At 73.3% G+C, this 50,360-nt stretch carries 53 protein-coding genes and 4 pseudogenes; 28 read left to right on the forward strand and 29 right to left on the reverse strand.

Annotated elements, in window-relative coordinates:
- The 5 genes and pseudogenes from ABZ321_RS53870 to ABZ321_RS53890 all read left to right on the forward strand — a co-directional run.
- Positions 1-429, forward strand: a pseudogene (locus ABZ321_RS53870) (transcriptional regulator); the annotation flags it as partial.
- Positions 426-1,514: a hypothetical protein gene (locus ABZ321_RS53875; protein WP_354904170.1), complete on the forward strand. Its 1,089-nt coding sequence runs from the start codon at positions 426-428 to the stop codon at positions 1,512-1,514. The pseudogene ABZ321_RS53870 and the gene ABZ321_RS53875, both read left to right, overlap by 4 nt.
- Positions 1,511-2,731 (forward strand): hypothetical protein, encoded by a 1,221-nt coding sequence (locus tag ABZ321_RS53880; protein WP_354904172.1) that lies wholly within the window; start codon positions 1,511-1,513, stop codon positions 2,729-2,731. Before ABZ321_RS53875 ends, ABZ321_RS53880 begins: the two co-directional genes overlap by 4 nt.
- A 2-nt stretch (positions 2,732-2,733) precedes the next feature.
- Positions 2,734-3,996, forward strand: a complete 1,263-nt coding sequence (locus ABZ321_RS53885; protein WP_354904173.1) for a multicopper oxidase domain-containing protein — start codon at positions 2,734-2,736, stop codon at positions 3,994-3,996.
- Positions 3,993-4,718, forward strand: coding sequence for a YwiC-like family protein (locus tag ABZ321_RS53890; protein ID WP_354904174.1), 726 nt, complete (start codon positions 3,993-3,995; stop codon positions 4,716-4,718). The genes ABZ321_RS53885 and ABZ321_RS53890 overlap by 4 nt, the downstream gene beginning before the upstream one ends.
- A 12-nt stretch (positions 4,719-4,730) precedes the next feature.
- On the opposite strand, the gene ABZ321_RS53895 is transcribed toward ABZ321_RS53890, so the two are convergent.
- Complete coding sequence (locus ABZ321_RS53895) at positions 4,731-5,156, reverse strand: pyridoxamine 5'-phosphate oxidase family protein (protein WP_354904175.1); 426 nt, start codon at positions 5,154-5,156, stop codon at positions 4,731-4,733.
- Positions 5,157-5,311: 155 nt separating this feature from the next.
- Here ABZ321_RS53895 and ABZ321_RS53900 point away from each other — a divergent pair, with 155 nt between their 5' ends.
- The 3 genes from ABZ321_RS53900 (at position 5,312) to ABZ321_RS53910 (ending at position 7,809) form a co-directional block, all read left to right on the forward strand.
- Positions 5,312-6,544, forward strand: coding sequence for an acetyl-CoA hydrolase/transferase C-terminal domain-containing protein (locus ABZ321_RS53900; RefSeq protein WP_354904176.1), 1,233 nt, complete (start codon positions 5,312-5,314; stop codon positions 6,542-6,544).
- Between the two features lie 77 nt (positions 6,545-6,621).
- Positions 6,622-7,488: a universal stress protein gene (locus tag ABZ321_RS53905; protein WP_354904177.1), complete on the forward strand. Its 867-nt coding sequence runs from the start codon at positions 6,622-6,624 to the stop codon at positions 7,486-7,488.
- A gap of 33 nt (positions 7,489-7,521) precedes the next feature.
- Positions 7,522-7,809 carry a hypothetical protein gene (locus ABZ321_RS53910; RefSeq protein WP_354904178.1) on the forward strand — a complete coding sequence of 96 codons (288 nt, stop codon included), beginning with the start codon at positions 7,522-7,524 and terminating at the stop codon, positions 7,807-7,809.
- A gap of 451 nt (positions 7,810-8,260) precedes the next feature.
- Here ABZ321_RS53910 and ABZ321_RS53915 read toward each other — a convergent pair whose 3' ends face one another.
- Positions 8,261-8,584: an STAS domain-containing protein gene (locus ABZ321_RS53915; protein ID WP_354904179.1), complete on the reverse strand. Its 324-nt coding sequence runs from the start codon at positions 8,582-8,584 to the stop codon at positions 8,261-8,263.
- A gap of 739 nt (positions 8,585-9,323) precedes the next feature.
- On the opposite strand from ABZ321_RS53915, the gene ABZ321_RS53920 reads away from it, so the two are divergent.
- Positions 9,324-9,626, forward strand: a complete 303-nt coding sequence (locus ABZ321_RS53920; RefSeq protein ID WP_354904180.1) for a MerR family transcriptional regulator — start codon at positions 9,324-9,326, stop codon at positions 9,624-9,626.
- Between the two features lie 163 nt (positions 9,627-9,789).
- Here ABZ321_RS53920 and ABZ321_RS53925 read toward each other — a convergent pair whose 3' ends face one another.
- Complete coding sequence (locus tag ABZ321_RS53925; protein ID WP_354904181.1) at positions 9,790-9,930, reverse strand: hypothetical protein; 141 nt, start codon at positions 9,928-9,930, stop codon at positions 9,790-9,792.
- Positions 9,931-10,136: 206 nt separating this feature from the next.
- On the reverse strand, positions 10,137-10,499 hold the full coding sequence (locus ABZ321_RS53930) for a VOC family protein (RefSeq protein ID WP_354904182.1): 363 nt from the start codon (positions 10,497-10,499) through the stop codon (positions 10,137-10,139).
- A 218-nt stretch (positions 10,500-10,717) separates the two neighbouring features.
- Here ABZ321_RS53930 and ABZ321_RS53935 point away from each other — a divergent pair, with 218 nt between their 5' ends.
- Positions 10,718-11,326, forward strand: a complete 609-nt coding sequence (locus ABZ321_RS53935; RefSeq protein ID WP_354904183.1) for a helix-turn-helix domain-containing protein — start codon at positions 10,718-10,720, stop codon at positions 11,324-11,326.
- Positions 11,327-11,574: 248 nt separating this feature from the next.
- Here ABZ321_RS53935 and ABZ321_RS53940 read toward each other — a convergent pair whose 3' ends face one another.
- Together ABZ321_RS53940 and ABZ321_RS53945 are read right to left on the reverse strand one after the other, a co-directional pair.
- Entirely contained in the window at positions 11,575-11,931 is a 357-nt protein-coding gene (locus ABZ321_RS53940) for a VOC family protein (RefSeq protein WP_354904184.1), read from the reverse strand.
- Positions 11,932-12,176: 245 nt separating this feature from the next.
- Positions 12,177-13,034 (reverse strand): helix-turn-helix transcriptional regulator, encoded by an 858-nt coding sequence (locus tag ABZ321_RS53945; RefSeq protein WP_354904185.1) that lies wholly within the window; start codon positions 13,032-13,034, stop codon positions 12,177-12,179.
- Positions 13,035-13,120: 86 nt separating this feature from the next.
- Here ABZ321_RS53945 and ABZ321_RS53950 point away from each other — a divergent pair, with 86 nt between their 5' ends.
- From ABZ321_RS53950 to ABZ321_RS53960, 3 genes and pseudogenes are all read left to right on the forward strand, one after another.
- Entirely contained in the window at positions 13,121-13,903 is a 783-nt protein-coding gene (locus tag ABZ321_RS53950) for an SDR family oxidoreductase (protein ID WP_354904186.1), read from the forward strand.
- Positions 13,904-14,326: 423 nt separating this feature from the next.
- Positions 14,327-14,401: pseudogene (locus tag ABZ321_RS53955) on the forward strand (hypothetical protein); the annotation flags it as partial.
- Positions 14,402-14,404: 3 nt separating this feature from the next.
- On the forward strand, positions 14,405-15,112 hold the full coding sequence (locus ABZ321_RS53960) for an NADP-dependent oxidoreductase (RefSeq protein WP_354904246.1): 708 nt from the start codon (positions 14,405-14,407) through the stop codon (positions 15,110-15,112).
- A 328-nt stretch (positions 15,113-15,440) separates the two neighbouring features.
- Here the strand turns inward: ABZ321_RS53960 and ABZ321_RS53965 are convergent, their stop codons facing one another.
- Positions 15,441-16,262: an SDR family oxidoreductase gene (locus ABZ321_RS53965; RefSeq protein WP_354904187.1), complete on the reverse strand. Its 822-nt coding sequence runs from the start codon at positions 16,260-16,262 to the stop codon at positions 15,441-15,443.
- Between the two features lie 953 nt (positions 16,263-17,215).
- On the opposite strand from ABZ321_RS53965, the gene ABZ321_RS53970 reads away from it, so the two are divergent.
- Together ABZ321_RS53970 and ABZ321_RS53975 are read left to right on the forward strand one after the other, a co-directional pair.
- Positions 17,216-17,959: an SMI1/KNR4 family protein gene (locus ABZ321_RS53970; RefSeq protein ID WP_354904188.1), complete on the forward strand. Its 744-nt coding sequence runs from the start codon at positions 17,216-17,218 to the stop codon at positions 17,957-17,959.
- 359 nt (positions 17,960-18,318) lie between these two features.
- Positions 18,319-19,596, forward strand: coding sequence for an IS110 family transposase (locus ABZ321_RS53975; protein WP_354904191.1), 1,278 nt, complete (start codon positions 18,319-18,321; stop codon positions 19,594-19,596).
- Between the two features lie 1,128 nt (positions 19,597-20,724).
- Here the strand turns inward: ABZ321_RS53975 and cydC are convergent.
- The 15 genes from cydC to ABZ321_RS54050 form a co-directional block, all read right to left on the reverse strand.
- Entirely contained in the window at positions 20,725-22,683 is a 1,959-nt protein-coding gene (gene cydC / locus ABZ321_RS53980; RefSeq protein WP_354904194.1) for a thiol reductant ABC exporter subunit CydC, read from the reverse strand.
- Positions 22,680-22,817, reverse strand: coding sequence for a hypothetical protein (locus ABZ321_RS53985; protein ID WP_344505832.1), 138 nt, complete (start codon positions 22,815-22,817; stop codon positions 22,680-22,682). The genes cydC and ABZ321_RS53985 overlap by 4 nt, the downstream gene beginning before the upstream one ends.
- A complete protein-coding gene (locus ABZ321_RS53990) occupies positions 22,814-22,951 on the reverse strand; it encodes a hypothetical protein (RefSeq protein ID WP_354904197.1) in 138 nt (45 codons plus the stop codon). Before ABZ321_RS53990 ends, ABZ321_RS53985 begins: the two co-directional genes overlap by 4 nt.
- On the reverse strand, positions 22,948-24,585 hold the full coding sequence (gene cydD, locus ABZ321_RS53995) for a thiol reductant ABC exporter subunit CydD (RefSeq protein WP_354904200.1): 1,638 nt from the start codon (positions 24,583-24,585) through the stop codon (positions 22,948-22,950). The genes ABZ321_RS53990 and cydD overlap by 4 nt, the downstream gene beginning before the upstream one ends.
- Positions 24,582-25,586, reverse strand: a complete 1,005-nt coding sequence (gene cydB / locus ABZ321_RS54000; protein ID WP_354904202.1) for a cytochrome d ubiquinol oxidase subunit II — start codon at positions 25,584-25,586, stop codon at positions 24,582-24,584. Before cydB ends, cydD begins: the two co-directional genes overlap by 4 nt.
- Positions 25,587-25,597: 11 nt before the next feature.
- Entirely contained in the window at positions 25,598-27,001 is a 1,404-nt protein-coding gene (locus ABZ321_RS54005; RefSeq protein WP_354904205.1) for a cytochrome ubiquinol oxidase subunit I, read from the reverse strand.
- Between the two features lie 88 nt (positions 27,002-27,089).
- Entirely contained in the window at positions 27,090-28,352 is a 1,263-nt protein-coding gene (locus ABZ321_RS54010) for a helix-turn-helix domain-containing protein (RefSeq protein ID WP_354904207.1), read from the reverse strand.
- A gap of 8 nt (positions 28,353-28,360) precedes the next feature.
- Positions 28,361-28,768 carry a hypothetical protein gene (locus ABZ321_RS54015; protein ID WP_354904210.1) on the reverse strand — a complete coding sequence of 136 codons (408 nt, stop codon included), beginning with the start codon at positions 28,766-28,768 and terminating at the stop codon, positions 28,361-28,363.
- Positions 28,769-28,841: 73 nt separating this feature from the next.
- Complete coding sequence (locus ABZ321_RS54020; protein ID WP_354904213.1) at positions 28,842-29,147, reverse strand: TraR/DksA C4-type zinc finger protein; 306 nt, start codon at positions 29,145-29,147, stop codon at positions 28,842-28,844.
- Positions 29,148-29,200: 53 nt separating this feature from the next.
- Positions 29,201-30,037, reverse strand: coding sequence for a rod shape-determining protein (locus ABZ321_RS54025; protein WP_354904215.1), 837 nt, complete (start codon positions 30,035-30,037; stop codon positions 29,201-29,203).
- Positions 30,038-30,195: 158 nt separating this feature from the next.
- Positions 30,196-30,450 carry a hypothetical protein gene (locus ABZ321_RS54030; protein ID WP_354904217.1) on the reverse strand — a complete coding sequence of 85 codons (255 nt, stop codon included), beginning with the start codon at positions 30,448-30,450 and terminating at the stop codon, positions 30,196-30,198.
- A gap of 125 nt (positions 30,451-30,575) precedes the next feature.
- Complete coding sequence (locus ABZ321_RS54035; protein ID WP_344505842.1) at positions 30,576-31,481, reverse strand: methyl-accepting chemotaxis protein; 906 nt, start codon at positions 31,479-31,481, stop codon at positions 30,576-30,578.
- Positions 31,478-32,020, reverse strand: coding sequence for a PAS domain-containing protein (locus ABZ321_RS54040; RefSeq protein ID WP_354904220.1), 543 nt, complete (start codon positions 32,018-32,020; stop codon positions 31,478-31,480). Before ABZ321_RS54040 ends, ABZ321_RS54035 begins: the two co-directional genes overlap by 4 nt.
- 45 nt (positions 32,021-32,065) lie before the next feature.
- Positions 32,066-32,857 (reverse strand): sigma 54 modulation/S30EA ribosomal C-terminal domain-containing protein, encoded by a 792-nt coding sequence (locus tag ABZ321_RS54045; RefSeq protein ID WP_354904223.1) that lies wholly within the window; start codon positions 32,855-32,857, stop codon positions 32,066-32,068.
- 100 nt (positions 32,858-32,957) lie between these two features.
- Positions 32,958-33,275 carry an HPF/RaiA family ribosome-associated protein gene (locus ABZ321_RS54050; RefSeq protein WP_344505845.1) on the reverse strand — a complete coding sequence of 106 codons (318 nt, stop codon included), beginning with the start codon at positions 33,273-33,275 and terminating at the stop codon, positions 32,958-32,960.
- 295 nt (positions 33,276-33,570) lie between these two features.
- Between ABZ321_RS54050 and ABZ321_RS54055 the strand changes: the two genes are divergently transcribed.
- Together ABZ321_RS54055 and ABZ321_RS54060 are read left to right on the forward strand one after the other, a co-directional pair.
- Entirely contained in the window at positions 33,571-34,572 is a 1,002-nt protein-coding gene (locus ABZ321_RS54055) for a nitroreductase (RefSeq protein WP_344505846.1), read from the forward strand.
- A 65-nt stretch (positions 34,573-34,637) separates the two neighbouring features.
- On the forward strand, positions 34,638-35,222 hold the full coding sequence (locus ABZ321_RS54060; RefSeq protein WP_344505847.1) for a CBS domain-containing protein: 585 nt from the start codon (positions 34,638-34,640) through the stop codon (positions 35,220-35,222).
- A gap of 43 nt (positions 35,223-35,265) precedes the next feature.
- Here the strand turns inward: ABZ321_RS54060 and ABZ321_RS54065 are convergent, their stop codons facing one another.
- The 3 genes and pseudogenes from ABZ321_RS54065 to ABZ321_RS54075 form a co-directional block, all read right to left on the reverse strand.
- Positions 35,266-36,303, reverse strand: coding sequence for a nitroreductase (locus ABZ321_RS54065; protein WP_344505848.1), 1,038 nt, complete (start codon positions 36,301-36,303; stop codon positions 35,266-35,268).
- A 177-nt stretch (positions 36,304-36,480) separates the two neighbouring features.
- Positions 36,481-36,846, reverse strand: a pseudogene (locus ABZ321_RS54070) (CoA-binding protein); the annotation flags it as partial.
- Positions 36,847-36,974: 128 nt separating this feature from the next.
- On the reverse strand, positions 36,975-37,904 hold the full coding sequence (locus ABZ321_RS54075; protein WP_344505849.1) for a universal stress protein: 930 nt from the start codon (positions 37,902-37,904) through the stop codon (positions 36,975-36,977).
- Between the two features lie 489 nt (positions 37,905-38,393).
- On the opposite strand from ABZ321_RS54075, the gene ABZ321_RS54080 reads away from it, so the two are divergent.
- Positions 38,394-39,374: a nitroreductase family protein gene (locus ABZ321_RS54080; RefSeq protein WP_344505850.1), complete on the forward strand. Its 981-nt coding sequence runs from the start codon at positions 38,394-38,396 to the stop codon at positions 39,372-39,374.
- Between the two features lie 64 nt (positions 39,375-39,438).
- Positions 39,439-39,735, forward strand: coding sequence for a PLDc N-terminal domain-containing protein (locus ABZ321_RS54085; protein ID WP_344505851.1), 297 nt, complete (start codon positions 39,439-39,441; stop codon positions 39,733-39,735).
- A gap of 45 nt (positions 39,736-39,780) precedes the next feature.
- On the opposite strand, the gene ABZ321_RS54090 is transcribed toward ABZ321_RS54085, so the two are convergent.
- The gene (locus ABZ321_RS54090) at positions 39,781-40,002 is read right to left on the reverse strand and encodes a DUF1918 domain-containing protein (RefSeq protein ID WP_344505852.1); all 222 of its coding nucleotides are present in this window, start codon (positions 40,000-40,002) and stop codon (positions 39,781-39,783) included.
- Between the two features lie 503 nt (positions 40,003-40,505).
- Here ABZ321_RS54090 and ABZ321_RS54095 point away from each other — a divergent pair.
- A complete protein-coding gene (locus ABZ321_RS54095; RefSeq protein ID WP_354904229.1) occupies positions 40,506-41,384 on the forward strand; it encodes a universal stress protein in 879 nt (292 codons plus the stop codon).
- Between the two features lie 31 nt (positions 41,385-41,415).
- On the opposite strand, the gene ABZ321_RS54100 is transcribed toward ABZ321_RS54095, so the two are convergent.
- A complete protein-coding gene (locus ABZ321_RS54100) occupies positions 41,416-42,420 on the reverse strand; it encodes a zinc-dependent alcohol dehydrogenase family protein (protein ID WP_354904231.1) in 1,005 nt (334 codons plus the stop codon).
- 219 nt (positions 42,421-42,639) lie between these two features.
- On the opposite strand from ABZ321_RS54100, the gene ABZ321_RS54105 reads away from it, so the two are divergent.
- The 4 genes from ABZ321_RS54105 (at position 42,640) to ABZ321_RS54120 (ending at position 46,437) form a co-directional block, all read left to right on the forward strand.
- Positions 42,640-43,542 carry a universal stress protein gene (locus tag ABZ321_RS54105; protein WP_344505855.1) on the forward strand — a complete coding sequence of 301 codons (903 nt, stop codon included), beginning with the start codon at positions 42,640-42,642 and terminating at the stop codon, positions 43,540-43,542.
- A 34-nt stretch (positions 43,543-43,576) separates the two neighbouring features.
- A complete protein-coding gene (locus ABZ321_RS54110) occupies positions 43,577-44,473 on the forward strand; it encodes a universal stress protein (RefSeq protein WP_354904234.1) in 897 nt (298 codons plus the stop codon).
- 183 nt (positions 44,474-44,656) lie between these two features.
- Complete coding sequence (locus ABZ321_RS54115; RefSeq protein ID WP_344505857.1) at positions 44,657-45,490, forward strand: universal stress protein; 834 nt, start codon at positions 44,657-44,659, stop codon at positions 45,488-45,490.
- A 92-nt stretch (positions 45,491-45,582) separates the two neighbouring features.
- Entirely contained in the window at positions 45,583-46,437 is an 855-nt protein-coding gene (locus ABZ321_RS54120) for a universal stress protein (protein WP_344505858.1), read from the forward strand.
- 31 nt (positions 46,438-46,468) lie between these two features.
- Here ABZ321_RS54120 and ABZ321_RS54125 read toward each other — a convergent pair whose 3' ends face one another.
- Positions 46,469-47,284 (reverse strand): EAL domain-containing protein, encoded by an 816-nt coding sequence (locus ABZ321_RS54125; protein ID WP_354904237.1) that lies wholly within the window; start codon positions 47,282-47,284, stop codon positions 46,469-46,471.
- On the opposite strand from ABZ321_RS54125, the gene ABZ321_RS54130 reads away from it, so the two are divergent.
- From ABZ321_RS54130 to ABZ321_RS54140, 3 genes are all read left to right on the forward strand, one after another.
- Positions 47,265-48,107 carry a hypothetical protein gene (locus ABZ321_RS54130; protein WP_354904240.1) on the forward strand — a complete coding sequence of 281 codons (843 nt, stop codon included), beginning with the start codon at positions 47,265-47,267 and terminating at the stop codon, positions 48,105-48,107. The genes ABZ321_RS54125 and ABZ321_RS54130 overlap by 20 nt on opposite strands.
- 10 nt (positions 48,108-48,117) lie before the next feature.
- The gene (locus ABZ321_RS54135) at positions 48,118-48,588 is read left to right on the forward strand and encodes a cyclic nucleotide-binding domain-containing protein (protein ID WP_344505860.1); all 471 of its coding nucleotides are present in this window, start codon (positions 48,118-48,120) and stop codon (positions 48,586-48,588) included.
- Positions 48,589-48,905: 317 nt separating this feature from the next.
- Positions 48,906-49,175 carry a DUF1876 domain-containing protein gene (locus ABZ321_RS54140; RefSeq protein WP_344505861.1) on the forward strand — a complete coding sequence of 90 codons (270 nt, stop codon included), beginning with the start codon at positions 48,906-48,908 and terminating at the stop codon, positions 49,173-49,175.
- Positions 49,176-49,297: 122 nt separating this feature from the next.
- Here ABZ321_RS54140 and ABZ321_RS54145 read toward each other — a convergent pair whose 3' ends face one another.
- Positions 49,298-49,927: a hypothetical protein gene (locus ABZ321_RS54145; protein WP_354904243.1), complete on the reverse strand. Its 630-nt coding sequence runs from the start codon at positions 49,925-49,927 to the stop codon at positions 49,298-49,300.
- Between the two features lie 269 nt (positions 49,928-50,196).
- Between ABZ321_RS54145 and ABZ321_RS54150 the strand changes: the two are divergent.
- Positions 50,197-50,360 (forward strand): annotated as a pseudogene (locus tag ABZ321_RS54150) (DNA-binding response regulator); the annotation flags it as partial.

The raw sequence follows: 50,360 nt of genomic DNA on the forward strand, positions 1-50,360 counted from the left end.
CGACGCCGGGGCGCCGATGGTCGACCTGCACGGGCAGGTCCACTGGTACAACGAGTCCTCGCCGCCGCGTTGCTGGACCACCTGTCCAAGGCCGGCGGCGACACGCGGGAAGCCGCGGCCCAGGCGGGCGAGGGCTGGGGGCGGCAGCTGGCCGCGGCCGCCCGCGAGCACGCCGACCCGGTCGACACGGTCGTGGAGGTGTTCGACGGCCTCGGGTTCGGGCCGCGGCGGGTGCCCGCCGAGCCGGGCACGATCCACCTGCACACCTGCCCGTTCCTGGAGCTCGTCGGGCAGAACCCCGACGCGATGTGCGGCCTGCACCTCGGGGTCGTCCGCGGCATCCTGGAGCAGCGGGGCGGGGCCGGCGGCGGCACGGTGCTGGAGCCGTTCGGCGCGCCCGCCGCCTGCGTCGTGCGCGTGCCGTCGTGAACCCGCGGGTGCCGCTGCTCGCCGCCGGCGGCGGTGCGCTGCTGGCCGGCCTGTACGGCGGGCTGCTCCCGCTCGGCACCCCCGTCCCGGCGCCGGCGCTGCCCCTCGAGGCGGTGCACGGGCCGCTGATGGTCCTCGGCTTCGCCGGCACGCTCATCGCCCTGGAACGGGCGGTCGCGCTGGGCGCGCGATGGGCGCTGCTGGCGCCGGCCTGCTCCGGGCTCGGCGGCCTGACGCTGCTCGTGACCGGTCCGGGCCTGGCCGGCAAGGTCCTGCTGATGGCCGCCTCGGTGGTCCTGCTCGGCGTGTACCGCGCGCTGTGGCGCCGCCAGCCGGAGGCCGCGCTGCTCGCCCAGGCGGCGGGGGCGTTCGCCTGGTACGCCGCGACCCTGCTGTGGCTGGCCGGCTTCACCGTCGCCGAGATCGTGCCGTGGCTGACCGTGTTCGTCGTCGCGACCATCGCCGGCGAGCGCCTGGAGCTGGCCCGCGTCGCCCTCTTCGAGCGGCACGCCGAGCGCTGGTTCCTCGCCGCCCTGGCCGCTCTGTTCGCCGGTGCTGCCGCCGTCACGGTCCGGCCCGCCGGCGGCACGCAGCTGTTCGGCGCGGCGCTGCTGGGCGTCGTGGCGTGGCTGCTCGTGTACGACGTAGCCCGCCGCACCGTCCGCGCCACCGGTCTGCCCCGGTTCATCGCCGTGGGGCTGCTCGCCGGCTACGCCTGGCTGGGCGTCGCCGGGGTGCTGTGGGCCGGCGCGGGCGCCACCGGCGGCGGAGCCCGCTACGACGCCACCGTGCACGCCGTGTTCCTCGGCTTCGTCATGTCGATGATCTTCGTGCACGCCCCGGTGATCCTGCCGGCCGTCCTGCGCGTGCCGTTGCCGTTCCACCCGCTGCTGTACGCGCCCCTGGCCCTGCTGCACGCCTCCCTGCTGGTCCGCGTCATCCTCGGCGACGCCTTCGGCGCGGCGGCGGTGTGGCGCTGGTCCGGCGTCGCCAACGTCGCGGCGGTGCTCGGCTTCGCCGTCTGCGCGGCCCTCTCCCGCCGCGCCCACCGCCGGCCGCCGGTCGCACGAGCGGCGCTGTCGTGACCGCCGTCGCGGTGGGCGCGGACGCCGCACCGACCGGGCGGGCGGCGTGGCACCGGCGGGTCGCGGCGCTGCCCCTCGCCTACCTTGCCGGGATCGCCGCGGTCGGGGTCGGGCACCCGTTCCTGCCCGGCTGGCGCTGGCTGGTCATCCACCTGCTGCTGCTCGGCGCGGTCACCAACGCCGTCGTGGTGTGGAGCGCCCACTTCACCGCCGCGGTCCTGCGCATCCCCGCCCCGCCGCGCCGCCGTGCCGAGGCGGTCCGGCTGGCCGTGCTCAACGCGGGCGTCGTCGCGGTGCTCGCCGCTGGCGTCGCGGACCTGCCGTGGGTCGGCGTCGCCGGGGCCGGGGCTGTCTTCGCCGCGGTCGCCACGCACCTCGCCTGGCTCGCGCGGCAGGTGCGGACCGCGCTGCCGGCCCGGTTCGCCGTCACCGCCCACTACTACCTCGCCGCGTCCGTCGCCCTGCTCACCGGCGTCCCCGCCGGCGCCTGGATGCTGGTGGTCGACGACGGCGCGAGGCCGCGGCTGCTGCTGTTCCACGCGCACGTGAACCTGCTCGGCTGGGTCACGCTGACCGTCCTGGGCACGCTGCTCACGCTGTGGCCGACGGTGCTGCGCACCCGCATGGCCGACGGCGCCGCCCGGGCCGCCCGCACCGCGCTGCCCACGGCGGTGACCGGCCTGGCGCTGCTCGCGGTGGGGGTGCTCGCCTGGTGGCCGGTCCTCGCCGCGGGCGGGCTCGCCGTCTTCGCCGCCGCCGTCCTGATCACCGCCGCGCCCGCGGTACACACCGCCGGGCAGCGCCCACCCGCGTCGTTCGCCACCTGGTCGATCGCCGCCGCGGGCGGGTGGCTGCTCGTCGCGCTCGGCGTCGACGCGTGGACCCTGCTGTCGTCCGCCACCCCGGCCGCCGCGGCGGACCGCTTCGGCGCCGTCCTCGTCCCGCTGCTCGCCGGCTTCGCCGCGCAGGTCCTCATCGGCGCGCTGACCTACCTGCTGCCGGTCGTCCTCGGTGGCGGCCCGGCGCTCGTACGGCAGCGGTCGGCGCGACTCGAACGGCACTGGCCGCAGCGGGTCGCCATGGGCAACGCGGCGCTCGCCGTGTTCCTGCTGCCGGTCGGCGCGTACGTCCACATCACCACGTCACTGCTGGTCCTCGCTGCACTGCTGCAGTTCCTCGGACCGGCGGCGCGCGTCCTGCTCACCGCCCGGAGGTAACGATGCCCGCAGAGCACGCCCGCCCGCTCGGTGGCGTCGCCGCCGGCCTGGCGCTGGTCGTCCTCGCCACCCTCGTCGGCGTCGCGGCGCAGCGGGTCGCGGGCGGCGGCACCGGCGCCGACACCAGGTCCGCGGCGACGACCGGCGAGGTGACGCCGACCGGGCACACCACCACCGTCACCGTGACCGCCGAGGACATGCGCTTCCACCCCGACCACATCGCGGTCCCCGCCGGCGACCGGCTCGTCGTCGAGCTCGCCAACCGCGACCGCCGCCGCCACGACCTCGTCCTGGACACCGGCGCGAAGACCGGCACCGTCGCCGCCGGCGGCACCGCCCGCCTCGACGCCGGCGTCATCGGGGGCACCGTCGAGGGCTGGTGCTCGCTCCCGGGCCACCGGCAGGCGGGCATGACCCTCACGATCACCGTCGACGGCACCCACGACCACCCGGCCGCCACCGCGGAGTTCACGGCACGGGATGCCACGGCGCCGCCCGTACCCCCGGAACGCGTCCACAAAGTCGAGCTGCGGGTGCGGGAGGACGCACGGCAGCACCTGTGGACGTTCAACGGCACCGCCCCGGGACCGACGCTGCGCGGCCGGGTCGGCGACACGTTCGAGATCACGCTCATCAACGACGGCACCATCGACCACGGCGTCGACTTCCACGCCGGCGCGCTCGCCCCGGACGAGCCGATGCGCCCGATCGAGCCCGGCGAACGGCTCACCTACACGTTCACCGCGACCCGTGCCGGCATCTGGATGTACCACTGCTCGACGATGCCGATGCTGCTGCACATCGGCAACGGCATGTACGGCGCCGTCATCATCGACCCGCCCGACCTGGCACCGGTCGACCACGAGTTCGTCCTCGTGCAGTCCGAGCTGTACCTCGGCGGCGACCTGGCGAAGATGCAGGCGGACCAGCCGGACGCGGTCGTGTTCAACGGCCACGCCGACCAGTACACCCACCGGCCGCTGCAAACCCGTGCGGGCCAACGGATCCGTGTCTGGGTCCTCGACGCCGGCCCGAGCCGCGGCAGCGCGTTCCACATCGTCGGCGCCCAGTTCGACACCGTCTACCGCGAAGGGCAGTGGCTGCTGCGGCCCGGCGACCCCGGCGGCGCGCAGGTCCTGGACCTGTCCCCAGCGGCCGGCGGCTTCGTCGAGACCACCCTCGCCGCGGCTGGCCACTACCCGTTCGTCACGCACGCCATGGTCGACGCCGAACGCGGCGCCCGCGGCATCATCGAGGCCTCATGAGCAGGAACCGGTTCGTGCCGCCGCAGCACGGCGCGTGGGCGATGCTTCTGCTGCCGTGGCTCGCCGGGGTCCTCACGGCGGGCTTCCGTTGGCCGCACCTGCCGCTGCTGGTGGCGTGGCTGGCCGCCTACCTGTTCAGCTACTACTTCCTGCAGGCGGTCAAGACCCGCCGCCTCGCCCGGGTCCGCGCGCAGCTGCTCCTCTACGGCCCGGTCGCGGCCGTGCCGGGTGCGCTCGTGCTGCTCGTGCGGCCGCAGCTGCTCTGGTACGGGCCGGCCTTCGCCGCACTGTTCGCGGTCAACGTCGCCTACGCCCGGCGCCGCGACGAACGCGCGCTCGTCAACGATCTCGCGTCGGTCGTACAGAGCTGCCTGATGGTCTTCGTCTGCGCCACCGTCGCCGGCCGTCCGCTGGCGGAGGCCGTGCCGGTGTTCGCGGCCGTGACCGCCTACTTCACCGGCACGGTGCTCTACGTCAAAACCATGATCCGTGAACGCGGCAGCGTCGGCTACTACCGCGCGTCGGTGCTGTTCCACCTCGCCGCGCTCGGGGCGGCCTGGTGGGTCGGCGTGCCGGTGCTGGTCGTGTTCGCCTTCCTGCTGGCCCGCGCGGCCCTGCTGCCGGGGCGCCGCCTGACCCCGAAGCAGGTCGGCCTGATCGAGATCGCCGCCACCGTCCTGCTGCTGGTCCTGCTGCTGGTCATGGTGCCGGTCGCGGGGTGAACCGCTCGCGGGTCACGCTCCCGCGCCGGCCGGCACCTCGTCGTGGAGCTCGTAGCCGGTGACGAGGTCGCAGTCGATGGCGATGACGCAGTTCATCTCCTCGTCCACCCAGGGGTGCAGGAGCCGCTCGTAGCGGGCCTGGCGGGCCGGATCGAGGACGAGCCTGGCGGTGCCGGTGACGACCACCGTCCAGCCGGTGTGGGTGTCCGGGTCGAGGACGTCCGCCTCGTACGCCACGACGACCCCACCGCCCTGGGTGGCCGCTGAGGCCAGGGCGCCGCCCAGGTTGCTGCGGATCACGACGGAGTCACCGTCGACGAGGTGGTTGACCGGCCGGATCGCCGGGAGCGCACGCATGCTGAAGACCACCCGGCCGACCGGCACCGACGCCAGCAGCTCCAGGCAGCGGTCACGGCCCAGGGCCCGCATCGACACCATCCCTGAACTGTTCCCCTGTCGTCCCGCCGCGGCCAGGGCCGTTGGACCCGTGTCCGGCGGGACCTTTTCCCCTGTACGTCACCGCCCGCCGGCCCTGCTGTACACCCCTGGCCGCCGCCTAGCGTGATCCACGGAGCCAATTGAAGGAGCGCGGCATGCGAACAGTGACCGAACCGGAGCTCGCACGGATCCTTGGCGCGCTGCCGGGCATCCCGCGGATCGTCGCCAGCGGCAACTACGCCGCCCCGCGCCGCCTGCTGTCCGTCGCCGACGCGGCCGTCGCGGAGTTCCGGCTGTTCATGCTCAACGCCCAGCACGGCCTGCCGGACCGCGACGGCGTCGTCTACGAGTCCGCGTTCGTCGGGCCGGGGATGCGCGCCCACCCGCGGCTGCACTACTTCCCGTGCCGGCTGTCGCTGGTGCCGCACCTGTTCCGGCAGCGGCTCGCGCCCGACGTGGTGCTGCTGCACACCTCCCGGCCGGTCGGCGGTGCGGTCAGCCTCGGCGTCGAGGTCAACGTCCTGCCGGCCGCGATCGAGTCCGCCCGCGCCCGCGGCGGCATCGTCGTCGCGCAGGCGAACCCCGCGATGCCCTTCACCCACGGCGACGCGCTCGTGCCCCTCGACGCGGTGGACTACCTCCTCGAGGTCGACGAGCCGCTCGCCACGCACGCGGTCGTGGCGCCCGACGCGGTGTCGGCGGCCATCGGGGAGCGGGTGGCCGCGCTCGTGCCGGCGGACGCGACGCTGCAGCTCGGCATCGGCGCCATCCCGGACGCGACGCTCGACGCCCTGCTCGACCGGCGCGGGCTGCGGATCTGGTCGGAGATGTTCAGCGACGGCGCCCTCGCCCTGGAGAAGGCGGGCTGCCTCGACCGGGACACGCCGATCACCGCCTCCTTCTGCTTCGGTTCGGCCGAGTTGTACGACTGGGTCGACGCCAACCCACGTATCCGCATGCTGCGCACCGAGAAGACCAACAACCCGGGCACGATCGCCGCGCACCCCAACCTCATGAGCGTCAACAGCGCGCTGCAGGTCGACCTGTTCGCGCAGGCCAACGCCACCCGGGTCGGCAACCGTACGCACTCCGGCTTCGGCGGCCAGACCGACTTCATCGTCGGCGCCATGCACTCCCCCGGCGGCCACGCCGTCATCGCGCTGCGCTCCTGGCATCCGAAGGCCGACGTGTCCTCGGTCGTGCCGCTGGTGTCCGGCCCGGTCACCTCGTTCCAGCACAGCTACATCGTCACCGAGCAGGGCACCGCCACGATCTGGGGCCGCGACTCGGTGGAGCAGGCCCAGGAGATCGTCGACCACGCCGCACACCCGTCGATCCGCGACGAGCTCCGCGCCGCCGGCCGGACGTTCGGGCTCCCCCTCCACTGACGACCGGGACCAATGGCCCGCATCCGCCGATCCACATGCCTCTGCCGGGTCCGCGCGCACCGGTCGACGCTGATCTCATGGACACCACAATCACGGGCACCACGAGCATCGTCGTCGGGCACGACGGGTCGCAGGCTTCACAGCAGGCGGTGGACTGGGCCGCCGACGAGGCGGAGCGCACCGGCGCGTCGCTGCGGATCGTCCACGCCTACCAGCTCGGCTGGCCGGCGGGTGCCTCCTACCGCCCGACGGCTCAGGAGGCGGACGAGGCCCGGGGCCGCGCCGAGGAGCTCGCGACCGGTGCCGCCGCGGCGGTCCGTGCCCGCGGCACCGGCGTCGACGCCGTCGCCACGGTGGTGCACGCCGCGCCGGCCGCGACGCTGCTCGACTTCGCCCATGCCGGCGCGCGTCTGCTCGTCGTCGGCAACCGCGGCGCCGGCGGGATGGCGAGCCTGCTCCAGGGCTCCGTCAGCCAGCAGGTCGCCACGCACGCCCGGGTCCCCGTCGCCGTCGTCCGCGGCCGCACGGCGACGCCCGGCGGCCCGGTCGTGGTCGGGGTCGACGGCTCCCCCTCCGCCGGCGCCGCGCTCACGCTCGCGTTCGAGGCTGCCGCCGCGCACGGCACCCACGTCGTCGCCATCAGGGCGTACGTCCCGCCGTCCCCCTCGGTGCTGCCGCCGGGCGCCGTCGAGGCCGAGGAGCGCGCGCACCTGCGGGAGTCGCTGGCCGGTTGGCAGGACAAGTACCCGTCCGTGCGCCTGGAGGCGCTGCTGGCCACCGGCCGGGCGGCGAAGGTCCTCGTCGGCGTCTCGCACACCGCACAGCTCGTCGTGGTCGGCAGCCGCGGCCACGGCGGCTTCGCGGGCCTCCTGCTGGGTTCCATCGGCCAGCAACTCATGCACCACGCCGAGTGCCCGGTCCTGATCGCCCACCGTCCGGCCTGATCCGGCGCACATCTGATGGGAGGGGTGAGTCCGGTGGTGGCAGTCATGCTCGTGGCCACGTCCATCGCCGCCGTCTACATCGCGCTGATCGCCCTGCACGTCCAGGCCATCCACGGCGACCCACCGGGCGCCGACCGACACCGGCCGCGTCTCGCGACCTGGCTCGCCACCCGCGAGGAGCGGCGCCGCGGCCGCGCCGAGCGCGACGCGGCCCAGCGCCTGATGTCCGGCTCGCTGGACCAGGCTTCGTACCGGGCGGCCATGGCCGCCATGGCCGCCCAGGACGCGGCCGAGCACCCCGTCGAGATTCCGAACACCTGACGCGACAGCGCCAGAACGCCAGGTCACTCTCCGTAGATGCCGGCTGCCACGGCGAACGATCGCGCCTTGCGCACATCTGTTTGATATGCAGGTGACCATGGCGGCTCCGCGAACCCCTCGCCTCGTTAGCAACTCCAGCGCCGTGTCGCCGGCACCGGCGATGTCGGCCGCAATCGCCTCCAGTCGCAGCCCGTGGCGGATAGCTTCCGGCCCCGATCTGCAGGCCCGCCCCGGGCTCGGCCACCACCCCGCGACCCGTGACGGACCCTCCGGCCCGGCCCGCTGTCGGACAATGGGGGGCGGGCCCGTCGAGCCGATCACCGTCAAGCGATCCTGTGACGACACCTGACCCTGAAGCAGCCCGGGATGTTCCCGTATACGGTCCCGTCGGCAGGCCAAGGCGGGTGGGGGCGCCGTGCCGGCGCCTAACGGGGGCGCTGTCGCGGCGTTGTCATGCCGGTGGTTCCGGCAGGCCGAACAGGTCGGCGAGGCCGCTGACCTGAAACCGTTGGTGCATCGCGGGGGTCAGCGCTTCGAGGTCCAGGCTGCAGCCGGCGTCGTCGCACCAGCGTTTGGCGGCCACGATCGCGCCGAGACCTGACGAGTCCATGAACGTGATCAGTGCGAGATCCACTGCCAGCACGGTCGGCTCCAGCTGCAGTGCTGCACGGACCGCCGTGCGGAACTGATCAGCGGTCTGCTGTTCCAGCTCGCCACTGAGGACGATCGTGACCTTGCCGACCGACGGTATGCCGATCTCGGTCCAGAGCGGCATCGTTCACCTCGATCCATTTCGGTGCTCGGGCTCGACGATACCGACCCATTTGTCCCCCGCAACTCGATGCGACAGGAGATGGATGCGACTGTGCGGCCGGGGATTCCCGGGCCGGGGGCGGTGGTCCCGGGGCGGCGGGCGTGACTGCTCAGAGATGGGCGGGCAGGCGACGCCGCCCCCGAGGCGCTGGCGACCCGCCGAGAAAATCTATGGTGGAGAAGCTAGACATGCTCACTGCCGTCGGTTAACGTTCTTCAGGTCGAGAGAAGAGAACACAAAGACGCTGACGAACCGCCCTACCCGTTGGGCGCAGGAGCAGAGCCGGCAGCAACATTGCAGGTTCGCTCGGCACGGCAGGACGAGATGGGTGAGCCAGAGATGGTGTTGGTGGCATCGCCCGTAGGACGGTTTCATCCGCAGGTGAGGGTCATGAAGTTGCGTGGACCCGCAGCACCGGCGGAGTCCGGCACGCGGTAGGACTCAGAGAAGCAGAGGAAAGGGAGGGCCGTACACCGTTGGATCGCCCGCACCGGCAGCAGTTCCGCCGGGGGTGGACACCGCAGTCTCCATCGAACGAGAGGTGGTCTTCGGTCACGCTTATGCGATCCTCGCACCCGACGCTGTCTGTGGCGTCCGGTGCGGACACGACAAGCCGGCGAACGTGCCGGTAGATGGTGTTTGACCCATAAACCCTTGGGCCCCGGCGCTACTGCGCCGGGGCCCTCGACCTGGAGGCTCCATGGCCCAACCCGATGACATGTTCGGTGACGAGGACTACCCGGCCTACACCATGGGCCGTGCCGCGGAAATCGTCGGTACCTCGCAGGGCTTCCTGCGCCGCCTCGACGAGCTGAAACTCATCACCCCGCACCGCTCCGGCGGCGGACACCGCCGCTACTCCCGCTATCAGCTCCGCCTCGCCGCCCGCGCGCGGGACATGGTCGATGGGGGCACCGCCGTCGAGGCCGCCTGCCGGATCATCATCCTCGAAGACCAGCTCGAGGAAGCGCTGCGCATCAACGCGGCCCGCGACACCACCTGACTGGCCAGCCCCGCCCAGGCCGGTACAGGCGTCAAACGGACGCCGTGCCGGCATTCACGGTCGCCCAGCCGTTCAGCGTGCCAACTGCGATACCCCCCGGCCAAAGTCGCAGCGATCGCGGCGGAGGTCATTACATGGCGACGTATGGGTGCTAGACGCCTTCTCATGCGATGTGGACGTTCCAGTAGTACTCGGCGATGGTGTCGGGCTGGGTTTCGGATCGGTCGAACACCGGATCAGGTTGTCGATCATGGCATCCGGACATGCCGCCGGTCTGGCACTGCGGCTCGGCGGTGACCGTCACGCTTCGTACACAACGCCGGGAGCCTCCGTGCGCACTCGTGCCGATTTCAGTGCATCCGAGCTGTGTTCACCGGTGGCGATCATGTTGGCGCGTTCGTGGTCATCGTGGTGGCGCCCCGGGTCGCCGAGACGATCGGCGCCTTCGACGCAGCCAGCCGCACGCTCCACCTGGACCCGTACGCTGCGGTCCGCGGCGGACTGCGGTAGTCAGCCGGCGATCAGGCAGAACGGGTGACCGGCTGGGTCCAGTAGCACCCGCCACCGGTTGCCGCCCGGCTGATGGTCGGGCCTGACCGCCCCGAGCTCCAGCGCCAGCTTCTCCGCGGCGTCGAGGTCCTCCACTTGGAGGTCCAGGTGGAACTGTTGTGACACCTCCTGATCTGGCCACTGCGGGGACCTGTATCCGTGGACTCGCTGGAAGCCCAGGTCGCGGCCTGAACCATCGGTCAGGGCAACGAACTCGTCGGCGTCGTAGCTGAGTTCCATGCCTGTCAGCTCTTGGTAGAACCGGGCCAGAGCCCGGGGATCGGCGCAGTCCATGGTCACGCCTCGCACCGTGGCGATCGGCATCCTCCGCTCCTTCTCGTCCAGGTTCGCGGGCCACGAAGTGGCCGCAGGTAGTGATCCAACCGCGCTGTCGTGGCCCGGCTCCGCTCAACACCGGTCACACGGGCGGCCACAGGGACCAATCGCGGTGGCCCTGGTCGATATGGAGTCCCCTCGTGTTCAGCTAAGCTGAGGCTGCCTCGAAATATATCGAGGGGGCCTCGACTTAGCAAGGAGGTACGGTGAGCGCCGCGAACATGCCCCAACGCCGGATGCGTGCCGACGCCCGCCGCAACTACGAACGGGTGCTCACGGAGGCGGAGGTCGCCTTCCGGGAACGGGGCACGGAGGCATCGCTGGAGGAGATCGCGCGCCAAGCCGGAGTGTCGATCGGCACGCTGTACGGGCACTTTCCGACCCGGCAGGCGCTGCTCGAAGCGATGCTGCACGAGAGCATCGACCGGCTCGTTGCCACCGCCGAGGAGTTGCTCACGCACCCGTCGCCCGGCGAAGCCCTCGCCCGGTGGGCCGGCGCGACCGCGGCGCACATGTCCGCCTATCGAGGGCTGGCCAGCTCACTGCTGAGCTCCCTGAAGGACGAGAGTTCTCCGCTGCACCGGGCATGCCAGCAGATGACCGCCGCCGGCGAGCGGCTGCTCGATCGAGCGCGCTCGGCGGGTGTCGTGCGGGCCGAGGCCAGCGCCGCGGACATGTTCGCGCTCGTCAACGCGGCTGCCTGGGTCCGCGAGCAGGTCCCCGCCGAGCAGGGCGACCGCCTGCTGGCGTTCATGATTGACGGACTGCGCCCGGTAACCGCCGAGACTCGCCGTCCCGCCGACCCTGGCCCGTGAGGTCACGGGGCCGGGAAGCGCCGAGGGCGGGTGCCGGCTCGCCCCCGCTTGAGCAACGAGGTCTCCTGCGTTCACCGCCTCAAGTCTTGCAACACGTCAAGACGGATGCACGGATCTGCCGCAGGCCGGGCGTTGCGGCTCGGCCGTGATCGTCACGCTGTGTACGCCGTTCCCGCCGGCATGCTCTGCGGACTCATGCGCTCGCGTGCCGATGAGGGCGAACGCTATGCCGAGGGCTCCCGTCTGGATCATTCCAAGCAAAGACAGAAGGGGTGGCCTGCTGGGTCCAGGAAGACCCTGTAGGACGTGCCGGGCTGGTCCGGGTGTTGGGTTGCACCGAGATCGATCACTGCCGCTTCGGCGGCGTCGAGGTCGTCAACGAGCATGTCGAGGTGCATCTGCTTGGGGCGGTCCTGGGTCGGCCACGTCGGCGGCGTGTATTCAGCCACCCGATGGAAGGCGATGCACTGGCCGTCCTCGGAGCAGACCGAAGCCCGGTCGGCGGAGACGTCGATCTTCCAATCCAGCATCGCGCCGTAGAACCTGGCGAGCGCACCAGGATCGGGACAGTCGATAGCGATGAGGGGCAAGCGAGCGATGGCCATGCCGGCCAAGATATCGACCATCGCGGCTGGCGCGCGTCCGGATTCCGCAGTGACGTGCTGGCACTGTTGACCGCCGTACGTCCGCCATGCCGCCGATCGGGCGCGGTGCCCGTCATGGGTGTCGCGCTGGGCCCATCCGGGGATCCCGTTCCTGTCCCGTTAGGGTGAAGTGATCTTGAGGGTAGGCGCGGCGCGGGCGCGCGACCATACGGTCGTCGTCACCGGAGCGGAGTCGGCGACGCCGGTTAGCGTGGGTCACGTGCGGCCGCGTAGTCGGCGCCGATCACGTTGAGCAGGGCCAGCGCCTGCGCATCGCGTGAGCCCAGGGGTGCGCTGTACAGCACGAGGTGCTGGTCGCTGTCGTCGAGGGTGAGTGCGTCGCAGTTGACGGTGATCTCGCCGACGACCGGATGGTGGAAGGTTTTGGTGAGCATCGGCGCGGCCTGCACGTCGTAGCGGTCCCACAACCGCGCGAACTCGCGGCTGCCTTGGCGCAGGTCGTCGACCAGTTCGGTCACCAGTGGGTCAAGCGGGTAGCGCGCTGCGGTGGCGCGCAGCTTCTGCACGACGTGGTGGCGGAACTCGGTGGCGTCGGAGATCCCGTACAGCGGCACGCCGTCGTGCGGCGATTCGAGGAACGCCCGGCGGGCGAGGTTACGGTCGCGGACGCTGAGCGCGCCGAAGTCTTCCATCAGCGCGGCCGTCAGGTCGTTCCAGGCGAGCACCTCGAACATCGCGGAGGTCACGAACGCGGCGGTCTGCGGCAGCCGGTCGAGCAGGGCGAGGATGCTCGGGCGTACCTCGCGGCGGTGCAGCCCGCTACGGGCGGGCGCGGTGCCGGCGAGCACGTGCAGGTGGCCGGACTCGGCGTCGGTGAGCCGCAGCGCGCCGGCGACGGCGGCCAGGACCTGGGCCGACGGGCGTGGCGCCCGGCCCTGTTCGAGGCGCAGGTAGTACTCGGTGGAGATGTGGGCAAGGACCGCGACCTCCTCGCGGCGCAGGCCCGGGGTCCGCCGCCGCGGCCCGGCGGGCAGGCCCACGTCGAGCGGGTGGAGCCGTTCGCGGCGGCTGCGGAGGAACGCCCCGAGTTCCTGCTTGTGCATGCCTTCCAGTCTGCCCGTCCGTGTCCCGGCCATCCTGGTACCGGCTGTACCTGAATGCGGGGCCGGCACCGAGCCAGGCTGACCGCATGACCAATGACATCGTTTCGACCCCGATCGGCCTGCTGAGCGGCAAGGTCGTGTTCATCACCGGCGCGAGCCGCGGCATCGGCGCTGCCGCGGCCCGGCTGTTCGCCCAGGAGGGTGCCGCGGTCGTGCTCGCCTCGCGTGGCCTCGACGCCCTGAACAGCCTCGTCAAGCAGATCCGCGCCGAGGGCGGAGTGGCCGACGCGGTCGCCCTGGACCTCGCCGACAGCACGAGCATCCGCGCCGGCATCGACCGGGTGGCCGAGTTGCACGGCCGGCTCGACGGAGCATTCAACAACGGCGCGACGATCCAACATCCCGGGCCACTCGACGCGATCAGCGACGAAGACGTCGACCGGCAGTTCGCGGTGAACTTCCGCGCGCACTGGACGGCGATGAACGCCGAGTTCGCTTTGATGACCCGCCACGGCGGCGGCGCGATCGTGAACACGTCGAGCATCGGCAGCCGCCGCGCGAATCCGGAGCTGCCGGCGTACGGGGCGATGAAGCGCGCCTTGAACAGCCTCACCGAGACCGCCGCCGTGACCTGGGCGCGGCAAGGGGTGCGGGTCAACGGCATCACACCGGGTGGCACCGCCACCGAGATGATCGACGCGTGGGAGGCGGCGTCGCCCGGCGTGAAGGACCGGATCAACGCGGCGGTGCCCCTAGGCCGTATGGCCGAGCCGCGTGAGGTCGCCGAGGTGGCCGCTTGGCTGCTCAGCGACCGGGCCGCGATGGTGACCGGCGCGATCGTGCCGGTCGACGGGGGCGCCGGCGCCTAGAATAGAGGTCGCGACCGGCGCCTCGACCTGCAGCTTCGTAACCGACTCAGCTTCTCTGTGCGCCGCGACCAAGCGCCCCATCCGCGCACGAGTCGTCACTGCTTGTGCTGTCACGGGTCGGCGGGCGGTTCCAGGTGCACCGCCTCGCCGAGATGTCGATGCCGTATTTCGCGCCGTGGACGATCTCTCCCCTACGTGCCCGGACAGTTCTCACGCCGAGGTCTGGTGCCAGCAACACTGGTGAACCGAAATTGCCGTGCAGGCGAGGAGTAGGCAAAGGCAGGTGTCGGATGAGGGCGATCGTGGTGACGGACCAGGCTGCGGGAACGGCCGGGATGACGTTGGTGGAGCGGCCCGAGCCGCCGGCAGCGACAAAACGACGTCGTCGTTGAGGTTCATGCGTCGGGGTTCGTCCCGACTGAGATGGCGTGGCCGTCGACCTGGACCGATCGCGTCGGCCGTGACCGAACACCGTCGATCCCCGGGCACGAGTTGGCCGGAGTGGTCACCGCTCTCGGGAACGGCACGACCGGTCTGTCGGTGGGACAGCGGGTGTTCGGCCTCACGGACTGGCATCGCGACGGCACCCTGGCGGAGTATGTGGCCGTCGAGGCACGCAACCTCGCGCCGCGGCCGGGCGACGTCGACTTCACGGTGGGCGCGAGCCTGCCAATCTCGGGCCTGACCGCGTGGCAAGGGCCGTTCCAGCACGGCCGCCTTCAGGCGGGGCAGAGTGTCCTCGCGCACGGCGCGGCCGGCGCCGTCGGAACGATGGTGACACAACTCGCGCGTGAGGCGGGCGCGTGTGTCATCGGTACGGGGCGCGCTGCCGACCGTCAGAAAGTGCTCGACTTCGGCGCGCAGGAGTTCGTCGACCTCGACAACGACGTCCTGAAGGACGTCGGCCGCGTCGATCTGGTGTTCGATGTCATCGGCGGCGACATCCAGAATCGGTCCGCTGGCCTGGTTCGCGCCGGAGGAACATTGGTGACCGCCGTCGGACCACCCGAAGCGCGGCCAGCCGACGGCCTGGCGATCGACTTTGTTGTCGAGTCCGACCGCACCCAACTGTGTGAGATCGTCCAGCGGGTGCGGGACCGACGACTGCGGACAAACATCGGCAACGTCGCAACCCTCGACGATGCCGTCGCTGCCCTCAACCCGACCGAGCGCCGCAGGGGGAAGACGATCATCAGCGTTCGTCCGTGAGAACTCGGGGACGCGATCGTCGGGCGGTAGGTCGGCACAACCTGGCCCGCACTCCCTGAGCACCAGGTGAAGATCAAGCTTGTCGCCAAGATACAGCCAGTTCGTTGAGGTCATCTCCCGGCTCTCCCGCCATCCCGGCGGCATCGTCCGTGCGCCAACCTCACCGCCCCGGCGGTGGCAGCTGGGCTTCAATCCAAGATCATTTGCACGCACATGCCGCTGAGCCGGCGCTGCGGCTCACGTCGATCGTCACGGTCCGTACGCCGCTCCACAGGCCATTGATCACAAATCTGACGAGCGCGCCACATCGCGACGATCTTGGCCCGGCTTACGCCACCAGTTCCTCGCTGAGGGTCCATAGACGCGCGGCGGCCTCGGGGTCGCGGGCCAGGGAGCTCGGCTCGATCTGCTTGCCGCGGAAGAAGTAGCCTCCGGTGACCTCGGCCGCCTCCGGGGCGCTGGCCAGGTAGACCGGGGTGGCCGCGCCGGTCTGAACGGTACCCATGAAGGGCTTGGCGGCCGCAACGAGCAGCTTGGCGAGGCCGCGGACCTCGCGGCCCAACTGGGTGCGGATGAGGCCCGGGTGCAGACAGTTGGCGACCACGCCGGTGCCGGTCAGGCGCTTGGCCAGCTCCACTGTGAACAGGATGTTCGCCAGTTTCGACAGCGGGTAGCTCGGCTCGCCGCGGGCCAGTTCGTCCCACGGGATCTGCTCGGCCGAACTATGCGCATTGGACGACACCGTGATCACGCGGGCCGGCGCGCTGCCCACCAACCGTTCCCGCAGCAGGCTGGTCAGCAGGAACGGCGCCAGATGGTTGACAGCGAACATGGTCTCGTAGCCGTCGACCGTGAACTGCTGCTTGAGCATGATCACGCCGGCGTTGTTGTCGAGCACGTCGAGCCGGTGGTACTTCTCCAGCACCTCGGCGGCCAGCCGGCGCACTTCGGCCAGGCTCGACATGTCGGCCGTCAGGAGATCCACCTCTGCGCTGGGCGCCCGATGCCGGATCTCCCTGACGGCCGCTCGCCCTCGCTCGGCATCGCGCCCGACGACGACCACGGTGGCCCCCAGCTCGGCCAGCCGGACCGCCGTCTCCCGGCCAATCCCACTGGTCCCGCCGGTCACCAGGCACACCTTGCCGGACATTGTGTTCATTGGCCCTCCCGGATGTACCTACCGCAGCGCCACTTTCTCCACGGCGACGCCTCGGGTACCAGGTGTGGCTCGACGCCGTCAGCAGACGTGCCCGGTCCGCCCCGTTCTCCTGGCGATCCTCGATGCCGCCGTCAGCCGCCGCAACGTCCAGATCGCTGCCGTTACGCCGACCCACGCACCACCATGCGCTACGAGCAAGATCAGCTCAAGGCCCGTCCTGAACGGGGCCGAGCAACTCATTACAGACATCGGTTTGCGGTACGAGTCCGGCCAGGGAATCCACGCAACCCCGGCATCCGGAATGTGGCCCGAACGGCCAGGGTCATCATCGGCCGTCGTCGGAACTCGGGCCCCTTGCCGCTACGACCTCTTGATCGGATGCACGGACATGCCGCGGACGGAGCTCGCCTCGGCCCTCAATGCTCAGGGATCTTTGACGGCTTGGTCGGCCGATCATTGTGGCAGGACGGAGCGCCGCTGATTGGTAGCGTGCCCAACGGCGCGCCGCAGGCCCGGGCCAGCTGGGTGCTGGTCAATCTCGGTGTTTGCGCTCTGGGTGGTGTGGGTCTTCAGCGCCTGTTGCGGCGGACCAAGAAGACGACAACGCCGACAACGACTGCGATGCAGCACAGGGTGCTGGTCAGGCGGCCGAGCGAGTATGCGATATCTTCCGCTGTGTCTCTGGTCCCTTGTGCCCCGGAGCCGCCGGCCCAGGCTGGAGCGCCAGCGGCGGTCGAGGTGACAACACCGATGACGGCGGCGCAGATGCGCATGGACAGGACTCGCAGGCTCACGATTCGGCAGCGTAGATCATCATCACCGTTGCCACAATCAATCGGCCAGGCCAGACGTCCGGACCTGCCGCTGGTCTCGCGCGGCGCCGGCACCCTGGTCGTCGCAGCGAGCGATGTGCCCCGCCGACATCGACGCTTGCTGTCTTATGGATGAACCTGGCTGAAGTCGGACATCTATTCTTTGGCGGTACGAGCGGCTGCGAGTACTCACTGGGAGGGCCTGTGTCGGTGTGGGCGGGCGTGCGGCAGCGGGTTGAGGCGTTGCGGGCGCATGGCGCGGACGAGCGGGTCATCGGGGCGTCCGCACACGGTTTTGTGCTGGAACCGGTTCTGACCACGGATGAGCTTGCCGGCCTGGAGGCAAATCTCGGCGTGGTTCTGCCGGAGGAGTACCGCTCGTTTCTCACGGAGGTCGGTGCGGGCGGCGCGGGTCCGACGTACGGTGTCTTCCCGGTCCGCCGCGAGCCTGCCGGCACCTGGCGCTGGCACGGCGACGGCGCAGACCTGACGAGGGTGCCGCTGCTCGCGACGCCGTTTCCGGTGCAGCGGATCGGTTCGGCCGCGCTCGCCGAGCTGCGGCAGAGCTGCCCCGATGAGGTGGACTTCGACGACGAGGAGACGTTCGACGCCGCGATGGAGGCGTTCGAGGAGCGCGTCGAAACGCTGCTGTGGGACGACGCGTTGACTGCCGGCGCGATCTGTCTCGAGCACCTCGGTTGCGCTCAGCGCACGTGGCTCGTCGTGAGCGGGCCCGCTCGAGGGCAGATGTGGGACGACCCGCGGTCCGACGAGCTCGACCTGCGCCCGGTCCTCGGTCCGGGCGGGTCGACGCCGGTGACGTTCGCGGCGTGGTACCTGCGATGGCTCGACGCTGCCGAGCGTGCCACGGGCTGACCGACGCTCAATCGTCATGATCGAGTCGGGGTCGCCAGGGCAGCCCGGATCTTCCACGTTGTCCGAGCCCTCACCGCCAGCACAGCGGAAGGTATCGGACCTCCTCCGGCGGGTATCCGCTCAAGTAGTCATTTGTGTCCTTTGTGGACGCCCTGGCGGGGTGGAAAATTGGGGGTGGTTGCCCGCCGACGTCGTCGCGGCTTGGTTCGATGAGACCGTCAAGTAGTCTGACGCTGGGAGCCGGTTCCAGGGCCCTGCATTGTTGCCTTGAGCACGCGAGTCCGCCTCTTTGTTGTCCCTCGGCCCCGCGGGCAGCCACCTGATAGGTGTCCGCGTGGTGCATGACGAGGAGCAAGGGGATGGAAGCAACCGACGAAACTGTCCAGCTTGTGGAGCGGGTCGCCGCGCTGGATATCGGCAAAGCCAGTCTGATGGCATGTATCCGGGTGCCGAACGAACGCACTGCGGGCAGGCGTCGGCAGGAGGTGGCCGAGTACGCCACGACCACCGGTGCGCTGCTGCGCCTGGCCGACCGGCTCCGTGAACTGGGCGTGACCAGGGTGGCGATGGAGGCCACCTCGGACTACTGGAAACCGGTGTTCTATCTCCTGGAAGCCGAGGGGTTCCAGTGCTGGTTGCTCAACGCCACACACGTGAAGAACGTGCCCGGCCGGCCCAAGACCGACAAGCTCGACGCGGTCTGGCTGGCCAAGGTCCTCGAGCGAGGCATGTGCGCACCCAGCTTCGTACCACCCAAGCCGATCCGCCGGCTACGGGACCTCACCCGCTATCGGCGCTCATTGATCCGGGACCGGACCCGGGAGAAGCAGCGGCTGGAGAAGCTCCTGGAGGACGCGCAGATCAAGCTGTCGGTGGTCGCTTCCGACATGTTCGGGGTCTCCGGGCGGGCCATCCTGGCCGCGTTGATCGCCGGGCAACGCGACCCCCAGGTTCTGGCGGAACTGGCCCGCGGCCGGCTGCGTTCGAAGATCAGTCAGCTGCGGGAGGCGTTGACCGGTCATTTCCAGGAGCACCACGCGCTGTTGTGCGCCAAGATGCTCGACCGTGTCGATGCCATGACCGCCGACATCGCCGAGGTGAGCACCGCGATCGAAGCCGCGATCCGCCCCTACGATGCTCAGGTCAACCAGCTCGACGAGGTCACCGGCATCGGCGTCACCTGCGCCCAGGAACTCATCGCCGAACTCGGCGTGGACATGACCGTCTTCCCGACCGCCGCGCACCTGGCTTCCTGGGCCCGGTTCGCGCCCCGCGCCAACCAGTCCGCCGGCAAGAACAAACCCGCCACCACCGGCAAAGGCAACCCCTGGCTCGCCAGCACCCTCGGCGAGATCACCGCCGTCCTGGCCCGCAGCGACACCTTCCTCGGCGAACGCTACCGACGCCTGTCCAGACGCCGCGGCAAACTCCGCGCCATCGTCGCCACCGGCAACTCGGTCCTCACCGTCGTCTGGCACCTGCTCAACGACCCCAATGCCCTCTACCACGACCTCGGCGCCGACTTCCACGACACCCGCTACCACCAACGCCACCAACACAACCTGATCATCCAGCTCGAACGCGCCACCGGACAGAAGGTCACCCTCACCGCCAGGGACGAACCAGCCGCCGCGTAACCCACCACCGCTTCCAACGTCCCCAACCACCCACCACAAACCACCGGGGCTCCGCCCCGGTGCTGCCGCCTGCCCACTCACTGAAGATTTTCGAGTCAGCCGCAGGTCACGCGCGCCAACCGGCTCGGAGATCGTCACGCTTCGTGGTGACTGGCGGGCGCATCGAACCGTGCGGCTGTGCGCGCTCGTGTTGCTGAGCACGATCATGCACGGCGACAGCTGGGGGCGCCGTGGCAATGGTGGGTGACATCTTCGGCTGTTCGCGCCCCGGATAGTCGGAGGTACAGCCCGCGCTGACGCCTCGCAGTTCGGCCGGCACCGCCGCGGGGTCCATGCGGTTCCGACTGCGGAGGCCGGTCACCGCTGAGGTCGGCCTCGTCCCGAACGGGCAAGGCGGCTTCCGTCTCGAAGTCACCCTGCGGACGAAGCTGCCGGAAAGCCTGCCCCGGGAAGCCGGTCGCGAACTCATCGAGGCCACTCACCAGGTGTGCCCGTACTCCCACGCCACACGCGGCAACATCCCAGTCGAACTGCTCGCCGGGTAACCGCCGGACGCCGCCTGGACCGCAACCACCGGAGTCCGCGACGCAGGTGGCGTCGTCGACCCCGCCGATCCACCCGTCCCGGTCCGTACTGCGGTCGCCGCACTGGTGCTCAACGCCGACGCGGTGCGCGCCGCCTGCAGCCTGTCCGGCGGCGCTCGGCGTTACCGGTTGCAGGTGCGCTCCCCTGCCGATGGCGCGGTCTGGCTCACGCGGCAGCAGATCACCGAGTTGTACGGCACCTCCGTGCGGCGCTCATCACGGTGCGTAAGAAGGCCCTGGTTTCGGTGACCTGCTGAGCCTTCGCTGCTGTCGGTGGGGCCCGAACTCGCGAGCAAAACCACCCATCCGGACCGCGAGTGGCGCTTGGCGCTGCGGCATCACCTCATACACCGCCGACGTGGAATGAACGCCCGCGCCTGGGAACAACTGCACCGCAAAGCCTCACCGGCACCGTTCAACGGGTCAGCCGGCCCGTGCCCGGGTTGCCGTGGAGAACGCGGGGCGGTGGAGCTCGACCCCCCTTCCCGCCGCTGGCCGGTGTGCTCAGCCTCTCCTCCTGCCCGGCTGCAGCGGGCGGTGGGGCTCAATCGCCCTTCCTGCCCGGCAGGTGGGCATCGTTGCGGTGAGGCGGGGCCAAGTTGACGACCTCGTCGACGTCGGTGAGGAGGTCCGTGCGGTGGGTGATGAGCAGGACCGCCCGGTCGCCCGCGGCGGTGAGCAGGTCGCGGGTCAGTGCGGCGGCGGTGGGCTCGTCGAGGTGTTCGGTGGGCTCGTCGAGGATCAGGACGGGGAAGTCGGCCAGCAGCGCGCGGGCGAGCGCGAGCCGGCGGCGCTGGCCGCCGGACAGGGTGACGCCGTGCTCGCCGACGGGGGTGTCGAGGCCGGCGGGCAGGGTCCTGACCCAGTCGAGCAGCCGCGCGGCCGTCAGGGCCGTCTCGAGCTCGGCCCGGGTCGCGCCGGGGCGGCCGATGCGGAGGTTCGCCTCGATGGTCGTGTCGAACAGGTACGCGTCGTCGCCCAGGTATCCGACGACCCGGCGCAGGTCGTCGCCGCGCAGGTCGCGCACGTCGACATCGTTGAGCGTCACCCGGCCGGCGACCGGGTCGAGCCATCGCAGCAGCAGCGCCGCGACCGTGCTCTTGCCGGCGCCGCTCGGGCCGACGAGCGCGACCCGGCGGCCCGGGCGCAGCGTGAGCGACACGTCGCGGACCACCACCTGGCCCGGCGTCCAGCCGGCGGACACGCCTTCGAGGCGGACGGTCGGCGGGCCGGCCGGCAACGGCGCGGGCTCGATCGGGTCCGGTGCCGGGTCGGCGGCTGTGGCGATCTCGGCGAGCCGGCCGAGGGCGGCGCGGGCCGCGGCGAGGCGTTGCGCGGCGGCAGGGATCGTGCCGACCGTCTCGAACACGGCGAGCGGGGTGAGCACGACGACGGCGAGCAGCTCCCCCGGGAGGGTGCCGGCCCGGACCGCGACGGCGCCGGCGGCCAGGCCGGCGAGGACACTCAGGCCCGTGCACAGCGCGGTGACCGCGGCCGACAGGCCCGCGGCGGCGCTGGAGCGGCGGGCGGCGGTGAGCAGCTGCCGGTCGGTGCGGTCCAGCGCGGCGAGCGCGTCACCGGCGGCGCCGTGCGCGATGAGCTCGGGCAGCCCTTCCATCAGGTCGACGGTGCCCGCGGCCAGCGCGCCGCGCAGGGGTGCGAGCCTGGCGTCGGCGCGACGGACCGCCGCCGACTGCAGCACCGGCACCCCGACCGCGACGAAGAGCAGCCCGGCCGCGAGGACCGCACCGGCGACCGGCAGCAGGCCGCCGACGAGCAGCACGGTGGCCGCACCGGTGACGGCGGCGACCGCGATGGGCAGCAGCACGCGGGCGATCACGTCGAGCACGGACTCGACGTCGTCGACGAGGCGCGCGACGAGGTCACCGCGGCGGAACGCGGCGATGCCGGCGGGCGCGAGACGCTCCAGCCTCCGGTACGCCTGCACCCTCAACCCGCCCAGCACCCGGAACGCGGCGTCGTGGCCGGTGACCCGCTCGACATACCGCAGCACGCCCCGACCGATCCCGAACGCCCGCACGGCGACGATCGCCACCATCAGGTGCAGCACCGGCGGGTGCTGAGCAGCGCGCGAGATGAGCCACGCCGACGTCGCCATCAGCCCGACCCCGGCTCCGGCCGCGCCGACCCCGGCGATCAACGCCAGTGCGAGCTGCCCTGCCGCCGGCCGGCACAACCGCAGCACACCACGGACAACGCCGACGCCACGGCCGTCCACGGCTCGCTCCCGGCCCACCGCGCCGGCCACGCCACGCCCCCGGGACGCCGCACCGGGCACGCCATCCACGCCGCGCTCCAGGGGAGGCTGACCGGCCGCGCGGGCACGGTCGTCGCGCGGTCGGGTGGCGGCGTGGACGGGGCGGTCATGCGTCCGGGTGGACTCGGCCGGTGCGCCGTGGTTGTGGTCGGGGATCATGTCGCCGTTCTTCGTGGGCGAGGTGGACGGGCCGTTGGGACGGGCCGCGTGGTCGGTGACGCTCATGCCGGCACCGCCATCCGGCCGACCGGAACCACGCGGTCGGCGAGGGCAACAAGCACAGAACGATGAGCCGTCACGATGACCGTCCAACCGTTCGCGGGAGCGCAGCGGCGGGCCGCGTGGTCGGTGACGCTCATGCCGGCACCGCCGAGCGGCCGACCGGAATCACGCGGTCAGCGAGAGCAACGAGCACGGAACGATGGGCCGTCACGATGACCGTCCAACCGTTCGCGGGGGCGCAGCGGCGGGGCGCATGGTCGGTGACGCTCATGCCGGCACCGCCGTCCGGCCGACCGGGATCGCGCGGTCGGCGAGGGCGATGAGCGCGGGACGGTGGGCGGTCATGATGACCGTCCGGCCGGTCGCGTAGGCGCGGATCGCGGCGAGGATGCCCGCCTCCGTCGCGGCGTCGAGGTTGGCGGTCGGCTCGTCGAGCAGGACCAGCGGGGCGTCGCGCAGGAACACGCGGGCCAGGGCGATGCGCTGCCGCTGGCCGGCGGACAGGCCCGCGCCGTCGTCGCCGAGCCTGGTCGACATGCCGTCCGGCAGGGCGTCGATGAACTCCAGCGCGCCGGCCAGGTCCGCGGCGCGGCGCAGCGACTCCTCGGTGGCGGCGGGCGCGCCCAGGCGGATGTTGTCGGCGATGGTGCCGGCGCTGAGCCAGGGCCGCTGCGGCAGCCACGCGACCAGCCGCCGCCACGCGTCGGGGTCGACGGCCGTCAGGTCCTGGCCGTCGACGGTGACGGTGCCGGCCGCCGGTGCGGCGAAGCCGAGCAGCACGGCCAGGGCCGTGGACTTGCCGCAGCCGCTGGGGCCGGTCAGGGCCACCAGCTCGCCCGGGTGGATCTCGGCGGTGAACGGCGGCAGCGACGCCTCGGATCGGCCGTCGTGACGGACGACGACGTCCTCGAAACGCACGGTGCCGGCGGGTGCAGGTGCCGTGCCGTGCGGTGGCGGCGGCCGGTCGAGGATCTCGAACACCGACGTGGCGGCGGCGAGACCTTCGGCGCTGGCGTGGTAGTTGGCGCCGACCTGGCGCAGCGGCAGATAGGCCTCCGGGGCGAGGATCAGCACGAGCAGCGCGGTGGCGAGGCCGAGGCTGCCGTCGACGAGGCGCAGGCCGATGCCGACCGCGACGAGCGCCACCGACAGCGTCGCGAGCAGCTCCAGCACCAGCGAGGACAGGAACGCGACCCGCAGCGTGCGCATGGTGGTGGTGCGCTGCTCGGCGCTGATCCGGGCGATGACACCGGCCTGCCGCTTCGCGCGGCCGAAGACCCGCAGGGTCGGCAGGCCGGCGACGATGTCGAGGAAGTGGTGCGACAGCCGGGCGAGGAGCCGGAACTGGCGCCGGTTCGCCGACTCGGTGTGCAGCCCGACGAGGGCCATGAACACCGGGATGAGCGGCAGGGTGAGGGCGATCGTGCCCGCGGCGACGAGGTCCGCGGGCGCGATGCGGGCGAGCACGATGACCGGCACCAGCGCGGCGAGGACCAGCTGCGGCAGGTACCGCGCGAAGTAGGCGTCCAGGGCGTCCAGCCCACGGGTGGCGAGGACGGCGACCTTGCCGCTGTCGCCGGCGGCGCCCGGGCCGAGCGCCGCGACGTGGGCGAGCAGCCGCGACCTCAGCTGCCGCTTCACGGCCGCGGACGAGCGGGCCGCGGCGACCTCCTGCGCCCAGGCGACCGCCGCCCGCAGCGCGACGACGGCGGCCAGCCAGCCGAGGGCCGGCGCGATCCGGGCCACGTCGGCGCCGTGCAGGTACACGGCGGTGATGCCGTCGGCGAGCAGCGTGGCCTGGGCCACGACGAGCGCGGCGAGGGCGACGCCGAGGGCGACGGACAGCACCAGGTAGCCGCGGGTCGCCCCGGCATGGCGCAGCAGGCGCGGGTCGAGGGGCTTCACGGGTGGGCCGCCGGGATGTGCTCGACCCGCAGCCGCCGGCGGAACACCCAGTAGGTCCACGACTGGTAGCCCAGCACGATCGGGGTGAAGCAGACCGCGACCCAGGTCATGACCTTCAGCGTGTACGGCGTGGACGACGCGTTGGTCACGGTGAGGCTGTCGCCGCCGGGGAGGGTGGTCGGCATGACGTCGGGGAAGAGCGTGACGAACAGGGCGGCGACGGCGAGGACCAGGGTCGCCCCGGTGGCGAGGAACGCCCAGCCTTCGCGGCGGGCCCGCGCGGCCACCACCGCGCCGATCAGGGCCGCGGCGGCCGCGCCCGACAGCGCCCAGCCCCAGGCGTCGTCGTGGGTCAGCTGGGTCCACAGCAGGAACGCCGCGGCGAGGAGCACGGCGGGCAGGCTGAGCCGGAACGCGAGGCGCCCCGCCCTGACCCGGACGTCGCCGTCGGTCTTCAGCGCCAGGAACACCGCGCCGTGCAGCGCGAACAGCGACAGCGTCGTGAGCCCGCCGAGCAGCGCGTAGGGGTTGAGGAGGGTGAAGAACGTGCCGGCGTACTCGTGCTCGGCGGTGATCGGCACGCCGCGGACGATGTTGCCGAACGCGACACCCCACAGCAGCGCCGGCACGAAGCTCCCGGCGATGATGCACAGGTCCCAGCGGCGCCTCCACTGTGGACTGTCGACCTTGCCACGGTATTCGAAAGCGAGCCCACGCAGGATGAGCGCCACGAGGATGATCAGCAGCGGCAGGTAGAAGCCGGAGAAGAGCGTGGCATACCACTCCGGGAAGGCGGCGAACGTCGCGCCGCCGGCGACGAGGAGCCAGACCTCGTTGCCGTCCCAGACCGGGCCGATGGTGTTGATGAGCAGGCGCCGCTCCCGCTCGTCGCGGGCGAGGACCGGCAGCAGCATGCCGACGCCGAAGTCGAAGCCTTCCAGGAGGAAGTAGCCGGCCCAGAGCACGGCGATGAGCGCGAACCAGACGGTGGTGAGTTCCATGTCGTTTCCCTCTAGTACGCGAACGCCAGTGGACGGTCTTCGTCATCTTCGTCAGCTATGTCACTGGGTAAGACGATTTCGGGTGCCCCGGCTCGGGCGTAGCGCAGCATCAGCATCAGTTCGACGACGGCGAGCGCGCCGTACAGGAGCGTGAAGACGACGAGCGAGGTCGCGACGGTGCTCGCGGACACCGACGGCGAGACGCTCTGTGAGGTCTTGAAGATGCCGAAGACGGTCCACGGCTGGCGGCCGACCTCGGTGAAGATCCAGCCGAACGAGTTGGCCAGCAGCGGCATGGCGACCGTGGCCACGGCGGCCGTCCACAGCCAGCGCCCCGCGGGCAGCCGGCCCTTCCGGGTGCGCCACAGCGCGACCGCGGCGACGGCCATGGCGAGGGCGCCGAAGCCGATCATGAGGCGGAACGACCAGTAGGTGACCGGCACGTAGGGCACGTAGTCGCCTTCGCCGTACCGCTGCGAATACAGCTGCTGGAGGTCGTTGATGCCCTCGACGGAGCCGCTGGGGCTGCCGGTCGCCATGAAGGACAGCAGCGACGGGATGCGCACGCTGGCGACCTCCTCGCGCCCGTCGAGCGAGCCGATGGTGAAGATGGAGAACGAGGCGGGTTCGGACGTCTGGTACAGCGCCTCCGCGGCGGCCATCTTCATCGGCTGCTGCTCGGTCATCACCCGCGCCTGCAGGTCGCCTGTGACGAGCACGCCGACGCCGGCGACGAGCACGACCCAGGCGCCGAGGCGCAGCGCCGGCCGGAACACGTCGACCTGGTTGCCGCGGCGCAGGTGCCAGGCGCTCACGGCGAGCATGAACGCGCCGCCGGTGAGAAAGCACGCCGTGACGGTGTGCGGGAAGGTCACGAGGGTCGTCGAGTTCGTCAGGACCGCGACGATGTCGGTGAGCTCCGCCCGGCCGCGTTCGGCGTTCACGGTGTACCCGACGGGGTGCTGCATCCAGGAGTTGGCGGCGAGGATGAAGTACGCCGACAGCATGGTGCCGATCGACGCGAGCCAGATCGCCGCCAGGTGGACGCGCTTCGGCAGCCGGTCCCAGCCGAAGATCCACAGTCCGAGGAACGTCGACTCGAGGAAGAACGCGAGGAGTCCCTCGATGGCCAGGGGCGCGCCGAAGATGTCACCGACGAAGCGTGAGTACGCGCTCCAGTTCATGCCGAACTGGAACTCCTGCACGATGCCGGTGACGACCCCCATCGCGAAGTTGATGAGGAACAGCTTCCCCCAGAACTTCGTCGCTCGCAGGTACTCGGGGCGCCCGGTCCGGAACCAGGCGGTCTGCAGCCCGGCGACGAGCGCCGACAGGCCGATGGTGATCGGCACGAAGATGAAGTGGTAGACGGTGGTGATCGCGAACTGCCACCGCGCAAGGTCCAGCGCGTCCATGGCCCGATTCTCGGGAGCCGGCGCGGGCGGCATCAGGGCCGAACGGCACGTCCGTCCGGGACTGTCGGGCCCTCCTGCGTGAGGACGGTCACGCGGTGCCCGGGCGCGCGTCGGCCGGCCAGTTGAGGACCTTGGCGCCGAGGACCGCGGCCTGCAGGGTGAACCGGTGGGTCGGGTCGGCCGCGTCGTATCCGGTGAGGGCCTTGATGCGCTCCAGCCGGTACGTCACGGTGCGCACCGACACCCGCAGCCGCTTCGCCGACTCGGTGGCCACCCCGCCGGTGGCGAAGTAGACGTCGAGGGTGTCCAGCAGCGGCCGGGCGCCGCCGCGGGCCTGCAGCAGCGGGCTGAGCACGGCGGAGACGAGGTCGACGATGGCGGGCTGGTCGCGCAGCAGGACCCGGTAGACGAGCAGGTCGTGCGCGGTGATGACGGACTTGTCCCCGTGCAGGCGCCCCGCCATGGTCAGTGCCTCGCGGGCCTCCTCGTAAGAGCGGGCGATGCCGTACAGGCCGGGGTGCGGGCGGCCGACCGCGACCCGCCACGGCCGGCCGTGCCGGAGCCGGTTGAGCTCGCCGTGCACCAGCTCACCCAGGTCGCTGTCGCGGCCGGCGGGTGCGGTCGTGCCGGCCACGGCGGGCTCCGCCGGGGCGAGGACCACGAGGAGGTTGTCCTTGGTGGCGACGAGGACGTCACGGTCGCCGAGCCGGTCGAAGATGACCGCCTCGAGGGCGCTGATCGCCGTGTCGGTGTCGGGCAGCCGCCGGCCCGGGGCCGCGAGCGCCACCTGGTGCACCCGGGCGAGGTCGAGCCCGAACGGCTCGGCCCGCTCGACCACGCTGCCGAGGTCGGAGTCGCCGCGCAGCAGGTCGTCGACGAGCTCCCGGCGCAGCGCCTCCTCCCGGCGGACGAGGTCCCGGCGCGCGACCGCGTACCCCTCGGCGAGGGTCGCGACGGCGTCGTCGATGACGTGCAGCACCGCGGCCGCGGCGGCGCGGACGACCTCGCTGTCGCGGGAACGCACCACCATCGGCAGGTCCTGCCACAGCCGCCGGGCCGCCGACAGGTACAGCTGCACCACCCGTCCGGCGGAGATGCCCTGCTCGGCGGCCTGCCGACCGAGCAGCGCCACGGCGTCGAGCTCGGCGCGTCTGGGCCGGCGGCCGCTGACCGCGGCGTCGGCGAGCATCGGCAGGTAGTCGCCGAGCAGGAGCACCGGCACGTCACCGGCGTCGCGGGCGGCGGCGGTGGCGACCTCGGCCAGCCATGCCTGCTGCGCCTGCTGCGGCTGCGCGGTCTTGGGCGCGTCGGCAGACGCGCCGGTCGAGGCCCGCCGGCTGCGGTCGGCCATCGCAGTGCTCACCTCCCGCCGGCGTCCGGCCGCCGGGTCTCCGGCGCGGCGGTGCATTCCCGCCGTGGCCGGTCACCGGCAGTGTAGACCCGGCTCCGCAGGCCCGGCTCCGGTTCCCGCCGCGAGCAGCCGGGGCAGCGGCTGTCCGCCGGTTGCCGGATCAGTTGGTCGATACGGATGTCCGCCCCGCATCCGGTACACCTGCCGTAGCGGCCACGGTCGAGCGCGTGCAGCGCGTGTTCGACGTCGTCGAGCCGGCGCCAGGTGAGCTCGGCCAGCGCCGGCTGCTCGGTGCTGCCGGCGCCGCCCTGCCGCGGCTGGTTGAGCAGGCGGAGCTGGGTGCGGTACCGGTCGCGGTGCTCGTGCAGCAGCACCCGCAGCATGTCGAGATCCCGCTGCCTGCCGCGTGTGTCCATCGTGAAGCTCCTGGTTCGTGGCCGCCGGAGGCGCCGGCCGTGCGGTCCGGCGCCTCAGGGCGGCAGGGGACGGTCAGCGCCCGCGGGCCTGGCAGGGCACGCAGAACCGCGCGTGCGGCAGGATCTCCAGCCGGGCGGCGGGAATCGGGCCGGCGCAGCGTTCGCAGCGGCCGTAGCTGCCCGCGGTGAGCCGGGTCAGCGCGGCGGAGATCTCCTCGATCGCCTGGCGGGCGGCGGCCGTGCGCGCACCGATCGTGTCCGGGTCCTCGCCGGCGCTGCCCGGCTCGGTGCCGGCCGCGGCGAGGACCGCGAGCTCCTCGGTGTGCTGTCGCAGCTGCGTCTGCAGCGTGTGCCGCAGCGGACTCGTGTCGACGCTCATGCTGGTCTCCCATCAACCTGTCAGAACATTGCGGTGGAGCACGCGTGTGCCGGTCAGGGCCGCACGGCGCCGCGGCGCAGCGCGGCGAGCGCGGCCAGGCCGGCGCCGCGCACCGCGGCCAGATGCGGCGCGGCCGGGCGGCGCACCGGGGTGCCCGCGGCACCCGCGATGCGCGCCGCCAGCCGGGGCCGGGCCGCGCCGCCGCCGACGAGGAGCAGACCCCCACGGACCGCCGCGGCGACGACCTGGCGGCGTTGGCCGGTCTGCCGGCGCACCCGGCCGACGAGGTCGGTGATGGCGGCGACGACCGCCGCGTCGAGGTCCGGCCCGTCGACGCCGTCGTGCAGCCCGACGTCGCGCCGGTGGGCCGCGACGATCACGCCGCCCTCGAGCACGGCGACCTCGGTCAGGTGCGCGCCGACGTCGGCGACCAGCAACGGGCCAGGCGCCGCGCCGGCGCCGATCGCCGCCGCGCGCACGGAGTCGATGAACAGCAGCCGTGCCGGTTCGAACACCTTCGTCACCAGCTCGCGCACGGCCGGCTCCATCCGCGGGTCGGTGCCCACGGGCCGGCACGTCACGACCACGGCACCGGCGGGCAGCGGCCGGCGCCGCTCCCATGAGAGGCCGGACAGCAGGGTCCGCATCGCCTCCAGGTCGGTGATCCGGCCCCGGGCGACCAGACCGGACCACGGCGCGGTCACCGTCTCCGGGTAGCTGAGCTGCAGCACCCCACGGCCCGACGCCCAGATCCTGGCGCCGGCGCCGCCGAGGTCGAGCCCCACGGCCGCGGGCTCGTGCGCGGGGTTCGCCGCGCCGGTGCGGTGCCGGGGGTCGCCCGGGCGTTCCAGCCTTTCTAGGGCGGCGCTGCCGGTCGGTTGGGTGAACATGGCTCTCCTCTCGGACACCTGTACGCGGTCCGTGACGACGGTGAGGTTGTGCGGAAAGCGGTCCGGACGCGACCGGGACGGGCTGTGGCGGTGCCGCAGCACGAGGGGTCAGGCGCGTCCGGCGTCGATCGCCGCGGACGCTGTGGCCGGGCCTGCGGTCAGCCGATGACGGCCGGCACGCCGTAGCGGCCGGGCGGCGACTGCCGGCGGAAGCGCTCGAGCCCGATGCGTCCCCGCGCCACACGTGGCCAGGCTGAGGTCGCACCGGGCGAGCCGGTCGGCGCGGGGCAGGCGGCGACCAGGACGGGGGGCCGCTCAGGGCACAACACGCCAGTCACCACGATCACCACCCCTGCGAGCCGTACCGAAGGAATCTCCAGCATCGGCGATCCGCGCACGGCATACACCAGCATCGGTCGGCAACCTTGACGGCGCCCTGCTTGCCGATCATCGGCAATCTGGCCGGCGGCGGGCGCCGTGCCACCGCGTGGCGCCCGGTGCCCGCACGGGGCCCGCACGGGGTCCGGCCCGGTGGCTCTCAGGTCCTGCGCACCGTGGTGACCAGCGCCAGCACCTCGCTGCGCAGCGACTCCGCGAGCTGCGCGAGCCCGGACGGCTTGCCGTCCACGGCAGCGGCGATGCCGTCGACGAGCGAGCTCATCTCGCGGAGGCTCTGGGTCACCGACTCCAGCACCGCGATCGCCGACCTGGCCGCGGCCTGCATGTTGTCCACGTGGGCCACGATCTCGTCGCTGGACGCCGCCGTCTCGGTGGCGAGGGTCTTGACCTCGGTGGCGACCACGTTGAAGCCGAGACCCGCCTCACCCGCGCGGGTGGCCTCGATGGTGGCGTTGAGCGCGAGCAGCCGGGTCTGCGCGGCGACCCGGGTGATGAGCTCGACCGCCCGCCGGATCTGCTCGGAGGCGGCGCGGAGCCCGCCGACGGTCTGCATGCCCTCCTCGGCGTGGCCGACCGCGTCGTTGGCGAAGGACGCGAGCCCTCCGGCGGACGCGCCGACCTGGCTGGCGGCGGCCGCCACCTGCTCCGACACGGTGAGCACCGCGGACTCGAGCTGGTCGGCCAGACCGAGACGGCTCAGGCCGGCCGCCGCGAGGTCCTCGGCGGCGGCGCGCATCCGGTCCGTGGCGCGGTTGATGGTCGCCGCGCCCAGCCCGAACGCGCCCCGCATCCCGCCCGGCAGGAAGCGCCGGTGGTAGCGGCCTTCCGCGGCGGCGGTGAGCGACGCGGTGGACTCGCGCACGAACGCGTCGACCACGTCGATGAGCTGGTTCACGGCGTCCGCCGCCGCGGCGGCGTCCGGGTCGTGCCCCACCACCGGCACGCGGGCCTCGAGGTCACCGCCGGCGACGGCCCGGCAGACGGCGGCCAGCGTCCGGAGCGTGTCGTCCCCGGACGGCCGCGGCTCCTTCGACGCCCGTCTCATGCCGTGACAGCCCCGGTCAGCGACCAGAAGAACTCGTCGTAGGTGCGGCCCTGCTCGGCGAGCTCCCGCTCCAGCAGGCGGGTGGACGCCTCGATCGCCTCCTGCGGCCGGCCGTGGCGGCGTTCCTCGGCGCGCAGCCTGGCGTAGAGCCCGGTGACGGCCGCGACCGCGGGGCGATCCGGGCGGCGGCGGTTGGAGTGGTACCCGACGCGGGCACCACGGGCGTCGAACGACGGCGTCACGTGCGCCAGCACCCAGTAGTGCGCGCCGTCGCGGGCCAGGTTGACGACGTAGGCGAAGAGCTCGTCGCCGCGACCGATGGTGTCCCACAGCAGCTTGAAGACGCACCGCGGCATGTCAGGGTGGCGGATCACGTTGTGCGGGCTGCCGATCGCCTCCGCGGCGGTCAAGGCGGACATCCTGAGGAAGACCGGGTTGGCGTACGTGATGACGCCCCGCAGATCGGTCTTGGTCACGATCAGCTCGTCCTCGCCGAGCATCCGCTCCTGCCCGGTCGGGGCCGCCGTGGCCTCACGCATCACACCTCGCCGTCCGATCGGTCCGTGCCTGTTCCGTCCGTCCCTCTATTCGCCGGGCCGCGCGCGAAGTGTAGGAAAACGCGCGGCGTCACCCGGCGCCAGCAGGCCGACGCCGCCGTCGTAGCGGCGGTAGACCAGGGCGCCGCGGCCGTCGGCGGCGTCGGTGAAGAACAGGAACGGCAGCCAGCCCTCGGCGAGGTGGGTGGCGGCCGCGTCCGGGGTGAGGACCGGCGTCCGGCGCGAGTTGACCGTCGGCGTCGGCGTGCCGTTGGCGGTGACCGGACGCATGCTGTGCTGCCGGGCGACGCGCAGGCCGGTGGGGCCGGCGCGGTACACGACGGCGTCCTCGCCCGTGTCCAGCTCGGTGAACAGGCACACGTCGTAGTCCATCGCGGCCAGCATCGACCCGGCCTGGCAGGCCCGGCGCGGCCGCAGCGGCACCACCTTGCGGCGGGTGATCCGGGCCGGACCGGGCACCGCGAGCGTGCGCCGCTGCGGGTCGGGCCACGGCCACGGCTCCCACCCGGTCTCCAGCCGGGTGATCTGGCGCTCCAGCCGGTCCGCGGCGGCCGCGACGGCGGCCGGCAGGGTCGGGCCGTCGACCTGGATCCGGGCGGGTGCCCCGCCGACGCGCAGGTTCACCTGGATCACGGCCGGGCAGCCCGCGTGGGGTCCGCAGGTGAGGCGCAGCCGCGCCGCGCCGGCCGAGCGGTGCCGCGCGACCACGGCCGCGACGGCCGCCCGGGCGCGGTCCCGGTCGTTCGGGTCGACCGGCCCGCGGCTGCGCACGTCGACGTCACCCGCGGGGCCGATCACTGACACGTCGAGCTCCGGCACCGGTACACCTCCTGGATCGGCAACGGCGTCAGTGTCGCCGCCCGTCACAGGGGCCGACAGTGCCGAAGGTCCCGTCCTCGCCGTCCCGGATCCCGGTGCCCTACCGGTGGCCGGCCTTCTCGTGCTCGAGCCTGGCAAGCAGCCGGTCCTGGAGGAGGTCCACGGCCTCGTACGGGCCGTCCGCGGCCGCCTCGGCGTGCAGGACCCGGCCGTTCAGGTCGATCTCGGCGCGGGCGGTGACGGGCCGGGTGGCGGCCGGGTTCGCGATCCGGTCGAGCCGCACCTTGGCGTAGAGGATCGGGCGTCCCGTGTGCCCGAGCACCGCGGTGACCTTCTCCCGGGCGTACCCATGCAGCCGAGGCTCCATTCCGGCCTGCAGCTGGACCTGGACCTCGACCTCGTCGTGCGTGCGGGACATCGTCTCGTCCTTCCCTCGTCCAAGGGGCGGGGTTCCGACCGCCTGAGATCATTTGATCTCCCCGGTACGGGACGCCTCCAGGGTCTTTGGTCCCGTCACACCGTGGCGGCGCGGGCCGGCCGGGATCATTCCCCGATGCCGCCCGTGGCCAGGTGTAGCGGGCGGCACGGCGGGCAGGTGCGCTGCGACCACGCCGCCCCTGCCGCCGCCACGGACGGTCCGGCACCGCCTGCGGGCTCGAAGCACCGTGGAGGCGGCAGGCACTGAGGCACTTCGCGGGAAGCGAGGCCGACGGATGGACATCAGCACACGCAACAACGGGCGGACGGTGCAGGAGCTGCTGCGCTGCGCCGCCGAGGAGGCCACGCGGGCACCGTCCGTGCTGAACACGCAGCCGTGGCGGTGGCACGTCGGCGAGGACGGGCTCGACCTGCACGCCGACCGGACCCGCCAGCTGCACGCCATCGACCCGGCCGGCCGGCTGCTGATCCTGAGCTGCGGCGCGGCGCTGCACCACGCCCGGGTCGCGCTGGCGGCGTCCGGGATCAACCCGTCGGTGCGGCGTTATCCCGACGCGGCCGACCCGGACCTGCTCGCCCGGGTGCGGTCCGGCGGGATCCAACCGGTGCGGGCGGAGGACGCCGCCGCCGCGGACGCCATGCGGCAGCGGCGGACGGACCGGCGGCCGTTCCTGGCGTCCGGGCCGGCGACCGGCGACACGCTGGACGCGCTGCACGCGGCGGCGACGGCCGAGGACACGACGCTGCACCGCATCGACGGCGACCAGATCGCGTACCTGCGGGCGGCCGAGCACGGCGCGCAGATCATCGAGGCCAAGGACGAGCGGCGCCGGGAGGAGCTGCGGGAGTGGACGGGGCGGCCGGCGGAGAAGGGCGACGGTGTGCCGCCGGAGACCGTCGCGGGACCGACGCCCCGGCCGGTGCCGCTGCGCGGCTTCGGGCTCGGCGACCGGGCCGCCCTGACCCCGGGCACCGGCGACGACCGGTCCGCCGGGTACCTGCTGCTCGCCACGCGCACCGACGAGCCCGCCGCCTGGCTACGGGCGGGTGAGGCGGTCAGCGCGGTCTGGCTCACCGCGATCAGTCTCGGGCTGGCGGTCTCGCCGATGAGCGACGCCGTCGAGGTGCCCGGCGCCCGCGCCCTGCTGCGGAGCCTCCTGCCGCACGGCGGCAATCCGCAACTCGTGCTGCGCGTCGGCGCCGATCCCGGGTCGCCGCCACCGGCGAGCCCCCGCCGGCCGACCGGTGACGTCATCGGCGACGAGACCGGACCGTGACTCCCCGCCGTGGAGCAGGCCGGGAAGCCAGGGAGCACACCCAGGAAGGCGACAGGAGGCACGCCATGCACGCCAAGGACATCATGAGCCGGCCCGTCCACACGGTGCGGGCGGACGAACCCGTCGCCGGCGCGGTGGCCCTGCTCGAACGCGAGCAGATCACGGCCGCGCCGGTGGTCGACGCGCACGGCAGGCTGGTCGGCTCGATCAGCGAACGGGACCTGCTCCGCCGGTCCGCCGGACCGGCGGCACCCGGGGCGGACACGCCGGGCACCCGGGTGGAGGACGTCATGTCCGGGCTGCCGGTGGCCGGCTGGCCCGACACCGACGTCGCCGACATCGCCAAGGTCATGGTCGACCAGGGCGTCCACAGCGTGCCGATCGTGATCGACGAGCACGTCATCGGCATCGTCAGCCGGTGCGACGTGCTCCGCACGATCATGCCCACCGACGACACGGCGATGCGCGAGGCGCAACGACGGCTGACGGAGTACGCCGGCGGTCAGCGTCGCTGGACGGTCGCCGTCACCGGTGGCACGGCGGTGGTCAGCGGCCGCTTCGACAGCGGCACCGAACGCGACATCGCGATGGCGCTCGTGCGCACCACGCCCGGCATCGACACGGTCACCACCGCCGACGAGGAGACGTGATCCGCAGGGCACGGGGCCCTCAAAGGGCCCTGCGGACGGGACGTCAGCCGTCCACCATGAGTTCTCCGACGACCTCGACGGTCTCGGCGGCGGGCCTCCTCGGCGAGTGCGGCGGGAGGGCTCCCGGGGCGGGGACGCCGATCCGGACGCCGATGACGGGATGGGCGACGTCGCCGAGCATGCGGCGCAGCAGGTCCCGGGCGCTGCGGACCTCCACGAGGTCGCTCATCGCGGAGGTGGCCAGCCGTTCGGCGGTCGCGGTGAGCAGCACGGCGGACAGCGCCTCACCCGCGACGAGCCAGGCCGCCGGCTCGTCCACGTCGGTGACGATCACGCCGTACGAGGCGGCGCGGTCCACGGGTTCGGCACCGCTGTAGATGCTCGGGCCCTCGTCGACACCGGTGAAGTCGCGGATCGGCACCGGCCGCGCGCCCACTGCCGCGGTGGTGTCGTGCGGCACCCCTTCGCCGGCGGCGAGACGCGCCCCGGTCCACCTGTCGAGCTCGGCCCGGTACGCCGGGTCGGCCCGCTCGGCGGCGGCGGCGTGACCGGCGGCGACGGCCACCGCGGTGAGATCCTGCGGCCGGACGAGGTGCATGTCGGCGCCGGCGTGGCGGGCCGCGGCGCGCAGCCGGTCGGCGATGTGCTCCGGCACCGGGCGGACGTCGAACGGCCGCCGGTCGGTCCGCCGGGCCTGGATCGCATGCCGGAGCCGTTGTGCGGGCGACGACGGTTGCAGGCGGCCGGCGTACCGCAGCGTCGCCAGCAGGTCCGGGTCGTCGTCGCGGGGCAGCCGGTCGACGACCACGGCCGCGCCCTCGGCCGCCAGCGCGACGCACGCGTGGTGCAGCGCGGCCCCGCAGCTGACCGTCAGCAGCCGGCCCTCCGGATCGATGGGGTCCAGCTGCCGGCGCCGGTCCGCGCGGAGCACGGCGACGTCGTGCTCGATGCGCCAGCGCCAGGGCTGGGTGTTCCAGATGGACGGTGCGCGCAGCGCGGTCACGGCCGCACGCGCCAGGATCCGGCTGACCGCCTCCACGCGGATCGCCGCGTCGGGCTCGGTGTGCCGTACCGTTACCATGACGAACTCCTTCCCGGCCTCATCGTCCAGATCCTTGTGCCGCACCGGTTCCGGCGACGTTCACCGCGCGTCGGCCGGCTCCGGCGACGACTCCGGCACGGGCACGATGCCGTGGTAGACGGGGCACTCCGGCTCGCATCCGCCGTGCACCATGTCGGCCAGCGCGCGCTCCGCCCCCATGCACGTGTCGTCGACGTAGTCCAGCGCGAGCTCGCCGGCGAGCTGCCGCGCCTTCGGGCTGGCGATGCCCTCCTGCAGCCAGATCGCCCCGGCACCGGCCGCGGCCGCCTCCCGGACCAGACCCTCGGCCTCCTCCGCCGGCCGGAACACCTGCACCACGTCGATGTGCTCCGGGACGTCGGCGAGCCGTGCGTACGCGTGCTCGCCGAACAGGACCGTGGCGTGCGGATTGACCGGGACGATGTGCCAGCCCTGCTCCTGCAGCATCTTCGGCACCCAGTGCCCGGGCTTCTGCGGGTCGCGGGACGCGCCCACCACCGCGATCGTGTGCGCGCCGGCGAGTATCTGCCGTGGTGTACGCATCGTGATCAGCTCCTCGCTGTGAAGATGACCGGCGACACCTCCACTGTGCCACCGGCTCGGGACGCTGTTCGGTGCCGAACGGCCTGCTTCTTTGCGACCGCCGGCCCGGGCGGGGGTGCGGGCGGCTGTCACGCTGACGCCGAATGCACGGCGCCCGGCACGGGTGCGGCGTGCTCCTGGACGGTGCCGTGCGCGATGAGCGCGGGACAGGCCATGTCGCGCAGGACCCGGTGCATCACTGAGGGGCTCGGCGGCTGGTCGGGATCCGCCGGGCTGCGGGTGCCGAACACCATGAGCATCGCCCACTGCGAGGCGAGGGTCAGGGCCTCGACCGGGTCGCCGGGCTCGCTGCGCAGCTCCATCTCGACGAGGGGGTGCCGCGCGCGCCACGGCTCGGCCGCCGCCACGAGCGCCTCGTGGACGGCCGACTCGTCGCTGCTCAGGCACGGCCCGTGGTGCCGGCCTTCCCCGTGGTGCCGGCCGTGCAGCCACAGCTCGGGATGCTGCCAGACCTGGATGACGACGAGTCGCTGGCCGCGGTCGGCGGCCTCCTCGAACGCGAGGCGGAGCGCCCGGCGGGCCGGGTCCGACCCGTCGAAGCCGGCCACCACCGGGCCCGTCTGCGGCAGGACCGTGAACGGATCGGCCCAGCGTCGTGCCGCGTGGACCGCGAGCACCGGGCACTCCGCCCCCAGGCAGAGCTGGTCACACACCGAGCCGAGCGGGTCGGCCATGTTGTTGCCGCCGCCGTGGCTCGCCACGACGAGCAACCGGGCCTGCCGCGTATGGCTGCGCAGCACCTCGACCGGGGCTCCGACCTCCGTCACCCCGGCCGCGCAGACGCCGGGTCGCCATCGCACCGCCTCGTCCGCCGCCCGGACGGCGATGTCGGCGCTGCCCGGCGGCACGTCACCGGCGTGCAGGGCCGGGTCGATCGCATGGACGACGAGCAGCTCCCGGTTGTGCCGGCAGGCCTCGTCCGCCGCCCACCGCAGCGCACCGAGACTGTCGGCCGAACCGTCGACGCCGGCCACCACGGGTCCGTACCGGTAGCCCAATGTCGGCCTCCCTCCGCGTCCCCCGAAGTCCCCCGAACAGTCCCCCGAACACGTGCGTCCGGAGCCGGGCGGACCGCCGGCCGTGCCCGGCCCCCACGACCACGGGCGGCGATGCGGTGCCGCCACCACGTCGTCGGTGACCTGCCGCGCCGCCTGGACCGGCCCTGCCGGGGGCGCGCCGATGCCGCAGTCGCGGCTGCCAGCGCCCCGCACCACGTGCGGCGCTCGGGTCCAGCATGATCTCACCGCGGCGCTCTGTGCCAGCACGCCGGACACGAATCATCCGCATCAGGTGATCGATGCCGCGATCACCGTCGATCCGGAAGGGCAGGGGGCGCCGCGTCGGCTCCCGCCGGCGGGCCGACCTGCCCGGCGCGACAGGACCAACGCCTCGTGCGGCCCGCAGCCACGGCGACGAGGCTGGACGCCGGAACCACGACAGCACGGCGGCCAGTCGGCCGGTGCGGCGACGATCGGAGATGACCGGCGATGCGCTGGCGACTCGATGCCGGGACGACGGAGACCCTGCTGCGCGCCGCCGTCGCCGCGCCCTCCATCCACAACACCCAACCGTGGCGGTTCCACATCCACGACGGCGTGATCGACGTGCGCACCGACCCGGCGCGCCGGCTGCGGGTCGTCGACCGCGACCACCGCGCGATGCTGCTCAGCGTCGGCGCCGCCGTGTTCAACCTGCGCCTGGCCATGGCGCTGGACGGGTGGCTGCCGGTGCTGCGGCCGTTTCCCGCCGACGGCCTGACCGTGGCCCGGATCGAGCCGGGCAGGTCCGGCGCCCCCGGGCCCGGCCTGCGCGCGCTCGGCACGGCGCTCTTCCGGCGGCACACGAACCGCGGACCGTACGCCCGCGCCGTCGTCCCGGCCCGCGTCATCGACGAGCTGCGGGCGGCGGCAGCCGCGGAGGGTGCCGAGCTGACCGTGCTGGACCGGGTGCGGCGCGAGGCGCTGCTGACGCTCACCGCGGCGGCCGACGCCGCCCAGCGCCGCGACCCCGCGTACCGCCGGGAGCTGGCCACCTGGACGGCCGGCGGTCCCGGCCGCCGCGACGGCATACCGGCGGAGCTCACCGGCCCGCGCGACGTGCACGGCTGGCTGCCGGCACGCGACTTCGGGCTGCTGTCGGCGGACCCGGGCCGCCCGGCCGCCGTGTTCGAGCCCCATCCGCAGCTCGTCGTGCTCAGCAGCCGCGCCGACGGCCGCACCGCCCGCGTGCGGGCCGGCCAGGCCATGCAGCGGGTCCTGCTCAGCGCCACGGTGCGCGGCCTCGCCGCCCAGCCGATGACCCAGGCGCTGGAGATCCCCCGGCTGCGCCGCGCGATCGCGGACCCCGCCGACCCGTGGGCCCCGCAGATGATCCTGCGCATCGGCTACGGCATGCCGGTGCCCGCGAGCCCGCGCCGGGATCTGTCCGAGGTCGTCGTGGCGGCGGGCGCGCCCACCACCGCGGTGTGACGCCGCTGTCGCCGGCGCCTGCCTACGGTGGCCTTGCCGGCCTACAGCACCGTGGAGGCATGCGATGACACTGGCGACCGTGGCCCGGGCGATCGGCCGCGAATCCGTGCACCACTCCCGATGGAGCGACCTGTCCACCCGCGACCGGGCGGCGCTCGTGGTGGGGACGGCCGCGGAGATCACGCTCACCGCGATCGCCGCCGCCGACCTGTACCGGCGCCCCGCGTCGCAGGTCCAGGGGCTGAAGGCGCTGTGGTGGCCCGCGCTCGCGATCCAGCCGGCGGGCCCGCTGCTGTACCTCCTCGCCGGGCGGCGGCCGGACGAGCACGAGACGCGCCGCGGCCGGGCCCGGCGGCCCTGACCCGGCGACCCTGACACCGGGCCCCGCCGGACCGCCGCCCCGGTGTCAGGACGCCGGGCCGCCGACCGGCTCGTCGTCGTCGGCAGGAGGGCGCACCCGGGCGTCAGGGCCCGGGAAGACCAGCGCCTCATGGCCCGTGTCGAGCCAGCGCACCCTGTACGGCGGCGTGTGATCGGCGTGGCCGACCTCGGTGATGACACCGATCCGCCGGCTGTCGCCCAGGTGGGTGCCCTCGACGATCAGCCGGTCTCCGATGTTCGCCTGCATGATCCGTTCCTCCTCCGCTCGTCCCGCGAGCGGTCCCGCGGGGTCGGGGGTCTCCCTCTCGATCAACCGTGCGCCGCGCGCCACGCCGTTGCCAGGGTCTTCATCCTCTTCCGGTCGCCGCGTTGTCGTGGGCGGTCGGGGAGACGGCGGCACGCCGGCCATCTGCCACGTGCGGCGCGACGGCGCGCCGGGCAGAGCCCCGAGCGCGTGGCGGTCCGGGCCGCGCGGCCCACGGCGGGCGGGACCTTCTCCGGTGCCGCCGACCGTCCGCCGCGGTAAGGATTGAGGTGCGACACCCGCTGCCGGGCACAGGTCACGACGAGCGGAATGCCAAGGACGGCGACGAGGGCCGCCAGGTTCGCCATCACCAAGATGGTCACCGCACCGGGCTCCCCAACAGCGGGTGTCGTTTCGCGCCGGCCACCCGGACGTCAGACACGAAGCGCCGGCGCAGGACGACGGAACGCCGAAACGGCCAGGGGATCCGTGGAAGGAGACGCGTGATGGAGCACAAGCATGACGTCGTCGTCGGTGTCGACGGCTCACCGGAGAGCCTGGCGGCCGTGGACTGGGCCGCCTGGGACACCGCGCGCCGGGGACGCCGGCTGCACATCGTCCACGCGTACGCGTGGCCCGTCGCCCACCCGTCGCTGGGCGCCCGCCGGACACCCGCGCTGGACGAGCTCGTCCGGCACGCCGCCGACACCGTCGTCGACACCGCCGTGGCCCGCGCGCGCACCGTTTCGTCCCAGTTGCCGATCACCACCGATACGCCGATCGAGCCGGCCGCCGCCGCGCTGGTCCACGCCTCCGGGTGGGCCGGCACCGTCGTCGTCGGCAGCCGCGGCCTGGGCGGATTCGGCGGTCTGCTGCTCGGATCCGTCGGCGCGCAGGTGGCCGCGCACGCCGCCGGCCCGGTCGTCGTGGTCCGCCGGGGCGAGCCCGCCGCCGCCGTCGAGGCGGGCCGGGTCGTCGTCGGCGTCGACGGGTCCCACGACGCCGAGCACGCGATGCGGTTCGCGTTCGAGCAGGCCTCGTTCCGCGGGGTCGGGCTGACCGCGGTGCACACGTACCGCTGGCCCGAGTCCACCGGCCCCGGCGACATGCTGCCGCTCGTCTACGACACCGAGGACCTGCTCGACGACGAGCGGCGGGCCCTGGCGGAGTCGGTCTGCGGCTGGGCGGACAAGTACCCGGACGTCGACGTGCGCCGCCGCACGGTGCGCGGCGGTGCCGCGTCGGTCCTCAGGCGGCTGTCCCACGGCGCGGAGCTGATGGTCGTCGGCTCGCGCGGCCGCGGCGGCTTCACCGGGCTGCTGCTGGGCTCGGTCAGCCAGGCGTTGATCCACCACGCCGCCTGCCCGGTCGCGGTGGTGCGGTAGCCCGGCCGGGCCTCGCAGTCAGGTAGGGCGGTCAGGTGGGCGGGACCAGGACGGCGGCGCCGTTGACCCGGTCGGCGGCGAGGTCGGCGAGGGCCTCGTCCGCCGCCCCCAGGGGGTACTCCGTGATGCTCACCCGCAGCGGATGCTCCTGCGCGAACGCCAGGAAGTCGCGGCCGTCCTGGCGGGTGTTGGCGGTGACGCTGCGCAGCGTCCGCTCCTGGAACAGGTGGTCGGCGTACCGCAGGACCGGGATGTCGGTGAGGTGGATGCCGGCCACCGCGAGCGTGCCACCGCGGTCCAGCGCCGACAGCGCGACCGGCACCAGGTCGCCCACGGGCGCGAACAGGATCGCGGCGTCCAGCGGCTCCGGCGGCCGGCCGGCGGCATCGCCCGCGGACGCGGCGCCGAGGTGCAGGGCCAGCTGCTGCGCCTGCGCCGAGCGGGTCAGCACGTGGACCCTCGCGCCCTGCGCGATCGCGACCTGCGCCGCCAGGTGCGCCGACGCGCCGAACCCGTACAGGCCCAGGCGGCCTCCCGGGGGAAGCTCCGCCCGGCGCAGCGCGCGGAAGCCGATGATCCCGGCGCACAGCAGCGGGGCGGCGTGGGCGTCGTCGTAGCGCGGCGGCAGCCGGTAGACGAACGCCGCCGGCGCCACGCAGTGCTCGGCGAAGCCCCCGTCGGCGTGCCAGCCGGTGTACCGCGAGGACGGGCACAGGTTCTCCGCCCCCGCGCGGCAGTAGGCGCAGGCGCCGCAGGTGTGGCGCAGCCACGCCACCCCCACCCGCTCACCCACCCGCAGGTCGCCGGCGTCCGGCCCCAACCGCTCGACGTCGCCGACGACCTCGTGGCCGGGCACCACACCGGGCCGCAACGGCGGGAGGTCGCCTTCGGCCAGGTGCAGATCGGTGCGGCAGACCGCGCACGCGCGGACCCGCACGAGGACCTCGCCCGGCCCCGGCTCCGGTACCGGCGCCGAATCCATCCGCAGGGGACGCTGCTGGATGGGGCCCGGCCGCTCGACCCGCCACGCGGTCATCCGTCGCACCCGGCCTTCCTGCCCGCCCGGACGCCCACCATGCACGCACTGCGGTCCCCGTCGTCCGTTGCCGCCGGGCCCTGGCCGGCCACGCACCCGGCGCGGATGGTTGGTGGTGGGGACAGCGGTGGCGGTGCGCGCCGCCCGCGACGCCGGCCGGACACGCCCGCGCGACCCGCCGTCCCGGCGACGGCGCAGGAGCGATCGTATGGAGCTGCCATGTCCACGTCATCCGTCCCGGCCACTGCTGTCGTCGCCGGCGTCGACGGCTCCGCCGGCAGCATGCGGGCCGTGCGGTGGGCCGCTGCCGACGCCGCCCGGCGGCACCGGCCGCTGCACCTGCTGCACGCGCACGACTGGCCCGACCTGGTGTACCCGCCCGTGGGGTTCGCGCTGCCGGTCGCCTACGAGACCGACGTGCGGGCGACGGCGGCCCGGGTGCTCGCCGACGCCGTCGTGGTGGCCCGTGACGTCGGCGCCGACCTGCGGATCACCACCGAGTTCACGACCCGGCTGTGCGTGCCGGCGATGCTGGCCGCCTCTCGGCTGGCGTCGCTCGTCGTCGTCGGCAGCCGCGGCCTCGGCGGCTTCGCCGCCCTGCTGGTCGGCTCGACGGGAGTCGAGCTCGCCGGGCACGCCGCCTGCCCGGTGGTGATCGTCCGGGAGGTCGACCTTGCCGACGGGCCGCACGCCGGCCGGGTCGTCGTCGGTGTCGACGGCTCGCACGGCGCCGACCTCGCGCTCGGCCTCGCGTTCGAGCAGGCGGCGTTCCGGCGGGCCGGGCTGACCGCGGTCACCGCGGTCCAGTGGCACGTCGCCGGGCAGAGGGACGGGGTCGCCCCGCCGGTGCACGGCGAGCACGCCGAACTGCTCAGTGCGCGCCGGGTGCTCGCCGAGGCGATCGCCGGATGGCAGGAGAAGTACCCGCAGGTCGACGTCCAGCTCGAGGCCGTCGCCGGACGTGCCGGCGGCGTGCTCGTCGACGCCTCGGCCGCCGCCGAGCTGCTGGTCGTCGGTGCCCGCGGGCACGGCGGCTTCACCGGGCTGCTGCTCGGCTCGGCCGGCCAGGCCGCCGTCCACCACGCACACTGCCCGGTCGTCGTCGTCCGCCCGCCGAGGTGACGCGGCGGCCACCCGACTGTCAGGAGGGCCCGCGATGACGAAACGCGCCCTGGTCTGTTACGACGGTTCCGCCGCCGCGAACGCCGCGCTGCGGGCCGGCACGCAACTGCTGCCGGACGCGCACGCCTGGATCGCGTACCTGTGGACGCCACCGTTCGCCGAGGAGGGCCTCCGCCGGCGGTTGTGGGCCGGCCGGGACCACATCGAGGAGTTCGTCGAGGCGCTGCGCGGGGAGGGGGCGTGGCGGGCCGAACAGGTCGTCGTCACCGGGGTCACGATCGCCCGGACCGCGGGCTGGCGCGCCGAGGCCCTCACCCGGCCCGCCGAGGGCGGCGAGGGGTTCGAGCTGGCCAGGACCGCCGCCGCCCTGGAGCCCGACGTGGTCCTCATCGGCTCCCGTGGCCTCGACGGCTTCCGCGCGGTCCTCGGCAGCGTCTCCGACGTCCTCGTGCACTACAGCCCGAAGCCGGTGCTGGTCGTGCCGTATCCCATGCTCATGCGGGACGCCGCGGCGGTCCCGGGCGGACCGGTCGTCGTCGGCTGGGACGGCTCCCCGGGCGCCTCGGCCGCGGTCGTGGCCGCCGACCGGCTGCTGCCGGAGCGGGAGGTGGTGCTCGTGTCGGTGCACGACAGGGCCGAGGAGTGGCCGTCGACCCCGCCGCCGGACGGGAGCCGGTCCGTCAAACCGGTCCTGGTCCGGCCGGGGAACGGAACACCGGGACACGCCATCGCCGACGCCCTCGGCCGGTACGCGGCGGACCGGTCGGCGGCACTGGTCGTCGTCGGCTCGCGGGGGCGCTCGGCGGCACAGGAGATCATGCTCGGCAGCGTGGCGATGGCCACCCTGCACCACGCCCACCGGCCGGTGCTGGTCGTCCCGCGGCCCCACGGTGCGCCCGCCGGTACACCGGCGGGGCGGGGCGCCGCCTGAGGCACCGCACCCATCCGCCGGGTGGCCCGACCAGGATCGGGTACCAGGGTCTGCGCGCGGTCAGGGCCGGTCGGCGCATGCGCCGGTGTCGCCGCCCGCGGTGGACGGGACCATCGGCCCTTCCGGCCGGCGCGGCGGTGGACGACCGTTGAAGACACCGCCGCACATCGTGAGGAGGCCGTCATGACCACCATCCAACGGCCGGTGATCGTCGGCGTCGACGGCTCGCCGGCCGCGTTCGGCGCGGTCCGCTGGGCCGCCGACGAGGCGGTCCGGCTCCGCCTGCCGCTGCGCATCACGCACGCCCTCGGCGTCCCCGGCCCTCCGGAGGAGGTCACCGACGAGCAGGGCCTGGTCCTGAACGCCGCGGTCGAGGCCCGCCGGTGGTATCCGGGCCTGCACGTGACGACGTCGACGTGGTTCGGGCAGCCCGCGCACGCGCTGCGCGAGCAGTCCCGGCACGCCGAGCTGGTCGTCGTCGGCAGCCGCGGGCACGGCGGCTTCCACTCGCTGCTGGTCGGCTCCGTCGGCGTGCAGCTCGCCGGTTACGCGTACTGCCCGGTCCTCGTGGTGCACCACGCCGAGCGCTGGTCCGGGCCGGAGGCGCAGCTGCCGTCCCACGGGCCGGTCGTCGTCGGCACCGACGGGTCCGCCGGCGGCCTGCTGGCGCTGGAGGCGGCGTTCGGCGAGGCGTCGGCCCGCCGGGTGCCGCTGGTCGCGGTGCGCGTGTGGCAGCCGCCGACGAGCCGCCTGGCCCGCCGCCCCGACCCGGACAAGCTGGCCGCCGAGCTCGACGCCGACCTGGAGCGGCTGCGGGCGAAGGACCCCGCCGTCGAGGCCGAGGCGCGGGTGCGGCAGGGCGTGCCGGTGCCGGTGCTGCTGGACGAGGCGCGGGACGCGCTGATGATCGTGCTCGGGGCGCGGGGGCACGGGGGCTTCACCGGGCTGCATCTCGGTGCGGTCGCCCAGCACGTGCTCGAGCACGCGGACTCGCCGGTCCTCATCGCCCGGCACTGACGGCACCACGCGCCGCCGGGCGGGGCCGGAGGTCCCGCCCGGCGAGGAGACCCCGGCCCTGTCCGGCCGGACCGTCACGAAGGAGGACTGCGATGGACGCACAGCGGATCGTCGTCGGATTCGACGGGTCGGGCGAGGCCCGGGCCGCCGTCGACTGGGCCGTGGACGAGGCCGAGCGGACCGGGTCGCGCCTGCACATCGTGTACGCCTACCAGCTCGCCTGGCCCGGCGGGGAGTACGCGGGACCGGCCGGGGAGATGGCCGCCGAGGCGCAGGAGCGTGGCGACGCGTTGATCGCCGAGATCGTGGAGCATCTCCGCCGGCGCGGCACCGGCGTCAGTATCGACGGCACGGCGGTCCATGCCGCGCCGTCACCGACCCTGCTCGAGCTCGGTGACGCGGGCGCCCGCCTGATCGTGGTCGGCAACCGTGGCGGCGGCGGGCTCACCCACCTGCTGCTCGGGTCGGTCAGCCAGCAGGTCGCCACGCACGCGCGCACCCCGGTCGTCGTGGTGCGCGGCCGGGCCGCGGCCGGCGGCCCGGTGGTGGCCGGCGTCGACGGCTCCCCCAGCTCCGACGCCGCGCTGGGTGTCGCGTTCGAGGCGGCGCGGCTGCGCGACACCGGCGTGCTCGCCGTCCGTGCCTACCTGCCACCCATGGTCACCTCCCTGCCGTACGCCATGATCGAGGCGACGGAACAGCAGCTGCTGGAGGCGGCGGTGGCCGGCTGGCGGGAGAAATACCCGGCCGTCGCGCTGGAGACCCGGCTCGTCAACGGCCGGACGGCCCAGGCGCTGCTGGACGCCTCCGGCACCGCCCAGCTGGTCGCCGTCGGCAGCCGCGGGCACGGCGGGTTCGCCGGCCTGCTCCTCGGCTCCGTCGGCCAGCACCTGATGCACCACGCCGCGTGCCCGGTGCTGATCGTCCACGCGCCGGCCGCCCCTTGAGCACACCGGCAGCGTGCGGCCCGGCCCGGGGTCAGCCGCGGACGAGGTCGGCGGCGGCGCGCAGCTGCCCGACCGGTGCCGGGCGGGCCAGGTGGTACCCCTGCGCGTACCGGCAACCGAGGCCCACGAGCTCGGCGAGCTGCTCGGCGTCCTCGACGCCCTCGGCGACGACCCGCAGGCCGAGGGTGTGCCCGAGCTGCACGACGGCGGCGAGCAGGCCCCGGTGGCGGTCGCTGCCGACGAGCCCCTCGAGGAACGACCGGTCGATCTTCAGCACATCGGCGGGGATGTCCCGGAGGTAGCCCAGGGACGAGTACCCGGTGCCGAAGTCGTCGATGGCGATGCGCACGCCCGTCGACCGCAGCCGCTCCAGCCGCGGCGCGGTGCCCGCCACGTCGCGCATGAGGGTGGTCTCGGTGACCTCCAGGACCAGCGCCTCGGGGCGCAGGCCCGTCTCGCGCAGCGTCCGCGTGACGAGGTCCGGCAGGTCGGGGCTGTCCAGCAGCACGGCGGAGATGTTGACGGTGATCCAGTCGGGGGCGCCCGCGGCGTCGTCGTCCTGCCACGCGCGCAGGGTCAGGCAGCTCTCCCGCAGTATCCACCGGTCGATGTCGGTGATGAGCCCGGCGCTCTCGGCGAGGGGCAGGAACGTGCCCGGCGCCCGCAGCCCGGCCGCGGGGTCCTGCCACCGCACGAGCGCCTCGACGCCCTCGGTGCGGCCGGCGAGCGTCTCGACGATCGGCTGCAGGTGCAGGCGCAGCTCCCCGCGCTCGATGGCGGTCTTCAGCCGGCGCTCCTGGTCGAGCTGGTCGACGATGCGGGCGTGCATGTCGGCCTGGAAGTCCACGCAGCGGGCCTTGCCCTGCTCCGAGCAGCCCGCCGACCAGGAGCACGAGCAGCACACCGGAGCCGCAGACGACGGCGATCGTCAGCTGCGCCCGGCCGGTGGAGGCGACCATCTCGTCGTAGAGGGGGGTGTATTCGAGGATCACCGCGCCGAGTGTCACGTCGTCGCGGCCGACGAGCGGGACGACGACCTGTTTGATGCCATCCGGGTGGTCGTCGCTGACCTCGACGAATGTCCGCGGCACCCGGTCGCGGATCGTGGCGCCGACCTGGTCCGCGGTGTCATGGTCGAAGGTGGTGCCGACGTGGTCCGGGACCGCGCCGCCGAGCACCACCTGCCGGCGGTCGACGACGACGATGTCGCGGCCCTGCAGGTCGCGCAGCCGCCGCAGGTAGGCGTCGAGCCACTCAGGTCTGTCGTACAGCGGGCCGGGGTCCTGCTCCCCGGCGGAGTCAGGTGGCAGCCCGAACGCGACGTCCCTGGCCACCCCGAACGCGACGTGCTCGGCCTCGGTGATCGCCGCGCGGCGCGCGGACCCGACGTCGACCCGCCAGGCCACCACCCCGACGAGCGCCACCAGGACCGCGACCAGCAGGTACCCACCGACCAGCTTGCGCCGCAGGGTCACTGCCATCCTCCAGGAGTCAGTCGTCAACCGCACTATCGGCCGCCGGACCCCGGGCCTGAAGACTTGCCGCCGCGCGTCCCCGAACGACCCGGCCGGCGACAGGGCCGTAGGTCCTGCCATCGGAGGGCTCGCGGCTCTACCTGGGACCGGCCGGGGCACGTTGTCTGGAGGCGGAGACCACCACACGACGGTTGAGGTGAGATCGATGATCACCGCGCACGATCTGCTCGTCGAGCATCCGTTCATGGCCGGAGTGCCGGACCGGTTCCTGGAGCGCATGGCGCACTATTCGCACCGCGTGACGGTCCGCGCGGGCACCCGGCTCTTCAGCGAGGGCGGCAGGGCCGACAAGTTCTGGCTCATCCGTGACGGGCTGGTGAGTCTCGACACGCGCCTGCCCGGCCGCGGCGACGTCGTCGTGGAGACCATCGGCGCCGGACAGGTGGTCGGCTGGTCGTGGCTGTTCCCGCCGTACCGCTGGCACTTCGGCGCCACGGCCGACACGCCCGTCCTGGCGATCTGCTTCGAGGCCGCGGGCGTCCGCGCGATGTGCGCCGACGAGCCGGAGCTCGGCTACGAGCTGACCCGCCGCCTGATCGAGGTGGTCGTCGCGCGGATGCAGGCGACCCGGCTGCGGATGCTCGACCTGTACCGGGAAACAACGCCGACGCGGTGACCCCCGCCTCGCGGCCGCGCCGCCGCGGTGCCGAATCACGCCGGTTTGTGGCAGGTCCGCGAGTACCGTTGGAACGGTCACGCCTTCACCCAGCACGACGGCCCGCTCAGCTTCTTCGGTCGACCCGGCGGTCGCCGAGGATCGCCGGCGTCGCAGCACCGCTGTTGGTGACACGTTCGCGGGCAGGGCCGCCACGGCCCAGGCGCCCGCCTTCCGTCCGAGATCGACGCGAGCGCCCGGACCGCGGCCCGGCCGCGGGACCGTCGGAGGTGACGCGTCGCCCCGCGACGCGACGAACGACCGGACTGGAGGAGATCATGCCCACGACCAAGCACTGGACGGTGGACCTGCTGATCGGTGAGACCGAGGGGGAAACCCACGCCGAGGCCCGGCTGCACGCCAACGACGACAGCCACCAACTCGGCGTCGGCCGGGCCCGTCTCAACCCCGCCGACGAGAACGTGCCGGAGATCGGTGACGAGCTCGCCGTCGCCCGCGCGCTCAACGACCTCGGCCACCAGCTGCTGCTCTCGGCGGCGGCCGACATCCAGGCCATCACCGACGAGCGCGTGCGGCTGCTGGCCTGACCGCGCCCGCCCGCACCTGCCGGACCGGAGGCCGCCGGTCCGGCAGCCCGATGCCGACATGCGCCCGACCCGGGCGCTCACTGGGAGGCCCGGGTCGGGGGTTCGGGGGTTGCGGGTGACGGTCAGGCGCTGACGAGCGCCTGGTCGGGGACCGCGAAGCCCTTGGTCCCGGGGGTCGCGGCGGCGTGGACGAGACCGGCGGCGCCGAGCAGGAGCAGCAGGCCGGCGGCGAAGTACGCGACGAGCGCGGCCTGGCCGGCCTTGGCGCCGAACTCGCTGAAGCCGTACGAGGTGAGCAGCAGGCCGCGCAGGGTCTCGCCCTTGAACACGGTCTCGCGGGCCGTGTTGGCGTCGGTCAGCTGCTTCTGCAGGTCGGCGGCGGCCGGGTCGTCCTTCGGCAGCGCGGCGATCTTCGCCTTCAGGTCGGCCTGGACGTCACCCATCTGGGCGTAGGTCTTGCCGCCCGCGATCGACTTGAGGTGCAGGCCGATGAACTCGTTGGCGTAGCACTCCGCCTGCTTGCCGGTGGTCAGCTGCTGACCGGCGTACTTGACCAGGCAGGCCGACTCCTTCTCCTCCGCCGTCAGGGTCGCCGCCGGCTTGAAGGAGATCTGTTGCTGGCCGAGCTGGTCCTTGACGTAGTCATTGGCGAAGTTCGCGTTGCTGGTCAGCACCAGACCGGCCACCAGCAACAGCCCTGCCAGGACGACGAGGCCGAGACCGACGAGGATGTCGAGCGTCTTGCGCTTCATGGCGTGCCCTCCGGGGCCTTGGAAAGTGCGTCGATGTGATGGCATCAGCCTGTGGCACTGGCACCGGCCCGCCACAGAGCACAACCACCCACATCGACGGGACCTACGTCCCGGGGCACCGCGGGACCTCCGGCCGGTCGATGCCGAAGGGCCGGTTCAGTGCCGAGGGGCTGGTTTCAGTGCCGAGGGCCGGTTCAGTGCCGAAGGGCTGGGGCGGCCCGGGACTTTCGGCCCGCCCGCGCGGGTGGCCACCGGGTGACAATGAAGCCATGATTCGGGTGTATCTGCTCGACGACCACGAAGTCGTCCGGTTCGGCCTGCGCGAGATGCTCGAGCGGGAGGGTGACATCGAGGTCGTCGGCGAGTCCGGGTCCGCCGTCGACGCGACGCACCGCATTCCCGCGCTGCGGCCCGACGTCGCCGTGCTCGACGG

This window comes from Dactylosporangium sp. NPDC006015, from assembly GCF_040614215.1.
GTDB lineage: Bacteria > Actinomycetota > Actinomycetes > Mycobacteriales > Micromonosporaceae > Dactylosporangium > Dactylosporangium maewongense.

Coding starts and splice junctions, on each gene's coding strand:
- ABZ321_RS53940 (WP_354904184.1), bottom strand. CDS start 11,931: ATGGCCATCGCTCGCTTGCCCCTCATCGCTATCGACTGTCCCGATCCT.
- ABZ321_RS53920 (WP_354904180.1), top strand. CDS start 9,324: ATGGCCCAACCCGATGACATGTTCGGTGACGAGGACTACCCGGCCTAC.
- ABZ321_RS54050 (WP_344505845.1), bottom strand. CDS start 33,275: ATGTCCCGCACGCACGACGAGGTCGAGGTCCAGGTCCAGCTGCAGGCC.
- ABZ321_RS54040 (WP_354904220.1), bottom strand. CDS start 32,020: ATGCGTGAGGCCACGGCGGCCCCGACCGGGCAGGAGCGGATGCTCGGC.
- ABZ321_RS53945 (WP_354904185.1), bottom strand. CDS start 13,034: ATGCACAAGCAGGAACTCGGGGCGTTCCTCCGCAGCCGCCGCGAACGG.
- ABZ321_RS54085 (WP_344505851.1), top strand. CDS start 39,439: ATGACACTGGCGACCGTGGCCCGGGCGATCGGCCGCGAATCCGTGCAC.
- ABZ321_RS54090 (WP_344505852.1), bottom strand. CDS start 40,002: ATGCAGGCGAACATCGGAGACCGGCTGATCGTCGAGGGCACCCACCTG.
- ABZ321_RS54060 (WP_344505847.1), top strand. CDS start 34,638: ATGCACGCCAAGGACATCATGAGCCGGCCCGTCCACACGGTGCGGGCG.
- ABZ321_RS54145 (WP_354904243.1), bottom strand. CDS start 49,927: ATGAAGCGCAAGACGCTCGACATCCTCGTCGGTCTCGGCCTCGTCGTC.
- ABZ321_RS54005 (WP_354904205.1), bottom strand. CDS start 27,001: ATGGACGCGCTGGACCTTGCGCGGTGGCAGTTCGCGATCACCACCGTC.
- ABZ321_RS53950 (WP_354904186.1), top strand. CDS start 13,121: ATGACCAATGACATCGTTTCGACCCCGATCGGCCTGCTGAGCGGCAAG.
- ABZ321_RS54105 (WP_344505855.1), top strand. CDS start 42,640: ATGTCCACGTCATCCGTCCCGGCCACTGCTGTCGTCGCCGGCGTCGAC.
- ABZ321_RS54135 (WP_344505860.1), top strand. CDS start 48,118: ATGATCACCGCGCACGATCTGCTCGTCGAGCATCCGTTCATGGCCGGA.
- cydB (WP_354904202.1), bottom strand. CDS start 25,586: ATGGAACTCACCACCGTCTGGTTCGCGCTCATCGCCGTGCTCTGGGCC.
- ABZ321_RS54140 (WP_344505861.1), top strand. CDS start 48,906: ATGCCCACGACCAAGCACTGGACGGTGGACCTGCTGATCGGTGAGACC.
- ABZ321_RS53900 (WP_354904176.1), top strand. CDS start 5,312: ATGCGAACAGTGACCGAACCGGAGCTCGCACGGATCCTTGGCGCGCTG.
- ABZ321_RS54100 (WP_354904231.1), bottom strand. CDS start 42,420: ATGACCGCGTGGCGGGTCGAGCGGCCGGGCCCCATCCAGCAGCGTCCC.
- ABZ321_RS54080 (WP_344505850.1), top strand. CDS start 38,394: ATGCGCTGGCGACTCGATGCCGGGACGACGGAGACCCTGCTGCGCGCC.
- cydC (WP_354904194.1), bottom strand. CDS start 22,683: ATGAGCGTCACCGACCACGCGGCCCGTCCCAACGGCCCGTCCACCTCG.
- ABZ321_RS54055 (WP_344505846.1), top strand. CDS start 33,571: ATGGACATCAGCACACGCAACAACGGGCGGACGGTGCAGGAGCTGCTG.
- ABZ321_RS54015 (WP_354904210.1), bottom strand. CDS start 28,768: ATGGACACACGCGGCAGGCAGCGGGATCTCGACATGCTGCGGGTGCTG.
- ABZ321_RS54065 (WP_344505848.1), bottom strand. CDS start 36,303: ATGGTAACGGTACGGCACACCGAGCCCGACGCGGCGATCCGCGTGGAG.
- ABZ321_RS54010 (WP_354904207.1), bottom strand. CDS start 28,352: ATGGCCGACCGCAGCCGGCGGGCCTCGACCGGCGCGTCTGCCGACGCG.
- ABZ321_RS54035 (WP_344505842.1), bottom strand. CDS start 31,481: ATGAGACGGGCGTCGAAGGAGCCGCGGCCGTCCGGGGACGACACGCTC.
- ABZ321_RS53965 (WP_354904187.1), bottom strand. CDS start 16,262: ATGTCCGGCAAGGTGTGCCTGGTGACCGGCGGGACCAGTGGGATTGGC.
- ABZ321_RS54025 (WP_354904215.1), bottom strand. CDS start 30,037: ATGTTCACCCAACCGACCGGCAGCGCCGCCCTAGAAAGGCTGGAACGC.
- ABZ321_RS53975 (WP_354904191.1), top strand. CDS start 18,319: ATGGAAGCAACCGACGAAACTGTCCAGCTTGTGGAGCGGGTCGCCGCG.
- ABZ321_RS53990 (WP_354904197.1), bottom strand. CDS start 22,951: ATGAGCGTCACCGACCATGCGCCCCGCCGCTGCGCCCCCGCGAACGGT.
- ABZ321_RS53885 (WP_354904173.1), top strand. CDS start 2,734: ATGCCCGCAGAGCACGCCCGCCCGCTCGGTGGCGTCGCCGCCGGCCTG.
- ABZ321_RS53930 (WP_354904182.1), bottom strand. CDS start 10,499: ATGCCGATCGCCACGGTGCGAGGCGTGACCATGGACTGCGCCGATCCC.
- ABZ321_RS54095 (WP_354904229.1), top strand. CDS start 40,506: ATGGAGCACAAGCATGACGTCGTCGTCGGTGTCGACGGCTCACCGGAG.
- ABZ321_RS54020 (WP_354904213.1), bottom strand. CDS start 29,147: ATGAGCGTCGACACGAGTCCGCTGCGGCACACGCTGCAGACGCAGCTG.
- ABZ321_RS53895 (WP_354904175.1), bottom strand. CDS start 5,156: ATGGTGTCGATGCGGGCCCTGGGCCGTGACCGCTGCCTGGAGCTGCTG.
- ABZ321_RS53985 (WP_344505832.1), bottom strand. CDS start 22,817: ATGAGCGTCACCGACCACGCGGCCCGCCGCTGCGCTCCCGCGAACGGT.
- ABZ321_RS54120 (WP_344505858.1), top strand. CDS start 45,583: ATGGACGCACAGCGGATCGTCGTCGGATTCGACGGGTCGGGCGAGGCC.
- ABZ321_RS54115 (WP_344505857.1), top strand. CDS start 44,657: ATGACCACCATCCAACGGCCGGTGATCGTCGGCGTCGACGGCTCGCCG.
- ABZ321_RS53970 (WP_354904188.1), top strand. CDS start 17,216: ATGAACCTGGCTGAAGTCGGACATCTATTCTTTGGCGGTACGAGCGGC.
- ABZ321_RS53890 (WP_354904174.1), top strand. CDS start 3,993: ATGAGCAGGAACCGGTTCGTGCCGCCGCAGCACGGCGCGTGGGCGATG.
- ABZ321_RS54130 (WP_354904240.1), top strand. CDS start 47,265: ATGTCGGCCTGGAAGTCCACGCAGCGGGCCTTGCCCTGCTCCGAGCAG.
- ABZ321_RS53915 (WP_354904179.1), bottom strand. CDS start 8,584: ATGCCGCTCTGGACCGAGATCGGCATACCGTCGGTCGGCAAGGTCACG.
- ABZ321_RS54030 (WP_354904217.1), bottom strand. CDS start 30,450: ATGCTGGTGTATGCCGTGCGCGGATCGCCGATGCTGGAGATTCCTTCG.
- ABZ321_RS54110 (WP_354904234.1), top strand. CDS start 43,577: ATGACGAAACGCGCCCTGGTCTGTTACGACGGTTCCGCCGCCGCGAAC.
- ABZ321_RS53905 (WP_354904177.1), top strand. CDS start 6,622: ATGGACACCACAATCACGGGCACCACGAGCATCGTCGTCGGGCACGAC.